The sequence below is a fragment of the Pseudomonas sp. BF-RE-25 genome (genome assembly GCF_019956105.1).
Taxonomy (GTDB): domain Bacteria; phylum Pseudomonadota; class Gammaproteobacteria; order Pseudomonadales; family Pseudomonadaceae; genus Aquipseudomonas; species Aquipseudomonas migulae.
The window spans coordinates 1-40,687 of the sequence record NZ_JAHBDB010000047.1; the positions used below are offsets into that span (position 1 = coordinate 1).

A 40,687-nucleotide genomic window follows, 5' to 3' on the forward strand; every position below is an offset into this window, starting at 1 on the left:
TGGAACCACCTGATCCCATCCCGAACTCAGCAGTGAAACGATGCATCGCCGATGGTAGTGTGGGGTTTCCCCATGTGAGAGTAGGTCATCGTCAAGATTAAATTCCGAAACCCCAATTGCGAAAGCAGTTGGGGTTTTGTTTTGCCCGCAGGAAAGTTCGTACAGCATTACCGGACAGCTCCCGGCTGTCACAGTCTCCCGACAATGCTAAGGTTCGGCCCTAGCTTTTGTATTTTTCCAAGGAAGCCTTTATGCCGGACGCGACGTCCCTCAGTGCTGGTTTTATGGTGGTTCACGGTAACCGCCTAGACGAGCTGCGCAGCCTGGTGGTCAGCTGGATGCGGCGATACCCGCTGGCTCCCTTGGAAAATGAAATCGCTCTGGTGCAGAGCAACGGCATCGCCCAGTGGCTAAAGCTGGCACTGGCAGAAGACCCGGAAGAGGACGATATGGGTGGCTGCGGAATCGCCGCAGCCATCGACGTGCAATTACCGGGCAGCTTCATGTGGCAGCTCTACCGCATGGTGCTTGGCAGAGATGAAATTCCCGCCAAGTCTTTGCTCGATAAGGCCCCGCTGACCTGGCGACTCATGCGGCTGCTTCCGCAGTTGATAGGTCAGCCCCACTTCGAGCCTCTGCATCGCTTTCTGACCAATGACACCGATTTGCGCAAACGCTATCAACTGGCTGAGCGACTGGCAGACCTGTTCGACCAGTATCAGGTGTACCGAGCCGACTGGCTTGAGGACTGGGCTGAAGGTCGTCATCAATTACGCAACGGTCGGGGTGAAGCCAAACCCCTGACCCCGGCCAACTGCTGGCAGGCGGAATTGTGGCGTGCGTTGTTGCTGGATGTGGGGGAGCAAGGCATGGCGCAAAGTCGTGCTGGCGTCCATCAACGATTTATCGAGCGCATTAACAACCTCGATGTCGCCCCCGACGGATTACCATCCCGAGTGATCGTTTTCGGGATTTCTTCGCTTCCCGCTCAGGCTCTGGAAGCACTCGCCGGTCTGGCCCGTTTCAGCCAGGTTTTGCTTTGCGTGCACAACCCATGTCGTCACCATTGGGCGGACATCGTCGCCGATAAAGACCTGTTGCGGCATCAATACAAACGTCAGGCCCGCAAGAGTGGCATGCCGGTCGTGCTGGATTCGCAAACCCTGCATCAGTATGCCCATCCGCTGTTGGCAGCGTGGGGTAAACAAGGGCGGGACTACATAAATCTGCTCGACAGCTACGACGATCCCAACAGCTATCGCTCGGCGTTTCGTGATGGGCGCATTGATCTGTTCAGTGACAGCCAGCCACAGAACCTGCTGAACCAGCTGCAGGACGACATCCTCGAATTGCGCCCTCTGAATGAAACACGCGAACGCTGGCCGGCAGTCGATACAGATGTGGATCAATCGATCCGTTTTCACATTGCCCACAGTGCTCAGCGCGAAGTAGAGATACTTCACGATCAGTTACTCGCACGCTTCAGTGCTGATCCTGAGTTAAGACCGCGCGACGTTATCGTGATGGTTCCGGACATCGACAGTTATGCACCGCATATTCGCGCTGTGTTCGGCCAGCTTGAACGTCATGACCCACGATTCATTCCATTCACGCTCGCAGATCAAGGCCAGCGCGGTCGTGATCCACTGCTGATTGCTGTCGAACACCTGCTCAAACTGCCAGACAGTCGTTTCCCCGTCAGTGAGATCCTTGATCTGCTGGACGTTCCAGCGTTGCGCGCTCGCTTCGGTGTAGAGGAGCGTGACCTGCCGACCCTGCATCGCTGGATCGAAGGCGCGGGCATCCGCTGGGGCATGAGCGCAGAGCAACGAGCGGGGCTTGGATTGCCGCAGGAACTGGAGCAAAACAGTTGGCGTTTCGGCTTACGGCGGATGTTGCTTGGGTATGCAGTCGGCAGCGCCAGTGCCTGCCAAGGTATCGAGCCCTACGATGAGATCGGTGGTCTGGACGCCGCGCTCATAGGTCCTTTAGTGGCGCTCCTGGATGCGCTTGAAATTGCTCATCAGGAACTCACCCGACCTGCGCCGCCCCTGCAATGGGGGATGCGCCTGCAAGCGTTGGTGCAGTTGTTTTTCCAGGCCAGCAATGAGCATGACGACTACCTGCTTGCCCAGCTCGAAGAGTTGCGTGAGACCTGGCTTGAGACCTGTGAGTCTGTCGGTCTGCACGACGAGTTGCCGTTGACCGTAGTTCGTGAGGCCTGGCTTGCCGGCCTCGATCAGGGGCGCTTGTCCCAACGTTTTCTCGCCGGTGCAGTTAACTTTTGCACCTTGATGCCCATGCGCGCGATCCCGTTCAAGCTGGTCTGCCTGCTCGGGATGAATGATGGCGATTATCCGCGTGCGCAACCGCCACTGGACTTCGACCTGATGGGCAGCGATTACCGTCCGGGTGACCGCTCCCGGCGCGAAGACGACCGCTATCTATTGTTGGAAGCGCTACTGTCAGCACGTAACCAGCTCTACATCAGTTGGGTTGGCCGCAGCATTCGCGATAACAGCGAACGCCCGGCTTCTGTGCTGATTGGCCAACTGCGCGACCATCTGGCCAGCGGATGGCAACTGCACAATGCCGATGAAGACTTGCTTGAGGCAATGACTCAGGAGCACCCGTTACAGCCTTTCAGTGCCCGCTATTTCCACGAAGGCGATGACTTGTTCAGCTACGCCAGCGAATGGCAGGTGCTTCATCATGCAGTTGAGTCGGCAACCGATAACAGCATTCTCGCCCCCTATGTCCAGGAAGAGCCGCTAAGCCTTGGCCAACTGCAGGACTTTCTGCGCAACCCGGTGCGGCACTTCTTCAGTCAGCGGCTGAAGGTGTTCTTTGAAGCGGCTGAAGTGCCGCTTGCCGATGAGGAGCCATTTGTCCTCGACGCGTTGCAACGCTACAGCCTCAGCGACAGTTTGCTCGACGCCGCGCTGGAGCATCTGGATCAATCCGATCAGGCTTTGGAGGCGCAGGCCAAACGTCTGCAAAACAGCGGCCTGCTGCCCATGGCCGGCTTTGGCGAATGCCTGCAACGGGAATTGATCGAGCCATTGCCGGATCTGCTGCAGCGTTATCAACAGCTTTTGGCCCTATGGCCGACACCGCTCACCAGCGCTTTACCTGTGAGTCTTGAGCTGCAAGGGCTGCGCCTCGAAGGTTGGCTCAGCGGTCTGCATCAGCGAGCCGACGGTGGTTTGCTGTCGGTCACCACGATTCCCAACAGCATCGGCTCGATCAAGTCTCGCAAATGGCATCGTCTGACACGGTCATGGGTCAATCATCTGGTTGCCAGCGCCAGTGGAATGGCCATGACCACTGCGCTGGTGGCCAGTGACGACAGCCTGCTGCTCGGTCCGATGGAGAAGGATGTTGCATTCCGGACCTTGAGCGACCTGCTGATGGCCTGGCAAGCAGGCATGCGCCAACCGCTACCCATTGCAGTAAAAACGGCGTTTGCCTGGCTAAACCAGACTGATCCTGCCAAAGCCGACGCGGCTGCTCGCAAAGCCTATGAAGGTGACGGCCTGACCACTGACGGCGAGCGCCGCGAAAGTCCCGCGCTCGCCCGGCAGTTTGCTGACTATGACGCACTGATTGCCGACGAGACCTTCGCCGATTGGTGCAACGCCTTGTACAAGCCAATGCTGGAAGCGCCTTGGCGCACATTGACCAGCGAGGAGCCGCGCTCATGACCGGCCAGACACCGTTGGCCCTGGCGTTCCCGCTGCGCGGCAGTCAACTGATCGAGGCCAGTGCCGGGACCGGCAAGACCTTCACTATTTCCGCGTTGTACCTGCGTCTGGTCTTGGGCCACGGCGGAGAATCAAGCGGATTTGGACGTGAATTGTTACCGCCGCAAATCCTCGTTGTGACGTTCACCGACGCCGCGACCAAAGAGCTGCGCGAACGTATTCGAACGCGTCTTGCCGAAGCCGCACGGTTTTTCCGCGATGAAACACCGGCGCCGGATGCCCTGATTGCAGAGCTGCGTGAACAGTACCTTCCCGAGCAGTGGCCCGGATGCGCAAACCGTCTGGACATCGCTGCTCAGTGGATGGACGAAGCAGCTGTCTCGACCATCCACAGTTGGTGTCAGCGCATGTTGCGCGAGCACGCGTTCGACAGTGGCAGCCTGTTTACCCAGACCCTGGAAACCGATCACAGTGATTTGCTCGGCGAGGTTCTGCGCGATTACTGGCGATTGTTCTGTTACCCGATGCAAGGCGATGCGCTGAATTGGGTGCGCGGTAATTGGGGCGGGCCCGCAGCCCTGTTGCCGCGAGTTCGTGGTTTGTTCGCCAGTGAGCGCCACAGCACTGAAGGCAAAGAGCCTGTCGAGCTGATCACTGAGTGTCTGCAAGAGCGACGAGCCGCATTGCTCGACCTCAAAATGCCTTGGCGTCAATGGGCGGACGAGTTGCTTGCCATCTGTCATGAGGGCATCGCGAGTAAAAGCGTCGACGGTCGGAAGATGCAGGCACGCTATTTCGAACCCTGGTTCGAAAAGATAAAAGCCTGGGCCGAAGATGAATTGCTTGAGCAGTTGGATATTGGCACCGGCTTCACTCGCCTGACACCTGATGGCATGGCTGAGGCATGGAAAAAGGGCGAAGTGCCCAATCACCCGGGACTGGACGCAATGCCTGGCCTCAAGGCCAGTCTCGACAGTTTGCCGACCCCCGATGCGGCAGTCCTGCAACACGCCGCTCAGTGGGTAGGCGCGCGGTTCGAGGAGGAAAAACGTCGCCGCGCGGAAATGGGTTTCGATGACATGCTGCTGCGCCTCGATGCTGCGTTGCAAGCCGAGGGCGGCGAACGTTTGGCAACCCTGATCCGCGAGCAATTTCCGGTAGCGTTGATCGACGAATTCCAGGATACCGACCCGGTTCAGTACCAGATCTTCGAAAGCATCTATCGCATCGAGGACAACAATCCTGAATGCGGCCTGTTCCTGATCGGCGACCCGAAGCAGGCGATCTACGCCTTCCGTGGTGCCGACATCTATACCTACCTGCGTGCCCGCCAGGCCACCACTGGCCGGCTGCATACCCTGGGCACCAACTTCCGCTCCAGCCATGGCATGGTCGATGCGGTGAACCATGTGTTCGAGCGCGCCGAGTCGCGGGAAGCGGGGCGGGGCGCATTTCTGTTCCGTGAAAAAAGTGGCGAAAATCCGGTGCCGTTCCTGCCGGTCGCCTCCCAGGGCCGCAAAGAAGTTCTGCAGGTAAAGGGTCAGGTTGTACCCGCTCTGAACATCTGGCATCTGCCCGCCGAACAACCATTGTCCGGTGCCGTTTACCGACAGCAATTAGCCGCTGCTTGCGCCAGCGAAATCACTGCTTTGCTCAATGGCGGGCAACAAGGCCAGGCGGGTTTTATCCAGGACGGCAAGGACTTCAAAGGCTTGCTGCCAGCGGATATTGCGATCCTGGTACGTGACGGCAAAGAGGCTCAGGCCGTGCGCGCCGAACTCACGGCCCGGGGCGTGCGCAGCGTGTATCTGTCGGACAAGGACTCGGTGTTCGCCGCACAGGAAGCTCATGACCTGCTGACCTGGCTCAAGGCCTGCGCCGAGCCGGATGTCGAGCGTCCGCTGCGAGCGGCGTTGGCCTGTATCACGCTGAATCTGTCGCTGGCTGAGCTGGAACGCTTGAATCAGGACGAGTTGGGGTGGGAAGCGCGGGTCATGCAGTTCCGCGGTTATCGCGAACTCTGGCGCAAACAGGGTGTGCTGCCGATGCTGCGTCGCTTGCTGCATGACTTCCAGCTACCTCAGGCACTGATCGCGCGAAGCGACGGCGAGCGTGTGCTGACCAATCTGTTGCACTTGTCCGAACTGCTGCAACAGGCGGCCGCCGAACTCGATGGCGAGCAAGCATTGATCCGGCATTTATCCGAACACCTGGCGTTGTCCGGCCAAGCTGGCGAAGAGCAGATACTGCGTCTGGAGAGCGACGAGCAACTGGTCAAGGTCGTGACGATTCACAAGTCCAAGGGGCTTGAGTATCCGCTGGTGTTCCTGCCGTTCGTGTGTTCGGCGAAGCCGGTCGACGGCAGCCGCTTGCCGCTGCATTACCACGACGAGACCGGCAAGGCCCAGGTGACGTTGAAGCCGACACCCGAGTTGATCGCGCTGGCCGATCATGAGCGCCTGGCCGAGGATCTGCGCTTGTTGTATGTGGCCTTGACCCGTGCACAACATGCCTGTTGGCTCGGTGTTACGGACCTCAAGCGCGGCAATAACAACAGTTCGGTGCTGCACCTTTCGGCACTGGGTTATTTGCTGGGCGGTGGTGCGCCATTGAACGAATCGGCGGGGTTGACGCGTTGGCTTGAAGACTTGCAGCAGGATTGTGCGGCGCTGAACTACAGTGAAATGCCTGAAGAAACCGCCGAGCATTACCACCCGCCGCAAAACGATGCGACATTGCTTGCCCCGCTGATTCCCAAGCGCAAGGCCAGCGAAAACTGGTGGATTGCCTCCTACAGCGCCCTGCGCATTGGCGACAGCCTGAGCGTGGGCAGTGACGAAGCACCGGAAAACCCGCAAGCGCAAAAGCTGTTTGACGACGAGCGCCTTGACCCGGAAGCGCCGAGAGAAGTGGTCGCTGGCGGTGCCGATATCCATCGCTTCCCTCGGGGTCCGAACCCCGGCACCTTTCTCCATGGTTTGCTTGAATGGGCCGGTAACGAAGGTTTTGCCGCCACACCACAAGCCGTGGAAGATGCCATTGCCCGTCGCTGCAACCGTCGTGGCTGGGAAGGCTGGATCACCACGCTGAGCGATTGGCTGCAGCACCTGCTCAAGTCCCCGCTGCACATCGGTGCCGGACAGGCGCCAGTGATATTCGAGCAATTGACCCAGTACCGCGTCGAGATGGAATTCTGGTTCGCCAGCCATAAAGTCGATGTGCTCAAACTCGACGAACTGGTCCGCCAATACACCCACAACGGCGTTGCCCGTGTTGCAGCCGAACCGGTGCTGCTCAATGGCATGTTCAAAGGTTTCATCGATCTGACGTTCGAACATGATGGTCGCTATTACGTCGCCGATTACAAATCCAACTGGCTGGGCGTCGATGACATGGCCTATACCGAGCAAGCCATGGAGCAGTCGATTCTGGACAATCGCTACGACCTGCAATACGTGCTGTACCTGTTGGCCCTGCACCGCCAACTCAAAGCGCGGCTTGCCGATTACGATTACGACCGGCACGTCGGTGGGGCGCTGTATCTGTTCCTGCGCGGCACCCGCGCGTCCAGTCAGGGCGTGTATTTCGCCCGTCCGCCAAGAGAACTGATCGAGCGTCTTGACCGGCTGTTCCAGGGCAAGCCAGAACCCAAGGCCGAACCCGCCTGGGAACAGGGAGTACTGCTATGAGTCGTACCTTCGCCGATTTGCTGCCGACACCGTTGGCAGCGGAAAGTCTGGCGAGTCTGGCACCGTTGAGTCGTGCCGATGACTTGTTGCTGCTGCTCACCCGTTGGGTCGAACGGGGCTGGTTGCGAGCGCTGGACAAGGCCTTCGTTGCGTTCTTGCACGAACTTGCTCCCGGCGATGATCCTCTGGTGCTACTGGCTGCGGCATTGACCAGTCATCAATTGGGTCACGGCCATGTCTGCCTGGACCTGTTCGAGACCCTGAAAGAGCCTGACTTCGCACTGTCATTGCCGCCGGAAGGTGATCTGCAAAGTGGCGCGATGCTGCTGCCATCACAATTGCTTGAGGCGCTGGACGGCGCCCATTGGTGCAAGGTGCTGGCCGCCAGCAATCTGGTCGCATTGGCAGCAGACAGGCGTGAAACGGCTCAACAAAGGCCATTGGTACTGTCGGGAAAACGCCTTTATCTGCGCCGCTATTGGGCTTACGAGCGGCGTATCGATGACGCCCTGCGTGTGCGTCTGGCCGAACACGAAACCACGCCGAGTGATCTGCCCCAACGTCTTGTCGGTCTGTTCGGTCCGGCCAGGCCTGGCGAGGTGATCGACTGGCAGAAACTCGCGTGTGCCTTGGCGACCCGCAGCGCCTTCAGCATCGTCACCGGCGGCCCGGGGACGGGCAAGACCACCACGGTCGTGCGCTTGCTGGCATTGCTTCAGGCGCCGGCGGTGGAGGCTGGCAAACCCTTGCGCATCCGTCTCGCCGCCCCCACCGGGAAAGCTGCGGCACGATTGACGGAGTCCATCAGCCAACAAGTCCGCACGCTGGAAGTCGCTGAAGCCGTGCGAGATAAAATTCCGTCAGACGTTACCACCGTGCACCGTCTGCTCGGCAGTCGGCCTGGTACACGACATTTCCGGCACCACGCCGGTAACCGTTTGCCGCTGGATGTGCTGGTGGTGGATGAAGCCTCAATGATCGACCTGGAGATGATGGCCAATCTTCTCGATGCGATGCCGGCCCATGCCCGACTGATTCTGCTGGGTGACAAGGACCAACTGGCCTCGGTGGAAGCCGGCGCTGTGCTGGGTGATCTGTGCCGCGACGCCGAGGCGGGTTGGTATAGCCCGCAGACGAGTCAGTGGCTGGAAACAGTCAGTGGTGAAAACCTCGCAGCCAGTGGTTTGCAAGAAGACACTCAGGGGACTCATCCACTGGCCCAGCAAGTGGTGATGCTGCGTCACTCGCGCCGGTTCGGCGAGGGAAGCGGCATTGGTCAACTGGCACGCTGGGTCAACCGGCAACAACCCGAAGAGGCTCGGCAGCTGCTGGCGGCTCGAAGCCACGGCGATGTATTTTCCCTGCCCCTCAAGGGTGAACAAGACCGGGCGCTGGAGCGCCTATTGCTCGAAGGTCATGGTGATGGGCCGCAAGGCTACCGGCATTACCTCAGCCTGCTGCGCAACCTGCGGCCATCGCCCGACAGCTCGCTTGAGGATTCACGCTGGACCGATTGGGCGCGCCAGGTGCTGCAAGCCTTCGACGCCTTCCAGTTGTTGTGTGCCGTTCGTAAAGGGCCATGGGGTGTGGAGGGCTTGAATCAGCGCGTGACCGATGCGTTGCTCAAGGCTCGATTGATCGACAGCAATCAGCAGTGGTACGAAGGCCGGCCTGTGCTGATGACCCGTAACGACTATGGCTTGGGTTTGATGAACGGCGACATCGGCATCGCCCTCAAGCTGCCGGAGCGCGATGGCCCCGAGGCGGGTCGTCAGGTATTGCGCGTGGCCTTCCCGCGCAATGACGGCCAGGGTGGCGTGCGTTTTGTCCTGCCGAGTCGGCTCAATGATGTCGAAACCGTGTACGCCATGACCGTGCACAAATCCCAGGGCTCCGAGTTTGCCCATACGGCGTTGATTTTGCCGGACGCCCTGAACCCGGTTCTGACCAAGGAGCTGATCTATACCGGCATTACCCGGGCCAAGGACTGGTTCACATTGATCGAGCCACGTGCCGGAGTGTTTGAAGAGGCGGTGCGACGCAAGGTCAAGCGGTTGAGCGGGTTGATGCTGGAGTTGGAAGAGACAGTCGAGCCGAGGCAATAAATGGCGGCGGCACCGGACGCCGGAAACTGTCCGAAGTGCCGTCGTACGTGGCCTCGCTGGTGTTTCAGCGCTGTGCTATCGTTGCGGCACCCTCCCGTTACGATCGAAGAGAATCCCTGCATGAAGGTGGCTGTCTGGATGACAGAGTGCGTTGCTGGCTGCAAGCAGGCCGTACTTGCAGGTTTTCTCTGTTTGCTGAGCGGCTTCGTTTTCGCTCAAGCGCAAACACCACCAGGCATGGCCGACCAGCGCGCCAAATCGGTCACGCAGGTTGTACTTGGGATACTCAGCTATGCCCGCTGGCCAGTTGAGCCAGCACGACTTCGTTTGTGCATCGTCGGCCCTACCGAATACACCGACGACCTGGTCAAGGGCACCACCCAGGCCACTGGCCGACCCGTTACCGTGCGCCGCCTGCTGGCCGACAACTCATCCATTGTCAGTGAGTGCGACGCGGTGTACATCGGCAAATTGACCAGCGAAGAGCGCAGCCGGTTGTTCGCTTCGCTGAGCGGGTATCCGGTGTTGAGCATCAGCGAAAGCGACGATCAATGTACCGTCGGCAGTCTGTTCTGTTTGCGTGTCGGCGATGAACAAGTGTCCTTTGAGGTCAACCTCGATTCTGTCGCCCGCAGCGGCGTGCGAATTCACCCAAGTGTGCTGCAACTGTCCCGCCGCAAACCGGCGGCGCCATGAGGCTATTCAAACCTGGCAGTCGTCCGACCTTGCGTTCGGTCATTGGCCGCGGTCATTTGATCGTCGCGCTGGTCGGCGTGGCCATGGCCAGCATCTCGCTGACGCTGCTCGGCGTCCTGGCGTTGCGGGTCTATGCCGACCACAACCTGCACCTGATCGCGCGCTCCATCAACTACACCGTGGAAGCTGCCGTGGTGTTCAACGACAAAGCCGCCGCTACTGAAGCGCTGGCACTGATCGCCTCCACCGAAGAAGTGGCGGATGCCCAAGTGCTGGACGAGCAAGGCAAGTTGTTGGCGCGTTGGCAGCGGCCGGAAACCGGATTGTTCTCTGATCTCGAAATGCAGATGGCCAAAGCCTTTCTGGAAGAGCCCATCAGCATGCCGATCATCCATCAAGGCCAGGAAATCGGCAGCACTCTGCTGATCGGCCACGGCGGCAGCCTGATGCGCTTCTTGCTCAGCGGTCTGGTGGGCATCGTTCTGTGCACCGCCGCCAGTGCCTGGGTGGCGCTTTATCTGGCTCGCCGACAACTGAGCGGGATCACCGGTCCGCTGCGCAGTCTGGCGTTCGTGGCGCACGCTGCGCGTAGCGAACGAGCCTTCGACCAGCGTGTGCCGCCTGCCGACATCGCCGAACTCGATAACCTGGGCAATGACTTCAATGCCCTGCTCGACGAACTCGAATCCTGGCAAACCCACCTGCAAAGCGAGAATGAAACCCTCGCCCACCAGGCCAGTCATGACAGCCTCACCGGGTTGCCGAACCGAGCGTTTTTCGAAGGCCGATTGATTCGTGCATTGCGCAACGCCAACAAGCTCAACGAGCGGGTAGCGGTGCTGTTTCTCGACAGTGACCGGTTCAAGGAAATCAACGACACCTTCGGTCACGCGGCTGGCGATGCAGTGTTGGTCGCAGTCGCCAATCGGGTTCGCGCGCAACTGCGCGAAGAGGATCTGGTGGCGCGTCTTGGGGGGGACGAGTTTGCTGTCCTGCTGACACCGCTGCACAAGACCGAAGACGCCGAGCGGATCGCCGATAAAATCATTGCCAGCATGGAAGTGCCGATCCCGTTGCCGGGTCATACTCAGGTTTTGACTTCTCTGAGCATCGGCATTGCCGTGTACCCGGATCATGGTGCTACACCGGGTGCTCTGCTCAATGCTGCCGATGCGGCCATGTACCAGGCCAAACGCTTTTCCAGAGGTGCACAGCACACGTCAGGGTCGGAGCACCCTGTCGCCGATGTTCAAACCAGGAGCTAATGTTCGTGTTCTCATTCAATCTGCGATTTCTTGCGATCCCCTTGTTCATGGCTTTGCTGGCACTGACCGGTTGCCAGACGGCACCACAAAAAGGTTTGAGTCCGGCACAGGTTGCAGTGCTCCAACAGCAAGGTTTCGAGTTGACCGACGAGGGCTGGGCGTTTGGCTTGTCCGGCAAAGTGTTGTTTGGCAGTGATGTCGAAAGCCTGAATCCGCAGAGCACCGAGATCGTCGAGCGCATTGGCAAGGCGTTGCTGGGTGTCGGGATCGATCGGGTGCGGGTTGATGGTCACACTGATGCGTCGGGCAAAGAGACCTACAACGAACAGCTGTCGTTGCGCCGCGCGAATAGCGTCGGCAAGGTCCTGACCGCGGTCGGCATGAAAGAACAGAATATCCAGCTAAAGGGCTTTGGCAGCAGTGAGCCGGTAGCCTCCAACGATAACGCGGCCGGTCGAACCGAAAACCGCCGGGTGTCGATTGTGGTGAGCGCCGACTGATCGGCTGCCTCCCTTTTTAACTATTTTTTGGGGGGGGAATTCATACCCCCGTAGATGAACGGAACACGACGACTGCCACATGGAAAAAATAATAAATTACTGCCGCAACCACTTCTGGAAAAAATGGCTTCGCCAGCATAAATGCAAGATCGCTGGCGGGGTGTCATCGCTTAACGCCAAAACCACGTTGCTGGTGGAAGAGAATGTTTCGCTCGGTCATGTGGTGATCGGAACCAAACGTTTGAGCATTGGTGCTCACACTTACATTCGAAGTGGTTGCGTGCTGTCTGCGGTGTCCTCGATAGGACGGTTTTGTTCGATCGGAAATGACTGCTACATCGGGCAAGACAAAAATACCCACCCGTCCGACTGGGTCAGTTCGCACCCCTTCCAATTTACCCGAACAAAACTGTCCTTCGAACCAGAGATCGTTGATGTAACGATCGGCGACGACGTCTGGATCGGACATGGCGCCATGATCATGGAAGGTGTCACGGTGGGCACGGGGGCCATCATCGCCACCCGCGCACTGGTTGCCCACGATGTGCCGCCCTATGCGGTAGTCGCCGGGATTCCGGCGAAGGTCATCAAGTATCGGCACCCGCCAGAGGTTGTGGCGCAGTTGCTTGAGAGCAAATGGTGGGAATGTAATGTCGATTTTCTTCTGAGCTTGCGTTTGGACGACCCCCGTACTTCCCTGCCAATGATTATCGAGTCACACAAGGCCAACCGGGTTGTTTACAAGCGGCTGGAAGTCACCCGCAAGGGCTGCCAATTGGCTAGCCCACTTTGAACATCTGCTCAGCCGCTCAGTCCGTAAACCGCAGCTCCCGCGTTTCGCCCAGTAATAACGGGCGATTTAGCTCAGTCACTTCGCGGATGTAATCCCACAACAGGGTAATCCGCTTGAGCTTGCGCAGGTCCTCGCGGCAGTACATCCAGAACTACAGGTTGCAAAGGTCCCACCCAATGATTACGGGGGCCTTTTGCCATGAAGACCACTACAAAGCTCCACCCTGTTACAAGTGATGTCACAAGTTTTGCTATTCCTCTCAGGCCCACTACAAGGCTCGCTAAGCCCTATCACTACAGACGCAATGGCATCTACTATCTGCGCCTCAGAGAGACCGGCAGCACCACTCAATCCACCTCAGTTTCACTCAAGACCACTGACCGAAGGGCAGCTATGGACGCTTCACGACGACTTGCCGAGACCATCAAGGCCTTCCATTTGGATCACCCTGAGGCGACTTGGAGTGAGCTCAGGGAGCATCTGCTGAGTGTCGCTGAGAGTCTCTTGTCGTCTGCCCATGATGTTCACTCTCTCCGTGACTGGGGCGACCTCTACGAGGACGTTAGGACCAACCTATCTGAGATTGCTGCGACGATGCCACTCAGCGTCGATCAGCATGAACACGTAGCGAGAGCGAGGGAGGTGATGTCTGCTGCTCAGGTGCGTCTACAGGGCGACTCTGTGCCATTGGTGAATATCATCAGGGACCTTGAGGGGGGCTCTAAGAATGATTTGAAGCACGTCACTGGCGTGCCTGTATCCCTATCTGTATTAGCTCCAATGACCTTTGAGGTTCTATCGGGCCTCTACATGGCGGACCGGGCAGGGGAACAGAAAGCCAGCACTCTCAGTTCCACCAAGTTCACTCATGGCGTTCTGTGTACCGAGTTTGGAGCTTTGGACCTGAGGATGCACACAAGGGCGGATCTTGTGGCCTTGAGGGATAGACTTGCGACCACACGGAAACCATCAACGGTAAATCAGATGCTGATGAAGCTCTCTGCTGTCCTGAACTGGTCAGTTGAGAATGGTCATCTCGAAAAGTCATACGACAAGAAACTCAAGTTCACTAAAGGCACTGAGTCCACCCGTAAGGCGTTCTCTCAGGACCAGATAGGCAGCCTAATGGCCTATGCGAACAAGCTCCCTGAGACATCATGGAAACGCTGGTTGCTGAGTCTTGGCATCATCACGGGCGGGCGTCTCAATGAAATCTCTCAGTTGAGCGTTAGTGACATTCAGACCCTTAACTCAGGCATTGTCGTTATCCACATCAATGAGGTTGGTGAGGGTAAATCCATCAAGAACAAGCGTAGTGAGAGGCTGGTTCCATTGACTGATGGTGCCTATGGGTTCGACCTTCAAGCCTTCCTACGGTATGTCGAGACCTGCAAACAGAGCGGGAACGATTCGTTGGCACAGATCGGATACAGACCAGCAGGCGAATGGGTCAACCAGCAGGCAATCCCTCAGGCTCTTGGGGAGTCCTATGTAAGGGGCTTAGTGTTCCACTCATTGTGCCACTCATTGGCTTCCCTCATGCAGGCTAAAGGGGTTCCTACGACTCATGCTCAAGCTGTCATGGGGCACGCCTCGGGAACGGTAACCTTTGATATTTATGGCTCAGGTGTCCCTGTGGCGGTGATCGCTGAGATGCTCAATGGTTTGCTTTGTGAGCACCTTGAGACCCTCTGAGTCAGTTTTAAGGCGTTCGTCGGGGTCGATTAGCTATGATCTTTTTGGGGCTGGAAGTTCGGTAGAGATAGGGCGTATGGCTGAGGTGCTTGTTGAAGCCTTCAGCCTAATCAAATAAATCTTGAGGTTCCTCACAATGGAAATAAATACTCCCACGCTCGAACTGAAATTAGATAACGGGAAGACACTGAGCGTAGAAGTGGTTAGCTACCATCTCAAGTTCAACGAAAAGCTGCATGTCGGCGCTACAGGAAAAATACACAAAATCGGAACATTCAAAATAAATAGCTCGGCCTATAAGAGCTGGGGTCCTATCAAGGCAATAAAATATGCCATTGGTGAATGTTCAGTAGTGAAGGAGCACCCTCCGAAAATGACCCCGAGGACCATTACTTACAGGGTTAGGCAGGATTTTTAACCACTGGTACATGGTAGTGATACCAGTATCCTGCTATCCAAACGCGCTCCTACGTGAAATCTAATCCGCTCGCTGGGTCCTGGCCTTGCTCCGTGAGCGTAGGAGCGTGCGCGTAGAAAACCTCAAGATGCCCTGAGGGGCCCGTGTTTGTTGGTCGAAATGGCTGTGACCATAGATGTAGGATTTAAAACCCTCACTATTGCAACTACACCCAGTCACCAATCAACCAACACAGGAGACCACCAATGACCACACCAACCAAGATCCGCCTTCAGGGCACCAACGTGATGGCCTGCGTGCTGCCACCAATAGAAATCCTTGAGGCACGCTACAAGTTCGCTGACGACCACGAAGGGATCGTAGCGCGGGACTTCAAGCTCATCCCCGGTAAGACCCGTAGAGGAACTGTAGAGGGCGCCCCGGTGGGCTCCTACACCAATGGATCGTTCCGGCAGCAAGTTGAAGTCACATGGATGGACGGCGACACCAAGCACAAAATCCGCGTACAGAAGGCCCGCATTGTCTATCGGATGGCTCATGGTCCGTTCGATGAGTCGTTGGTGATTGACCATATCGACGGCAACCCAAACAACAATCACCCCAGCAACCTGCGACCACTGACCTACCACGAGAACATGGGCAACCGTGTTGCTGGTCTTCAAGCTCGCCGGATGCCCAAGAAGGATGCCCACCTGCCCGTGGGTGTGACCCGAGACAAGCACTGCACCTCAAGGGAGCAATACATAGGGAAGACTACCATCCGTGGGGTCCTTCATAGAGCCGTCTTTGAGAACCCTACAGCCGCTCAACACTGGCTCGCTCAGATCCGAAAGGACCACTTGGGCGACACGGCTCGCAGAGACTCTCAAGGATTCATCGTTGGGGCTCCTAATCGTGTGAAGGTTCAGTAATAGCCCTACACCTATAGTTACCCTCACTATTGGAAGATATCCCCAAAGATCCCTCTGAGATCCTTCTTATAGACCACCCTTAAAGATCCCTCTTTAAGATTCCTCTCAAGATCACCTCAAAGCTAAGGTAATTGGTATCACGATTATGAATTCCTTCTTAGCTTCCACCTCAAAGGAGGTCCTATGTTATTCCACTTCGAGTTAGATGGTCTTGAGCCTCAGCACCAAGCTGACCTATTAGCCATCGAAGCAACCATTACTCCAAGGTCTGCCTATGCAGCCTTCACCGTAAAGACCACGGCTCTCAGGGCTCACAAGGATGTCGAAGGTGCCTATGCGTTTCTCAGGACGAGGATGTCTGCGTATCACTTGGACGCACTCAAAGAGCTCTTGGATAAACTTAAGATCGACTTAGATAGATTGGTTCGACTCATGAAGAATGTCCCCACCATTATGTCTACGCGTCCTGCTCAACACTAACACCCGTTAGCTGCTCGCCAGCTCAACAGCGACCGTCGCCACGGTTGTCCTTAAAGATGCCTCTCAGGCTTGCCATGTCCTGATCCAGCATTAGCCACACAGCCCAATCAAGAACCTATTCGTCAGTCTTGGAAGATGCCCATGCGGCTCCCTCCTTGCCGTCTTGTCGTGCGCGTCTATGGCGCCAAGGCTGAGCGAATGGGTCACCTCACAGGAGAACCAACATCATGCAAATCACCATCACCAACGTCCTGAAAGATGAAGTCACCGTGTCCGGTCAGACCCTGCGCCGTGAGTACGTCGAGAACATCATGCTGCCCATGCTGGTCGCTCAATGCGCCACCGTTCAGAGCCGAAAGCTTGAGATCGTAAAGGTCTTCGCTGAGGCCGGTCTGTCGCTCAATGCGGTCCCTGAGGCTGCCCGTGAGTACGCCGTAGACAAGTCAGAGAAGGCCCGTCTGCGTCTTCGTCAACAAGCTGAAGCGAATGCCCATGCTGAGCGCTGCCGTGTCGCTACGCCCCGTGAACTGGCTCAAGCCAAAGCCGACAGAGAAGCCCGAGCGGCTGCCATTCGAGAACAAGGGCAGCGCATACGTGCGGCCTCTCGATCGTCTGGTTGGTAACAGCACCTCACGACACCTCACCACTATCTAATTCAGGAGAACCATTCCCATGAAACTGCCTAACCAATACGTCGCACCGAACACCACCAGCGTTAAGCACCTGACCTCAACCTTCGAGAACGGTAGCACCATCCAGTTCACCACCGGCAGCATCCGTTCGGAAGACTTAGCCGCTACCGATGTGTCCGTCTATGTGGAAGCCCTGACAGAGGGCCTCAGCGAACTCCTAAACAGCAATGAGTGGCGCCAAGCTGCCATGGAGGCAACCCCATGTGAGTTCCGTCCGGCTGGCTCTGAGGCATCTGGTCAACAGATCATCACCATGGCCGACCGCACTGTCAGCTTCGATCCTCGCAAGAACTGGGACAACCAGACCATCTCGAAGGGTCCCGTCCTGGCTGGGTCTGTGATCTTCACTGAGCCGACCTCTGAGGCACTGCTGATTAGCAAGCGCTTCACAATCCTCGACCACACCTTAATGGCTGGCTTCACTGAGCAGTCCATGAACCAGACCGCTGAGAAGCTGTTGCGGGACATCGAGTATGAGGCCGCTGGGAGCATCGCTAAGATCCTTTCGACCGCCCCAAGCACTGAGAGCTTCTCTGTGGCTAAGCCAACCGGCAAGCCTGTAGAGATCGCTGAGGACCTTATCGACATCTTGACGACCCACGTAAACCAGACCGTAGGTACGACCCTTGAGGACTTCGTGGTCCTGCTGCCTGCGACCCTGCTGGCCGTTCTTGAGCGTGCTCCTCAGCGTGCCGGTGTCGAGGATATTGAGGCTCTGATCGGCACCTCTGTGCAGCCTTACAGCGGCACTGACTATGGCCTGTTCCTGCTGCCTAAGATGTTCACCTCTCTGAGCTACCGTGAAGGCCGTAACGGCGACATCTGGAAGATCGAAGCGACCCGTAACGGTGCTCATCAAGCATGGGACATCGAGATCATGACCATCGTGGACATCATCGCCAACGGTAAGGTCCGTGTGAAGTTGACCGCTGATGGTCTTCAGACCGAGGCTGTTGCCTTCCCGATGATCACCCGTATCACCTTGAGCTGATCGTAAAGAGCCCCGTAAGGCCGACCCAATGAAGGATCGGCGGAGGGCGTTTCATATTTACGTTTTGCGTCGTGGCTTGAAATTGGAAATATACTTTTGGCTACTCACCGGACTTTTATCAGGTGGTTTATGGAGTCCTTGGCTAAGATTCAATCTCTTCCTTAATATTGATTTTGGCGAGAGTGTCTCTTACTTCAGCGACTCCCGAAGGGTCTAAGTCGTTTGCTTCATTTAAACTTTCTGTCAGCCAATGGTTGGCTTTGAATGATATGTCTAATCCCGGCTTGCAGTACTTCTTTTCAAGAGTGCTAACGATCTGGCTAAGTATGTGGGATACTCGTGATTTATTGCGCGCCAGTATCGCAGCAGTAAGTCCTTGTGAATAAGTGATTAGCATATTTCCGGGGATATCTTTTAGGTCCCAAACCAAAACCTCTACATCCCGCAAGTCGGCTTCGGCTTCAGCAAGTTTTCTATTGACTCCGGTCAGATTGGTTTCGAGTTTTTTGATGTTGCTATCAGTTGATTTTATGTCGCTAATCAGCTCTGATCGAATGTCTTCGGATAATTTCCTTGTCTCGGAAAGCTGAAGTAAAAATCGATCTTGAAGAACTTGGCTTTTTTGATCACTTGATTTGTCGGATTCCCGTTTGTACTCCTCGATCTGAAGGTCGAATTGGGTCTTGTAGGCGTTTATCTTTCCTTCAAATTCTGCTCTTAATCGCTCTTTGTCTTGGTCGTATAGTTTGAAATTTGTGAGAATGCTAAGCCCGGTAAGAATTAAAACAAAGCTAAAAATTCCGCCTAACGCCCAGTAAACTGTCGTCTGTTGTGAGGATTGAAACTCTTTAATTAGCCGATTTTGCTCTTTTATAAGGAGTAGTTCGGATTCTTGCTTAGTTATGGTTGCTTGCGGTGTTGTTGGGTCTTGTTTGTTTACTATTGCAGCAGGGGCAATGAGTTCAGCTGAGGAGTTTGAATTCGGCTTGGCTGCCACAACGGCAGAGCAAAAAATAAAAGCGCAAGCGATGAGTCGAGCAGTTTCCTTCATTGTTATCCTGTCCATTAAGTAAGAGCGACTGCTCTACGAAATCGTAAATATCTCACACTTAATGCCGTGGTCAACCAAAAATGAACTTAAATGGGCGTACTCCTTTGAAATTTTTTTTGAAGCCAGAGCGGGGTTTTAACTTTTAACGGAAACCTGACAGAAATTTTTGAGACCTCATTCCATCAATTACTATCTCGCACGGTCCCCCCGTGTGCCCACTTCAATGCCTGCATGGGGTCTTTATCGCGCCTATGTGCGCCACTGTGTAAGAACCTTTCTGACTGTCACAAGTGGTGTCACAACCACTGTCACAAGTCGTTGCCAAGAGCCTTCTGAGGCCGTTAGGATGAGCTTCCTTTGCTACCTGTAGACGCTCAGTCCGTAAACCGCAGCTCCCGCGTTTCGCCCAGTAATAACGGGCGATTTAGCTCAGTCACTTCGCGGATGTAATCCCACAACAGGGTAATCCGCTTGAGCTTGCGCAGGTCCTCGCGGCAGTACATCCAGAACTGCCGGGTGATGTTGATTTCCTCCGGCAACACCGGCAGCAACCGCGGATCCTGAGCCGCAAGGAAGCACGGCAGAATCGCCAGCGAACGCCCTTGCTGCGCTGCAACGAATTGCGCAATCACGCTGGTGCTGCGCAAGTTGGCGCTGGCACCGGGCAGCACGTTCGCCAGGTACAACAGCTCCGAACTGAAGGCCAGGTCGTCGACATAACTGATAAATGAATGCTTGCCCAAGTCCGCCGGGCGCCGGATCGGTGGGTGTTTGTCCAGATAGTCCTGGGTCGCGTACAGCTGCAACCGGTAGTCACAGAGTTTGCAGCAGACGTACGGGCCATGCTCCGGACGTTCCAGGGCGATGACGATGTCCGCCTCGCGTTTGGACAGGCTGATGAAGTGCGGCAGCGGCAGGATATCCACCGAGATCGCCGGGTAGGCGTCGACGAAATGGCTCAGCTGCGGGGTGATGAAAAAGCTGCCGAACCCTTCGGTGCAACCCATCCGCACGTGACCGGACAGCGCCACGCCGGAACCGGAAACCTGTTCGCACGCCATGTGCAGCGTGCTCTCGATCGACTCGGCGTAACCCAATAAACGCTGACCCTCAGCGGTCAGGACAAAACCGCTGGTCCGGGACTTCTCGAACAACAATGTACCCAATGCCGCTTCCAGCGAGCTGATACGCCGCGACACCGTGGTGTAGTCCACCGCCAGGCGCTTGGCCGCGGTGCTGGCCTTGCGGGTGCGGGCCACTTCGAGGAAAAACTTGAGGTCATCCCAGTTCAGCGAACCTAAAGACGTGATGTTTTTTTGCATGATGGACCGGCTTTTATGTGCGTTCTTATTAGAAGTTTGCACATCTATACTCCAAAAACAGTCCGACAACCAATTCGCGACACACGCCTCATCTCAAGGCGACTTATCCGCCTTGGCTCCCTGCATAACAACAAGTCCAGGAGACCAGCATGAACGCATCGCTCACGCCCAACGAAACCACTGTCCAGAACGTCAAACTGTTGATCGACGGTGAGTGGGTCGAGTCCCAGACCACTGAGTGGCACGACATCGTCAACCCGGCGACTCAGCAAGTACTGGCCAAGGTTCCGTTTGCCACCGCCTCGGAAGTCGACGCCGCGATCAGCGCCGCCCATCGCGCCTTCCAGACCTGGAAGCTGACGCCGATCGGCGCCCGCATGCGCATCATGCTCAAGCTCCAGGCGTTGATCCGCGAACACTCCAAGCGTATCGCCGTGGTGCTCAGCAACGAGCAGGGCAAGACCATTGCCGACGCTGAAGGCGATATTTTCCGAGGCCTGGAAGTCGTCGAACACGCGTGCTCCATCGGCAGCCTGCAAATGGGCGAGTTCGCCGAGAACGTCGCAGGCGGCGTCGATACCTACACCCTGCGCCAGCCAATCGGTGTTTGCGCCGGCATCACCCCGTTCAACTTCCCGGCGATGATTCCGCTGTGGATGTTCCCGATGGCCATCGCCTGCGGCAACACCTTCGTGCTCAAACCGTCCGAGCAGGACCCGATGTCGACCATGCTGCTGGTGGAACTGGCTATCGAGGCGGGCGTTCCGGCGGGCGTGCTCAACGTGGTTCACGGCGGCAAGGACGTGGTGGACGCGCTCTGCACCCACAAAGACATCAAGGCGGTTTCCTTCGTCGGTTCGACTGCCGTCGGTACTCACGTTTATGACCTGGCCGGTAAGCACGGCAAGCGCGTGCAATCGATGATGGGCGCTAAAAACCACGCCGTGGTGCTGCCGGATGCCAACCGCGAACAAGCGCTGAATGCGCTGGTCGGTGCCGGTTTCGGTGCGGCCGGTCAGCGTTGCATGGCAACGTCGGTGGTGGTGTTGGTCGGCGCGGCCAAGCAATGGCTGCCGGACCTGAAAGCGCTGGCGCAGAAACTCAAGGTCAACGCTGGTAGCGAGCCGGGCACGGACGTTGGTCCGGTGATCTCCAAGCGTGCCAAAGCGCGGATTCTGGATCTGATCGAAAGCGGCATCAAGGAAGGCGCCAAGCTTGAGCTGGACGGTCGTGACATCACGGTTCCCGGCTACGAGAAGGGCAACTTTGTCGGTCCGACCCTGTTCTCTGGCGTGACCCCCGAGATGCAGATCTACACCCAGGAAATCTTCGGCCCGGTGCTGGTGGTGCTGGAAGTGAATACGCTCGACGAGGCCATCGCCCTGGTCAACGCCAACCCGTTCGGCAACGGCACGGGCCTGTTCACCCAAAGCGGTGCGGCGGCGCGCAAATTCCAGAACGAAATCGACGTGGGTCAGGTCGGCATCAACATTCCGATTCCGGTGCCGGTCCCGTTCTTCAGCTTCACCGGTTCGCGCGGTTCCAAGCTTGGCGACCTCGGCCCGTATGGCAAGCAAGTGGTGCAGTTCTACACTCAGACCAAGACCGTCACCAGTCGCTGGTTTGATGACGACAGCGTCAACGACGGTGTGAACACCACCATCAACTTGCGTTAAGGAGCCGGACATGAAAATCGCTTTTATCGGTCTCGGCAACATGGGCGCGCCGATGGCGCGCAACCTGATCAAGGCCGGCCACGCGCTGCGACTGGTTGATTTGAACAAAACCGTTCTGGCCGAACTGGAACAACTGGGCGGCAGCATCAGCGCGACGGCTCGTGAAGCGGCTCAAGGCGCAGAACTGGTGATCACCATGCTGCCCGCCGCTGTGCACGTGCGCAGCGTGTGGCTGGGTGAAGACGGCGTGCTCGCCGGTATCGGCAGCGGCGTACCAGCCGTGGATTGCAGCACCATCGACCCGCAAACCGCGCGTGATGTGGCGGCAGCCGCTGCCAAGCAAGGCGTGGCCATGGCCGATGCGCCGGTGTCGGGTGGCACTGGCGGTGCAGCAGCCGGGACCCTGACCTTCATGGTCGGCGCCACGCCTGAACTGTTTGCCACCCTGCAACCGGTGCTGGCGCAGATGGGTCGCAACATTGTCCATTGTGGCGAGGTCGGCACCGGGCAAATCGCCAAGATCTGCAACAACCTGCTGCTGGCGATCTCCATGGTTGGCGTCAGCGAAGCCATGGCACTCGGTGATGCACTGGGGATCGACACTGGCGTGCTGGCCGGGATCATCAACAGTTCCACGGGGCGTTGCTGGAGTTCGGAGATGTACAACCCGTGGCCGGGCATCGTCGAAACGGCACCTGCGTCGCGAGGTTATACCGGTGGTTTTGGTGCCGAGCTGATGCTCAAGGATCTGGGGCTTGCCACGGAAGCTGCGCGTCAGGCGCACCAACCGGTGGTGCTCGGCGCGGTGGCCCAGCAGTTGTATCAGGCGATGAGCCAGCGTGGGGAGGGGGGTAAAGACTTCTCGGCGATCATCAACAGCTATCGCAAACCGCAATAACGACCTGCTTCAACCTGTGGGAGCGAGCCTGCTCGCGATGGTCGTTAACGATAACGCGGGGAATCTGACCCCCCGCGTTGCTCTCGAGTTTTTCGCCAGCAAGCCGGCTCCTACAGGTGAGGTGTGTGCGCATCGACATTTACCGGGAAATCACGTCGGGTGATCTCCCGGTTTTTTTGCATCAGGCAAACACGAAATACTTGCGCACGGTTTCAACCACTTCCCACGTGCCTTTCATCCCCGGCTCGATGACGAAAATATCACCGGCACGCAGATGGATCGGCTCCTTTCCTTCCGGGGTGATGATGCAGTAACCCTCGCGGAAATCGCAGTATTCCCACTTCACGTATTCCACATACCACTTGCCCGGCGTGCAGATCCAGGTGCCCATGATCTTGCTGCCGTCTTCGCTGGTGTAGGCGTTGAGGTTGACGGTGTGCGGATCGCCTTCGAGTTTTTCCCATTTGCAGGCGTCGAGCACTGGCAGCGGGTGGGTGTCGCGAAGAACGGTAATCGGTGCGGACATGATGACTCCGAGCGTGATGGAGAACTGAAGTCGCACCCTATCGGGCTTGATGCGGCGTCAGTTGTCTGTGCTCGACATCGAGGTATCCAGAAACGCTGGATTCACTGCGCTCGCCATAAAAAACGCCCCGGCATTCATCGAATGCCGGGGCGTTTTTTTTACGCGATTACTGAGTCACAGACAGCTTTCGGTGCCTGGCCATGCGCAACCGATAGCAGCCGTAGATGAGCAACACCCACACCGGCATGGCGTACACCGAGGCGCGCACCGGCGGGATCATCCAGATAACGCAGATGATCACGGCCATGAACGCCAGGCACAGGTAGTTGGTATACGGCGACCAGAAAGCCTTGAAGCCTGGCACGATGCCGCGCTGGACCATGGCCTTGCGGAACTTCAAATGCGTGAGGCTGATCAGCGCCCAGTTGATCATCAAGGACGCGACCACCAGGGCAAACAACAACTCAAGCGCTTCATGCGGTGCGACGTAGTTGACCAGCACCGCCAGCATCGTGATCAACGCCGAAACGCCCAGTGCCAGCAACGGAACGCCTTGCTTGTTCAACTTCATCAGCACTTTGGGCGCGTCGCCTTGCTCGGCCAGGCCATAGAGCATGCGGCTGTTGCAGTACACGCCGCTGTTGTAGACCGAGAGCGCGGCGGTGAGCACCACGAAGTTGAGGATCTGCGCGGCGGTGTCGCTGCCGATCAGGGCGAAAATCTGCACGAAAGGACTGCCGCTGTAGGCGTCGCCCGAGGCGCCCAGTGTCTGCAGCAGTTGGTCCCATGGGTACAGCGACAGCAACACGGTGAGGGCGCCGACGTAGAAGATCAGCACCCGATAAACCACCTGGTTGATGGCCTTGGGAATGACCTTGCGCGGTTCGCTGGCTTCAGCGGCGGTGATGCCGACCAGTTCCAGGCCACCGAAGGAGAACATGATGAACGCCATCGCCATCAGCAAACCGTTGGTGCCATTGGGGAAGAAACCACCATGGCTCCACAGGTTGCTCACCGATGCTTGCGGGCCGCCGGTGCCGCTGAACAGCATGTAGCAGCCCAGGAGGATCATGCCGATGATGGCCACGACCTTGATGATCGCGAACCAGAACTCCATCTCGCCGAAGACTTTGACGTTCAGCGTATTGATCAGGTTGACCAACACAAAGAACACCGCCGCGCTGACCCAGGTCGGCACCTCCGGCCACCAGAACTGCACGTACTTGCCAACGGCTGTCAGCTCGGCCATGCCCACCAGCACATACAGGACCCAGTAGTTCCAGCCGGACAGGAAACCGGCAAAGCCGCCCCAGTAGTTGTGCGCGAAGTGGCTGAACGAGCCGGCCACGGGTTCCTCGACAATCATCTCGCCCAGTTGGCGCATGATCAGGAACGCGATGAAACCGGCAATCGCATAGCCGAGGATCATCGACGGTCCGGCGGACTTGAGCACTCCGGCGGAGCCCAGGAACAGCCCCGTACCAATGGCGCCGCCCAATGCGATCAGTTGAATGTGCCGATTTTTCAACCCCCGCTTGAGCGTTGCCTGTTGCAAGATTTCATCCGCCATCTGGTTCCCTTTTGGTTGTTGTGGCCAGGCTTGATTTGAAAGGGCAGATATTACTCTTCGCAGCCTTCGTCATACAGATGCCTGTTGGGCCAAACACCGGTTTTCAAAGGCTCCCGGCCCGGTTTGCAGCGCACAACGCGTCGAGCAGGGCTCTGGCGTAACCGGGCAGGCCAGCAAACGAGCGGGCGCACAGCAGCAGTTTGCGCTGCGCCCAGGCTTCCTGCAGGGCAACGTGCTTGAACGGTTGATCGACGGCCCGGCGCTCGATCGCCGCCAACGGCACAATCGCCAGCCCGGCGCCGCGAGCGACCATGCGAATCACCCCGTCGAAGCCTTCCGCCCGGATGCGGATCTGCATGCGCACGCCCGCGTGCAGCGCCTGTTCTTCGAGGTACACCGCCAGTGCGCTGTTGGCACTCAGGCCGACGTAATCGTGATGCAGCGTCTCGCTGAAGCTCGGTGTTGCGCCGTCAGCCAATGGATGCCCATGCGGCATGATCAGCACCAGCGGATCGTCGCGAAAGGGCTGGGTTTCGAGGGCGTGGGTGTCGACGGCGTCGGAGACGATGCCAAGGTCCGCCGCACCCTGATGCAGTGCATGGACGATGCGCAGGCTCGGCAATTCCTGCAGATCAATGTCGAGGTTGGGATGGCGGCAGAGGAAGTCCGCCAGCACTTCCGGCAGGTACTCGGTGATTGCCGTGGTGTTGCATAACAAACGCACCTGACCTTTGACGCCTTTGGCGTATTCGGCCAGGTCCTGCTGCATACGGTCGGCGTGTTGCAGCAGCATTCGGGCGTGTTGCGCGAGGGCTTTTCCGGCGGAAGTGGGGGTGACGCCGCGACGACCGCGTTCCAGAAAGTCGATGCCGAGCGAAGCCTCCATCGCGCGGATTCGCGCGCTTGCCGCCGCCAGGGATAAATGGCTGCGCGCGGCGCCGGCGGTGATGTTGCCGGTGTCGAGGATGTTCAGGTAGAGGCGCAGGTCGGTGAGGTCGAAGTGCATGGGTACAGCCTCGGGAAGTGTGTTGACTGGGCAGCCGCCTTCGCGGGCAAGCCTCGCTCCTACACGATTTGCGCAACCCCTGTAGGAGCGAGGCTTGCCCGCGAAGACGCCAGAAGCATCGACAACTTTTTAAGCCTCTATCAAAACAAGAGGCATCCTCAGTATATGGCGAATTTTCACACGACCAATCCAGGCGCAGGATCAGCCCATGAATACACTCGCCACGTTCTACCAAAACCTTGGTCTGGCCCTTTCTCTGCTGGTCATCGCCACCTTCCTTCTGGCCGGCATGATCAAAGGCGTGATCGGCCTCGGCCTGCCAACCATCGCCATGGGCCTGCTCGGTCTGGCTATGGCGCCGTCGCAGGCTGCCGCGCTGCTGATCATTCCAGCAACCCTGACCAACGTCTGGCAACTGGCATTCGGCGGGCATTTGCACGGGTTGGTCAGGCGGCTGTGGCCGATGCTGCTTGCAATCTTCATCGGCACCGGTGCCGGGACGGTGTGGATCGGCATGGCGGGTGGTCATTGGGTGGTGCGGGGGTTGGGCGCGGCATTGCTGCTCTATGCGTTGAGCGGTTTGTTCCTGCCGACTTTGCGCGTCAGCCGTCAGACCGAGCGCTGGCTCGGTCCGCTGTGCGGCGTGCTGACCGGCGTGATCACCTCCGCCACTGGCGTCTTCGTGATTCCGGCGGTGCCGTATCTGCAAGCACTGGGTTTGAACAAGGATGAGCTGGTGCAGGCGCTGGGCCTGTCGTTCACCGTATCGACCCTCGCCCTCGCTGCCGGCCTGTTGTGGCGCGGGGCGCTGGGCGGTGGCGAATTGAGCGCGTCATTGCTGGCGCTGATCCCGGCGGTGCTCGGCATGTTGCTCGGGCAATGGCTGCGCCAGCGGATCAGCGCCGTGCTGTTCAAGCGCGTGTTCTTCATCGGCCTCGGTTTGCTCGGCGGCCACTTGCTGATCAGCGGGTAGCGGACGACGGGCTGAGCATCTCGATGGCGCGGATATCGAAATCCTGTTCCAGGAATTCGTCGCGCTGTTCGAGGAACTGCTTCATGTGCGGCAGGTTCGAGTGCACGTCGAGGTGCGCCTGGGATTGCCAGATCTCGAAGAAGATAAACAGCGTCGGGTCCTGTTTGTCGCGCAGCATGTGGTACTCGATGCAGCCCGGCTCGGCACGACTCGCTTCGACATAGCCGCGGAAGAACGCTTCGAAGGCGTCGGATTTTTCCGGGCGGGTTTTGGCGTGCAGGATGAAGCCTTGTATTTCACTCATCAGGAGTCTCCTCAAAGTCAGAATCGGCGCCAGTTTATGGCAACAATCACCTGTTGATTCGTGCGTATAGGTCAAATGAATTTTGCGAATTCAGGGCTTATTCCGCGCGAGGCCGGTCGCTAACCTGCCGCCATCCACTTTCTGACCCTTCCGAGATTCCTCATGAAAAAAGTACTGTTGCTCAATGGCGGCAAAAAGTTTGCGCACTCCGATGGCCGCTACAACACCACCCTGCATGAAGCCGCGTTGAGCGTGCTGGATCGCGGCGGCGTTGACGTGAAAACCACCTTCATCGACGAGGGCTACGACGTCGCTGAAGAAGTGGCCAAATTCCTCTGGGCCGACGTGATCATTTATCAAATGCCGGGCTGGTGGATGGGCGCGCCGTGGACCGTGAAAAAGTACATCGACGAAGTCTTCACCGAAGGCCACGGCAGCCTCTACGCCAGTGACGGCCGCACCCGTTCCGATGCTTCGCAAAAGTACGGCAGCGGTGGTTTGGTGCAGGGCAAGCAATACATGTTGTCTCTGACCTGGAATGCGCCGCAGCAAGCCTTCGACGACCCGACCGACTTCTTCGAAGGCAAGGGCGTGGACGCGGTGTACTTCCCGTTCCACAAGGCCAACGAATTCCTTGGCATGACCGGTTTGCCGACGTTCCTGGCGGTTGATGTGATGAAACGCCCGAACATCGAAGGTGATGTGGCGCGTTATGAGCAGCACCTGAGCGAGGTGTTCGGCCTGTCGGTATAAGCGTTTAAGGCTAATATCCGTCGCAACGGCCGGAAAGATCGCAGCCTTCGGCAGCTCCTACAGGTGTACGCCAAATCATGTAGGAGCTGCCGAAGGCTGCGATCTTGGCGATTCATGCCACGCCGATAGGCAAAAGAGGACACACGTGAAAGCCAGATCCGATGAGTTGCAGATTTTCGTCTGCGTGATTGAGTGCGGATCGATTTCCGCTGCGGCCGAACAGGTCGGGCAGACGCCTTCGGCGGTCAGCCGCACATTGTCGCGGCTGGAGGCCAAGCTCGATACCACGCTGATCAACCGCACCACGCGGCGCATGGACCTGACGGAGGAGGGCAAGTATTTCTTCGAGCACGCCAAACTGATTCTCGATCAGATGGAGGAACTTGAAGAACGCCTCAGTTCACGTCAGCAAACCCCGTCCGGGCGTCTGCGGATCAACGCCGCCTCGCCGTTCATGCTGCACGCCATCGTGCCGTACATCGACGAGTTCCGCCGGCTCTACCCGGACATCCAGCTCGAACTCAACAGCAACGACCTGATCATCGACCTGCTCGAGCAAAGCACCGACATCGCCATCCGCATCGGCACGCTGGCCGACTCGACCCTGCACGCCCGCTCGCTGGGTTGCAGCCCGCTGCACATCGTCGCCAGCCCGGCTTACCTTGAGCAACACGGCACACCGCTGGTGGTCGAGGACCTGAGCGGGCACGCGCTGTTGGGCTTCACCCACAATGAAGGCCTCAACCAATGGCCGCTGCGTTATGTGCATGGTGACCGCTGGCCGATTCAGGCGTCCATCAGCGCGTCCAGCGGCGAGACGATCAGGCACCTGGCGCTGGAAGGTCAGGGCATTGCCAGCCTGTCGCATTTCATGACCATCGAAGACATCCGTGCCGGGCGCCTGAAAGTGCTGCTGGCGGATTTCAACAGCGGTTATCGCCAGCCGATCAACGCGGTCTATTACCGCAACTCGCAGCTGGCCCTGCGGATTCAGTGCTTCCTGGACTTTATCCAGGGCAAATTGGCGGTGTACGCGAATGCGGATTTTGAAGGTTGATTCATGACTCCTGCGCAAGAGTGAATTGGGTCAACGGGGATTTTTCAGTCGTGATGACTGCTTGATACTCGTTGCATCACTTATTCACGCAGGGAGTTTCTCCATGAACGTATTCGTTACCGGCGCCGCAGGTTTCATCGGCGGCTCCATCGCTACGGGCCTGGTTCGCGCTGGCCACAAGGTCACCGGCCTGGTGCGCAGCAGCGAACAAGCCAATGAACTGAGCGCGTTGGGCATCACGGCGGTCATCGGCACTCTTGACGACAGCGCACTATTGGCCGAACAGGCCCGCGCTGCCGACGCGGTGATCAACGCCGCCAGCAGCGACCATCGCGGCGCGGTGGAAGCCTTGGTCAATGCCTTGCGCGGTTCCAACAAGGTTTTCCTGCACACCAGCGGTTCGAGCATCGTCGGCGATGCGTCGGGCGGTCAGTTCGGCGACGCCATTTATTATGAAGACACGCTGCCGGAGCCTACTGTCGACAAGGCGGCCCGCGTGGCCATCGACAACCTGATCCTCGATGCGGCGAACGACGGGGTGAACTCGGCGGTCATCTGTAACACGCTGATCTACGGCCACAGCCTGGGCGTCAATCGCGACAGCGTGCAGTTGCCGCGCCTGCTGAAACAGGCACGCAAAAGTGGCGTGGTTCGGCATGTCGGCACCGGCCAGAACATCTGGTCCAACGTGCACATCGAGGACGTGGTGTCCCTGTATCTGCTGGCGCTGACCAAAAACGTACCGGGCACGTTCTATTTCGTTGAGAGCGGTGAAGCGTCGTTCGTCGACATGACCACGGCGATTGCCCAGGCGTTGAATCTCGCTGAGCCGCAAGACTGGCCGTTGAAAGACGCCGAAGCCGAGTGGGGTTATGAAATGGCCAACTACGGTTTGGGTTCCAACAGCCGGGTGCGCGGCAAGCATGCGCGGGCATTGCTGGGTTGGGTGCCGAAGCGGACTTCGGTGGTTGAGTGGATTCTTAACGAGATGGTGTGAGTTCGCTTTAGACCGCGTCGCTGCCATCGCGAGCAGGCTCGCTCCCACATTAGAACGAGTTCCTCCAGATGGAATGCGGTCGAATGTGGGAGTGAGCCTGCTCGCGATAGCTTTTTCAGCAACCCGACAACTGGCCGGGTTCTCTTCAATTCCGTACCATCCGCCCCCTCTTCCCCAGTTGTGTCCAGTCCTCCCCATGAAAGCAAACCGTCTGCGCGCCGATGTCCTGGCCGGGCTCACCACATCCTTCGCCTTATTGCCAGAATGCATCGCCTTCGCACTGGTGGCTCACCTCAATCCGCTGATGGGCCTGTACGGCGCGTTCATCATTTGCACCCTGACCGCGCTGTTCGGTGGTCGGCCGGGCATGGTGTCGGGCGCGGCCGGTTCGATGGCCGTGGTGATCGTCGCGCTGGTGGTGCAGCACGGTGTGCAGTACTTGCTCGCGACGGTGTTGCTGGGCGGGTTGATCATGCTGGCGTTCGGGTTGCTGAAACTTGGCAAACTGGTGCGGATGGTGCCGCATCCGGTGATGCTCGGCTTCGTCAACGGCCTGGCGATCATCATCGCGCTGGCACAACTGGAACACTTCAAGAGTGGTGACAACTGGCTCAGCGGCTCACCACTTTATGTGATGAGCGGATTGGTGGCGCTGACGATGGCGATCGTCTATCTGCTGCCGCGCCTGACCCGCGCCGTGCCGCCAGCGCTGGTGGCGATTCTGGGCGTCGGGCTGGCGGTGTATCTGCTCGGCTTGCCGACTCGCACCCTGGGCGACATGGCGCACATCGCCGGTGGCTTGCCGACGCTGGCCTTGCCAGACATTCCGTGGACGCTGGACACCCTGCGCATCATCGCCCCCTACGCGATATTGATGGCGCTGGTCGGCCTGCTGGAAACCCTGCTGACCCTGAACCTGACCGACGAAATCACCGAGAGCCGTGGCTTCCCGGATCGTGAGTGTGTGGCGCTGGGCGCGGCCAACATGGTCTCCGGCGTGTTTGGCGGCATGGGCGGTTGCGCGATGATCGGCCAGACCGTGATCAACCTCAGCTCCGGTGGCCGAGGTCGGCTTTCCGGTGTGGTGGCCGGCGTGCTGATTCTGCTGTTCATTTTGTTCTTGTCGCCGCTGATCGAGCGCATTCCGCTGGCCGCATTGGTCGGGGTGATGTTCGTGGTGTCGCAACAGACATTTGCCTGGGCTTCGCTGCGGGTGGTCAACAAGGTTCCGCTGAACGATGTGCTGGTGATCGTCGCCGTAACGGTCATCACGGTGTTCACCGACCTGGCCACCGCCGTGCTTTGCGGGATCATCATTGCAGCGCTCAACTTTGCCTGGCAGCAGGCCCGCGAACTGTATGCCGACAGTCACCTCGAAACCGACGGCAGCAAGCTTTACCTGCTGCATGGCACGCTGTTTTTTGCCTCGACTACACCGTTTCTAAACCAGTTCGACCCTGCCAATGACCCGTCCGTGGTGACGATTGATTGTCGTCACCTGAGCTTCGTCGACTACTCGGCCATCGCGGCGCTGAAGACCCTGCGCGAGCGTTACGCCAAGGCTGGCAAGCACCTGCGTGTGCTGCACTTGTCCGAACGCTGCAAGAAGTTGCTCAAGCGCGCACGGGTGAATCACGACTGATCTATCAATCCTCTGGGCTGCGGCCATTCCCTGTAGGAGCGAGCCTGCTCGCGAAAAACGTTCAGACAACGCGTTGATTCAGGAAGTGCGCGTTATCGTTGACGCCCATCGCCGGCAAGCCGGTCTCGCTCCTACAGGGGAATGGATGAAAGTTCGCGTGCCTGATTTTCATATTCACCGACCCCGCATATCTCTGCGCGACAACCCTTACCCCTCTACGAAAATTACTTTCACCTCGTTTGAGTTTCACGCTTCGAAATGTTTTAAGAGTTTCACAAAACTTTCGACGTGACCCTTTCGAGGAGTACCGCATGACCCTGTCCTTCGGCTATTGGCTGCTGGTATATGCCGCCATCGCCATCATCGCGCTGATCGTTCTGATCGCCCGTTACCGGCTTAATCCCTTCATCGTCATCACCCTGGTGTCCATCGGCCTGGCATTGCTGGCCGGCATGCCGCCGTCCGGCGTGGTCGGCGCCTACGAGGCCGGTGTCGGCAAGACCCTGGGGCACATTGCGCTGGTGGTGGCGCTGGGCACGATGCTCGGCAAGATGATGGCCGAGTCCGGCGGTGCCGAGCAGGTGGCGCGCACCTTGATCGACCGTTTCGGCGAGAAGAACGCGCATTGGGCGATGGTCTGCATTGCGTTTCTGGTCGGGCTGCCGCTGTTCTTCGAAGTCGGTTTTGTGTTGCTGGTGCCGATTGCGTTTACCGTGGCGCGCCGGGTCGGTGTGTCGATCCTGATGGTCGGTTTGCCGATGGTCGCCGGGCTCTCGGTGGTGCATGCCCTGGTGCCGCCGCACCCGGCGGCGATGCTGGCGGTGCAGGTGTATCAGGCGTCGGTGGGGCAGACGTTGATGTATGCGATTTTGATCGGCATTCCGACGGCGATTATTGCCGGCCCGCTGTACGCCAAGTTCATCGTGCCGCGCATTCAACTGCCGGCGGAAAACCCGCTGGAACGCCAGTTCCTCGAGCGCGAACCGCGCGACAGCCTGCCGGGTTTCGGCATCACCATGGCGACCATCCTGTTGCCGGTGCTGTTGATGCTGATCGGCGGTTGGGCCAACCTGATTTCCACGCCGGGCAGCGGTTTCAACCAGTTTTTGCTGTTCATCGGCAACTCGGTGATCGCGCTGTTGCTGGCGACCTTGCTGAGCTTCTGGACCCTCGGCCTCGCCCAGGGCTTCAACCGTGAATCGATCCTCAAATTCACCAACGAATGCCTGGCACCGACCGCCAGCATCACCTTGCTGGTCGGCGCCGGTGGCGGTTTGAACCGGATCCTGGTGGACGCCGGGGTCACCGACCAGATCGTCAGCCTGGCCCACGAATTTCACCTGTCGCCGCTGCTGATGGGCTGGCTGTTCGCCGCGTTGATGCGCATCGCCACCGGTTCCGCCACCGTGGCCATGACCACCGCTTCCGGCATCGTGGCGCCGGTGGCCATCGGTCTGGGTTATCCGCACCCGGAGTTGCTGGTGCTGGCGACCGGCGCCGGGTCGGTGATCTTTTCCCACGTCAACGACGGCGGCTTCTGGTTGATCAAGGAATACTTCAACATGAGCGTCACCCAGACGTTCAAGACCTGGACCGTGCTGGAGACCATTATTTCGCTGGTCGCCTTCGCGCTGACCGTGGGTCTTTCTTACCTGATTTAACCGGAGCCGCCTGCCATGGACATCCTCTACCAGATCCGCGCCCGTCAGGACTCCTTCAGCGCCGGCGAAGGACGTATCGCGCGACTGATGCTCGACGACGTAGGATTTGCCTCTGCCGCCAGCCTCGACGAGCTGGCGCTGAGAGCGGAAGTCAGCACCGCCACACTGTCGCGTTTCGCCCGTACGGTGGGGTGCCGCGACTTGCGCGACCTGCGCCTGCAACTGGCGCAGGCCAGCGGCGTCGGCAGCCGTTTTCTCGACCCGGCGGGCACGCCCGATCAGTCTGCGTTCTATGGGCAGATCGTCGGCGATATCGAGTCGACGTTGCGTCAGCACCTGTCGGCGTTCGACGAGTCGCGCTTCGCCGACGCGGTGAAACTGTTGGGCAAGGCGCGGATGATTCACGCCTTTGGCATGGGCGGTTGCTCGACCTTGTGCAGCGATGAACTGCAAGTGCGGCTGGTGCGTTTCGGCTACCCGATTTCGGTGTGTCACGACCCGGTGATGATGCGGGTCACCGCAGCCAGCCTCAGTGCCGAGCACGTGGTCATCGTCTGCTCGCTGACCGGCATCACCCCTGAGTTGCTCGAAACGGTGGAACTGGCCCGTAACTACGGCGCAAGGATTCTGGCCATCACACGCAGCGACTCGCCGTTGGCGCAACTGGCCGACATCGTGCTGCCACTGCAAAGTGCGGAAACCTCGTTCATCTACAAACCCACGGCGGCGCGCTACGGCATGTTGCTGGCCATCGACGTGCTCGCAACCGAGCTGGCGCTGGCCAATCCTGAAGACAATCAAGAACGTCTGCGGCGGATCAAACTCGCCCTCGACGATTACCGCGGCGGCGACGATCACTTGCCGCTGGGAGACTGACATGATGTACGACACGCTGATTCGCAACGCCCTGATCATCGACGGCAGCAACGCCCCCGGTTACCCCGCCGACGTGGCGATTCTGCACGGCCGCATCGAGCGCATCGGCGACCTGCACGACGCCACTGCCAGCGAAGTAATCGACGCCGCCGGCCGAGTGCTGGCGCCGGGTTTCATCGACGTGCACACCCACGACGACACGGTGGTGATCCGCCAGCCGCAAATGCTGCCCAAGCTCAGCCAGGGCGTGACCACGGTGATCGTCGGCAACTGCGGGATCAGCGCTTCGCCGGTGAGTTTGAAGGGCGATCCGCCAGACCCGATGAACCTGCTCGGCACCTCGGCGGCCTTTGTTTACCCGACGTTTCGCGACTACCGCGCGGCGGTCGAAGCAGCGAACACCACGTTGAACGTCGCCGCCCTGGTCGGCCACACCGCGTTGCGCAGCAATCACCTCGACGACCTGTTTCGCACGGCCACGCCGGATGAAATCAGCGCGATGCGTGAGCAACTGCGCGAAAGCCTTGAAGCCGGCGCGTTGGGTCTGTCCACTGGTCTGGCGTACGCCAGCGCGTTCTCGGCTTCCACCGATGAAGTGATGCAACTGACCGAAGAACTGACCTCGTTCGGCGCGGTGTACACCACCCATTTGCGCAGCGAATTCGAGCCCGTGCTGGAGGCCATGGACGAGGCGTTCCAGATCGGCCGTCATGCGCAATCACCGGTGATCATTTCCCACCTCAAATGTGCCGGCGCCGGTAACTGGGGGCGCAGTCCGCAACTGTTGGCCTCACTTGAAGAGGCCGCGAAAACCCACCCGGTGGGCTGCGATTGTTATCCCTACGCGGCGAGCTCTTCGACCCTGGACCTCAAGCAAGTCACCGACGCTCATCGCATCACCATCACCTGGTCCACGCCGCACCCGGAACTCGGTGGCCGCGACCTGATGGATATCGCCGCCGAGTGGAACGTTCCGCTGCTGGAGGCCGCTCGCCGGCTGCAACCGGCTGGCGCGGTGTACTACGGAATGGACGAGTCGGATGTACGAAGCATCCTCGCGCATCCGCTGTCGATGGTCGGTTCCGACGGCTTGCCGGAAGACCCGTTCCCGCATCCACGTTTGTGGGGCGCTTTCCCACGCGTCCTCGGACATTTCAGTCGCGATGTCGGGCTGTTTCCGCTGCACACCGCGGTACACAAAATGACTGGGTTGTCCGCGGCGCGATTCGGCTTGAAGGAACGCGGTGAAATCCGTGAAGGGCATTGGGCCGACCTGGTGTTGTTCGATCCTGCAACCATTCGTGATGTCGCGGATTTCAACGATCCGCAGCGGGCGGCAGAAGGCATCGACGGGGTGTGGGTCAACGGTGTGTTGAGTTACAGCGAAGGGCAGGCTAACGGGAAACGGGAAGGGCGGTTCCTGGCGCGGGAAGGCGATTTGCGCGCAGGTTTTCAGGGCTTGCACCGTCCCCTGTAGGAGCTGGCTTGCCAGCGATGGCGATGGATCAGTCGACAAATCTTTTGAACTGCTTCACGTGATGGCACATTGCAATTAAAGAAAGCCATCGCCAAGCCGAAGCGCTGACACTAGCCCGGCTACACTCTGGGCCTTACCAGTCTGGGAGCAACTTGATGAGCTTCGGCAAAACCACCCCGATCCTGCGGATTTTCGACGAAAACAAGGCCGTGGAGTTCTACGTCGACTTCCTCGGCTTCAAGATCGACTGGCAGCACCGTTTCGAGCCGAATTTCCCGCTGTACCTGCAAGTCTCCCGCGGCGAATGCGTGTTGCACCTGTCGGAACATCACGGCGACAGCACACCGGGCTCGGCGCTGCGCATCGAGACCGATGAGCTGGAGGCGTTTCAGCAGCAATTGCTGGCCAAGGACTACACGTTTTCACACCCACAGATTCAGGCCATGCCGTGGGGCAGCCAGGACATGACCATCGCTGATCCGTTCGGGAATCGGTTGGTGTTTACCAATGCGATTAGTGTGTAACGCGGCAGGAAAAATCACGCCTCGTGATAGTGTCGTCCGTTCAATTTCGACGAGCACAGGAGGCGCTTATGGCCAGCATTACCATTGGCAATCTTGATCAGCAGATCTACGAGCAATTGCGAATCGCGGCAGAGAGTAATTGCCGTTCAGTTGAAGAGGAGGCTCTCTTCATCTTGAGGAAAGCGCTCGACCCGAATGGTCGTACCTGCGGTTTGGGGAGTCGAATCAATAATCGATTCAGAGAGAGTGGTGGTATCGAGTTAGATCTACCCCTTCGTTAAGGCGGTGAAGGCGAGGCTAAGGGCTGATCCCAGGTATCCGTTGTCTGTTCGATTGCATTCGCGGGCAAGCCTCGCTCCTACAGGGTTGATGTTGTTCAGATGATTTTCCGAACGACATCAACCCTGTAGGAGCGAGGCTTGCCCGCGAATGGGCCTTTGCTTCACCGCAACGTGAACGTCAAACCCTGAAGTGACTCACCATCATCTGCAACTGATTCCCCAACCGCGCCAGTTCAACACTGGATTTAGCGGTTTCGTCGCTGGCAGCGGCGGTCTGTTCGGACACGTCGCGTACGTTGATGATGCTGCGGCTGATCTCTTCGGCCACGGCGCTTTGCTGTTCGGCGGCGGCAGCGATCTGCTGGTTCATCGACTGGATGTTGGACACAGTGCGGGTGATGTTTTCCAGTGATACGCCGGCCTTGCGGGTCAGGGCGACGCTGCTGTCGGTGAGGGCGCGGCTGTTGTTCATCACGGCGGACACTTGTTGCGTGCCGTTCTGCAAACCGGCCACCAGGCCTTCGATTTCCTCGGTGGATTTCTGCGTACGCTGGGCCAGGCCACGCACTTCGTCGGCCACCACGGCAAAACCACGACCGGCTTCACCGGCGCGCGCTGCTTCGATAGCGGCGTTGAGTGCCAGCAGGTTGGTCTGTTCGGCCACGGCCTTGATCACGTCCATGACGCTGCCGATCTTGTCGCTTTCGTGTTGCAGCACGCTCATGGCTTCGGTGGAACGCACCACTTCGCTGGCCAGGCGCTCGATCTGGGCGATGGCTTCGTTGACCACTTTGTCGCCTTCGCGGGCTTCGCCGTCGGCGGCGGCCGCTGCTTGTGACGCTTCTTCGGCATTGCGCGCGACTTCCTGCACGGTGGCGGTCATCTCGTGCATGGCGGTGGCCACCTGATCGGTCTCGATCTTCTGGCTGTTAACGCCGGCGCTGGTCTGCCCGGTCACAGCGGACAACTCTTCGGCGGCGCTGGCGATCTGGGTAACGCCGTCGCGGATACCGCTGATCAGGTCACGCAGGGTCACGCCCATGCGCGCGATGCCTTGTTGCAATACGCCGAGTTCATCGCGGCGGGTCACTTTGACGTCCTGGGACAGGTCGCCGCCGGCGATGCGCTCGACCACTGCCAGCGTGTCGCGCAGCGGGCGGGTGATCTGACGGGTGATGATGACGGCAGCAATGATCCCGACCAGCAACGCCAGCAAGGTGCTGATCAGTTGCAGAGTGCGGGCTTGTGCGCTTTCGGCGTCACGACGGTCGAGCTGGATCTGATACAGCTGCTCGCTGAGGGTCACGATGGCGGCGCCCTGATCGGTCATTTCCTTGCGCGCCTGCACAGCATCGTTGCTCGCGGCCTTATAGGCCTGCAAAGCGCTGCGGTAATTGCTCAATGCCGTTTCCAGCTGACGCAACTCGTCCAGCATCGTGTCGGCGAATTGCACATTGAGTTGTTTCAGGCTGGCGATGGCCGCATCCAGTTGGCCGACGGCTTTCTGCTCGGTCTCGGCGTTGGTGGTCGCGGTATAACCACGCACTTCGTAACGGGCCAGCATGAACGCTTCCTTGGCGGCGGTGATGGCCTGGAATTGTTCGAAGCGCTGATCGCTCAACGGCATTTGTTGTACACGGGTACTGATGGCGTTGATCAGCGAATTCGCGTTTTCCGCGTTGGTACCCATGGCGTCGCGCGCGCTGTTGCCGGAACGGTAGGCGCTGCGCATTTTGTTCAGGGACGTTTTGTACGCGTCAATTTGCGTACCTTGCTCTTTGAGCAACTTGAGGTTTTCCGGGCTCTTGAACTTCACCAGCAGCGCTTGTTGCTGAGCGGCAAACGCATCCAGGGTGGTCTGGACGTTCTGCGCGGTGGTTTCATCGCCGTTGGTCAGCATGTATTGCAGGCGAACCACACGCAGTTTGGTCAGGCCGGCATTGAGCTGGGTGATGTCACTCATCCAGTTGCTGCGGTCAATCAGGCTGCCCAGGCTCGTCCAGCCGGTCAGGGCGAGGACGCAGGTCAGTGCCAGGACCAGGCCAAACCCCAGGCCCAGTTTCATGTTCACGCTGATGTTGCCGAACCAGCTATTCATCAAATTCCTCCAGGAACGTTGCGCTTTTGGTCGTCGGTTGGCTGGAAGATTGTTGTTTTTGGTAGCCAAGGGTGTGTAGCAGGTCTGTATCGGCAGCAATCGCGAGAGCTGAAAGGATTTTGTCAGACGGTTCTGTAACAAAAGTTTTTGCAGGGGGCTTAAGCTTTTTTTCACATGGGTTTCACCGGCTGCCGACGCGAGCCTCTCTACCCTCGCGGCATCGAATGTAAGTGATGCATGCCGGTGAGGCGGCCTGATGTGGAATTGAGACTGAGTCTGTTCGGGGTCAAACGCTCGATTGATCTGAGCCGTTTTACCCGCTATCGAAACACTGCAGTGGTACTCGCCTCGGCGCTGTTGGTGATCCCGTTGACCGTCTGGCTGTTGCGGCCTGCCGCCGTTCCGGACCTGGCCCATGGCAATGTCGCGGGTGCCCGGGCGTTGTTATCCGGTTGGGCCAAGGGCGACATGATTGTGCTGGTGCGCCATGTCGAGCGCTGCGATCACTCGACGGCCGCGTGTCTGACGGGCAATGACGGCATCACGGATCGTTCGCGCAGCGTCGCCGTGAGTGTCGGTGCGCAATTCGAAAGGCTCGGCCTGGGCGAGGCTGACATTTACAACAGCCCGATGATGCGGACCGCGCAGACGGCCTCCTACATGTTCAACAAGGTGAGTACCCATGAGGAGTGGTTGATCAATTGCAAGGGCACTATGTTGCGTGACGCGCTGGCGCACAAAGTGCCAGGGCGTAATCTGATTCTGGTGACCCACAGTGAATGCATGGCGCAGATCGAGAAAGGCCTCAAGCTGCCGACGGCCACTCTTGGCTATGGCGCCTCTTTGTTTATCTCCGCCGAATCGCTACAGGCGCCGCGAATGCTTGGTTACATCGAGGCTTCCGACTGGCGCTCGGTGACCAGCCAATGAGTAATCCCATGCGTTTTTACTACTTCAACTTCGGTATTCCACTGGCCTGCGCAGCCGCCGTTTTTCTGATGTTCGACATGACCAAAATCGACATCGCGTTCAGTAATCTTTTTTTTGATCCGCTGACCCAGACCTTCCCGCTCGACCAGGTTCACTTCTTTGAAAAGCTCACCCATAAATGGGCGCGCATCATTCCGAACTGGACTGCTGAAATTGCCTTGATCGGCGCGATGCTGTCGTTTGTCTGGCCGCTGATCAACCCGCAAAAGCGACCGCGTCTTGGCCGATTCCTGGAGCGGAGCAAAGCCGCTCCGGTGCTGAAGTTTGCCTATGACCATCGTCGGGATTTTCTGTTTGTGGTGTTCGCGTTCGCCATTTGCACCGGGGTGATCCATTTCCTCAAGGCGCACACCAGCGTGTATTGCCCAATTGAGACGACCCTGTATGGCGGGAAAATTGCTCACATGGAGTGGTACGAAAACTTCCAACTGTTCAGGGAAGCCGGTGAGGGGCGCTGCTGGCCGGGCGGGCATGCTTCGGGCGGGTTCACCATGCTGGCGTTGTACTTCGTGGCGCGCCGCTATCGCTGGCGCTATTCGAAAGCGCTGATGTACGGCTCGCTGCTGCTCGGTTTTGTCTACGGCACGACACGGGTCCTGCAAGGCTGGCACTACATGTCCCACACGTTTTGGGCCGGGATCTTCGTGTGGCTGGCGTGTTTGCTGACGGCGTTGGCGTTTTATGGGCGAGCGCGGCTGGATGTGCCGGTGGATCAGATGACATCACTGTCGGCTGGTCGTCCGTCATCGCGAGCAGGCTCGCTCCCGCAAGGGAACGCGGTCCAGTGTGGGAGCGAGCCTGCTCGCGATTAACGATGACGCGGTATGCCTGCCTACTCCTGCGGATCAACGTTATCCAGTGCCTGGTTCACTGCCAGCTCCGCCAGCATGATGATTTGCGCAATGGCCAGCGCGGTGTTGCGCTGTGAACCATCGAGGTAGGTGGCTAAATCGCTGGTCATGACGCTGGCGGATGCCAATGACTCGCAGGCATGGGCGAGGAGGTTTTCAGTGCCGATGTCGGGAAGGATCGTGAAGAAGGGGCTGGGGCGGTATGGGGAGGTAGT

Annotated in this window: 33 protein-coding genes, 1 rRNA gene and 2 pseudogenes; 26 read left to right on the forward strand and 10 right to left on the reverse strand. The window is 58.6% G+C overall.

Translation table 11 applies throughout. From position 1 onward, the window contains the following. The 8 genes from rrf to KGB24_RS20890 all read left to right on the forward strand — a co-directional run. Positions 1–97: ribosomal RNA gene (rrf, locus tag KGB24_RS20855) — 5S ribosomal RNA — on the forward strand; the annotation flags it as partial. Between the two features lie 154 nt (positions 98–251). After that, a complete protein-coding gene (gene recC / locus KGB24_RS20860) occupies positions 252–3,704 on the forward strand; it encodes an exodeoxyribonuclease V subunit gamma (protein ID WP_223415902.1) in 3,453 nt (1,150 codons plus the stop codon). After that, complete coding sequence (gene recB / locus KGB24_RS20865; protein ID WP_223415903.1) at positions 3,701–7,393, forward strand: exodeoxyribonuclease V subunit beta; 3,693 nt, start codon at positions 3,701–3,703, stop codon at positions 7,391–7,393. Before recC ends, recB begins: the two co-directional genes overlap by 4 nt. After that, the gene (gene recD, locus KGB24_RS20870; protein ID WP_223415904.1) at positions 7,390–9,498 is read left to right on the forward strand and encodes an exodeoxyribonuclease V subunit alpha; all 2,109 of its coding nucleotides are present in this window, start codon (positions 7,390–7,392) and stop codon (positions 9,496–9,498) included. The genes recB and recD overlap by 4 nt, the downstream gene beginning before the upstream one ends. A gap of 120 nt (positions 9,499–9,618) precedes the next feature. Next, a complete protein-coding gene (locus KGB24_RS20875; RefSeq protein ID WP_223415905.1) occupies positions 9,619–10,194 on the forward strand; it encodes a YfiR family protein in 576 nt (191 codons plus the stop codon). Then, entirely contained in the window at positions 10,191–11,459 is a 1,269-nt protein-coding gene (locus tag KGB24_RS20880; RefSeq protein ID WP_008024091.1) for a diguanylate cyclase domain-containing protein, read from the forward strand. Before KGB24_RS20875 ends, KGB24_RS20880 begins: the two co-directional genes overlap by 4 nt. Next, complete coding sequence (locus tag KGB24_RS20885) at positions 11,459–11,959, forward strand: OmpA family protein (protein ID WP_207285316.1); 501 nt, start codon at positions 11,459–11,461, stop codon at positions 11,957–11,959. The genes KGB24_RS20880 and KGB24_RS20885 overlap by 1 nt, the downstream gene beginning before the upstream one ends. Positions 11,960–12,038: 79 nt before the next feature. After that, complete coding sequence (locus KGB24_RS20890; RefSeq protein ID WP_223415906.1) at positions 12,039–12,752, forward strand: CatB-related O-acetyltransferase; 714 nt, start codon at positions 12,039–12,041, stop codon at positions 12,750–12,752. Positions 12,753–12,768: 16 nt separating this feature from the next. On the opposite strand, the pseudogene KGB24_RS20895 reads toward KGB24_RS20890, so the two are convergent. Then, positions 12,769–12,903, reverse strand: a pseudogene (locus KGB24_RS20895) (LysR family transcriptional regulator); the annotation flags it as partial. 47 nt (positions 12,904–12,950) lie between these two features. Here KGB24_RS20895 and KGB24_RS20900 point away from each other — a divergent pair. From KGB24_RS20900 to KGB24_RS20915, 4 genes are all read left to right on the forward strand, one after another. Further along, positions 12,951–14,447, forward strand: a complete 1,497-nt coding sequence (locus KGB24_RS20900; RefSeq protein WP_223415907.1) for a tyrosine-type recombinase/integrase — start codon at positions 12,951–12,953, stop codon at positions 14,445–14,447. A 663-nt stretch (positions 14,448–15,110) separates the two neighbouring features. Continuing rightward, positions 15,111–15,776, forward strand: coding sequence for an HNH endonuclease signature motif containing protein (locus KGB24_RS20905; protein ID WP_223415908.1), 666 nt, complete (start codon positions 15,111–15,113; stop codon positions 15,774–15,776). Between the two features lie 707 nt (positions 15,777–16,483). Continuing rightward, on the forward strand, positions 16,484–16,879 hold the full coding sequence (locus KGB24_RS20910) for a hypothetical protein (RefSeq protein ID WP_223415909.1): 396 nt from the start codon (positions 16,484–16,486) through the stop codon (positions 16,877–16,879). Positions 16,880–16,928: 49 nt separating this feature from the next. Continuing rightward, on the forward strand, positions 16,929–17,939 hold the full coding sequence (locus KGB24_RS20915; protein ID WP_223415910.1) for a hypothetical protein: 1,011 nt from the start codon (positions 16,929–16,931) through the stop codon (positions 17,937–17,939). Between the two features lie 142 nt (positions 17,940–18,081). Here KGB24_RS20915 and KGB24_RS20920 read toward each other — a convergent pair whose 3' ends face one another. Both KGB24_RS20920 and KGB24_RS20925 read right to left on the reverse strand, forming a co-directional pair. Beyond that, positions 18,082–18,990 carry a hypothetical protein gene (locus KGB24_RS20920; protein WP_223415911.1) on the reverse strand — a complete coding sequence of 303 codons (909 nt, stop codon included), beginning with the start codon at positions 18,988–18,990 and terminating at the stop codon, positions 18,082–18,084. A 374-nt stretch (positions 18,991–19,364) separates the two neighbouring features. Further along, on the reverse strand, positions 19,365–20,312 hold the full coding sequence (locus tag KGB24_RS20925) for a LysR family transcriptional regulator (RefSeq protein ID WP_008024087.1): 948 nt from the start codon (positions 20,310–20,312) through the stop codon (positions 19,365–19,367). A gap of 149 nt (positions 20,313–20,461) precedes the next feature. Here KGB24_RS20925 and KGB24_RS20930 point away from each other — a divergent pair, with 149 nt between their 5' ends. Both KGB24_RS20930 and mmsB read left to right on the forward strand, forming a co-directional pair. Further along, positions 20,462–21,988, forward strand: coding sequence for a CoA-acylating methylmalonate-semialdehyde dehydrogenase (locus tag KGB24_RS20930; RefSeq protein WP_008024085.1), 1,527 nt, complete (start codon positions 20,462–20,464; stop codon positions 21,986–21,988). A gap of 10 nt (positions 21,989–21,998) precedes the next feature. Continuing rightward, positions 21,999–22,886: a 3-hydroxyisobutyrate dehydrogenase gene (gene mmsB, locus KGB24_RS20935; protein WP_223415912.1), complete on the forward strand. Its 888-nt coding sequence runs from the start codon at positions 21,999–22,001 to the stop codon at positions 22,884–22,886. 181 nt (positions 22,887–23,067) lie between these two features. On the opposite strand, the gene KGB24_RS20945 is transcribed toward mmsB, so the two are convergent. The 3 genes from KGB24_RS20945 to KGB24_RS20955 form a co-directional block, all read right to left on the reverse strand. Then, positions 23,068–23,412, reverse strand: a complete 345-nt coding sequence (locus KGB24_RS20945; RefSeq protein WP_008024653.1) for a cupin domain-containing protein — start codon at positions 23,410–23,412, stop codon at positions 23,068–23,070. A 166-nt stretch (positions 23,413–23,578) separates the two neighbouring features. After that, positions 23,579–24,982, reverse strand: coding sequence for an amino acid permease (locus KGB24_RS20950; protein ID WP_008024654.1), 1,404 nt, complete (start codon positions 24,980–24,982; stop codon positions 23,579–23,581). A 103-nt stretch (positions 24,983–25,085) separates the two neighbouring features. Beyond that, a complete protein-coding gene (locus tag KGB24_RS20955) occupies positions 25,086–25,988 on the reverse strand; it encodes a LysR substrate-binding domain-containing protein (protein WP_223415913.1) in 903 nt (300 codons plus the stop codon). Between the two features lie 208 nt (positions 25,989–26,196). On the opposite strand from KGB24_RS20955, the gene KGB24_RS20960 reads away from it, so the two are divergent. After that, positions 26,197–26,961: a sulfite exporter TauE/SafE family protein gene (locus KGB24_RS20960; protein ID WP_223415914.1), complete on the forward strand. Its 765-nt coding sequence runs from the start codon at positions 26,197–26,199 to the stop codon at positions 26,959–26,961. Here the strand turns inward: KGB24_RS20960 and KGB24_RS20965 are convergent. Next, the gene (locus tag KGB24_RS20965; protein WP_008024657.1) at positions 26,951–27,265 is read right to left on the reverse strand and encodes a putative quinol monooxygenase; all 315 of its coding nucleotides are present in this window, start codon (positions 27,263–27,265) and stop codon (positions 26,951–26,953) included. The two genes, KGB24_RS20960 and KGB24_RS20965, sit on opposite strands and share 11 nt — an antisense overlap. Before the next feature lie 162 nt (positions 27,266–27,427). Here KGB24_RS20965 and KGB24_RS20970 point away from each other — a divergent pair, with 162 nt between their 5' ends. The 9 genes from KGB24_RS20970 to KGB24_RS21010 all read left to right on the forward strand — a co-directional run bounded on the left by KGB24_RS20970 (position 27,428) and on the right by KGB24_RS21010 (position 36,533). Further along, positions 27,428–28,018, forward strand: coding sequence for an NAD(P)H-dependent oxidoreductase (locus KGB24_RS20970; RefSeq protein ID WP_223415915.1), 591 nt, complete (start codon positions 27,428–27,430; stop codon positions 28,016–28,018). A 145-nt stretch (positions 28,019–28,163) separates the two neighbouring features. Continuing rightward, positions 28,164–29,075, forward strand: a complete 912-nt coding sequence (locus KGB24_RS20975) for a LysR family transcriptional regulator (protein ID WP_008024659.1) — start codon at positions 28,164–28,166, stop codon at positions 29,073–29,075. Between the two features lie 103 nt (positions 29,076–29,178). Further along, a complete protein-coding gene (locus tag KGB24_RS20980) occupies positions 29,179–30,072 on the forward strand; it encodes an NAD-dependent epimerase/dehydratase family protein (protein WP_223415916.1) in 894 nt (297 codons plus the stop codon). A 196-nt stretch (positions 30,073–30,268) separates the two neighbouring features. Continuing rightward, the gene (locus KGB24_RS20985; RefSeq protein WP_192417450.1) at positions 30,269–31,714 is read left to right on the forward strand and encodes a SulP family inorganic anion transporter; all 1,446 of its coding nucleotides are present in this window, start codon (positions 30,269–30,271) and stop codon (positions 31,712–31,714) included. Positions 31,715–32,025: 311 nt separating this feature from the next. Continuing rightward, positions 32,026–33,375 carry a gluconate:H+ symporter gene (locus KGB24_RS20990; protein ID WP_192227665.1) on the forward strand — a complete coding sequence of 450 codons (1,350 nt, stop codon included), beginning with the start codon at positions 32,026–32,028 and terminating at the stop codon, positions 33,373–33,375. Positions 33,376–33,390: 15 nt separating this feature from the next. Continuing rightward, on the forward strand, positions 33,391–34,251 hold the full coding sequence (locus tag KGB24_RS20995) for a MurR/RpiR family transcriptional regulator (RefSeq protein WP_008029861.1): 861 nt from the start codon (positions 33,391–33,393) through the stop codon (positions 34,249–34,251). 1 nt (position 34,252) lies between these two features. Further along, positions 34,253–35,728 (forward strand): N-acyl-D-amino-acid deacylase family protein, encoded by a 1,476-nt coding sequence (locus KGB24_RS21000; RefSeq protein WP_223415917.1) that lies wholly within the window; start codon positions 34,253–34,255, stop codon positions 35,726–35,728. A gap of 155 nt (positions 35,729–35,883) precedes the next feature. Next, entirely contained in the window at positions 35,884–36,252 is a 369-nt protein-coding gene (locus KGB24_RS21005; protein ID WP_008036566.1) for a glyoxalase superfamily protein, read from the forward strand. Positions 36,253–36,320: 68 nt separating this feature from the next. Next, entirely contained in the window at positions 36,321–36,533 is a 213-nt protein-coding gene (locus tag KGB24_RS21010) for a FitA-like ribbon-helix-helix domain-containing protein (protein ID WP_223415918.1), read from the forward strand. A 178-nt stretch (positions 36,534–36,711) separates the two neighbouring features. Here the strand turns inward: KGB24_RS21010 and KGB24_RS29450 are convergent, their stop codons facing one another. Further along, positions 36,712–37,575 carry a methyl-accepting chemotaxis protein gene (locus tag KGB24_RS29450; RefSeq protein WP_411736724.1) on the reverse strand — a complete coding sequence of 288 codons (864 nt, stop codon included), beginning with the start codon at positions 37,573–37,575 and terminating at the stop codon, positions 36,712–36,714. A gap of 42 nt (positions 37,576–37,617) precedes the next feature. Then, positions 37,618–38,631: pseudogene (locus tag KGB24_RS29455) on the reverse strand (methyl-accepting chemotaxis protein); the annotation flags it as partial. A 258-nt stretch (positions 38,632–38,889) separates the two neighbouring features. Here KGB24_RS29455 and KGB24_RS21020 point away from each other — a divergent pair. Then, entirely contained in the window at positions 38,890–39,561 is a 672-nt protein-coding gene (locus KGB24_RS21020) for a histidine phosphatase family protein (protein WP_223415919.1), read from the forward strand. Positions 39,562–39,569: 8 nt separating this feature from the next. Continuing rightward, complete coding sequence (locus KGB24_RS21025) at positions 39,570–40,433, forward strand: phosphatase PAP2 family protein (RefSeq protein WP_223415920.1); 864 nt, start codon at positions 39,570–39,572, stop codon at positions 40,431–40,433. A 20-nt stretch (positions 40,434–40,453) separates the two neighbouring features. Here KGB24_RS21025 and KGB24_RS21030 read toward each other — a convergent pair. Further along, on the reverse strand, positions 40,454–40,687 hold a 234-nt coding region (locus KGB24_RS21030), incomplete at its 5' end, for a DUF6124 family protein (RefSeq protein WP_223474860.1).

What these genes read in the sequence shown, in the direction of transcription:
- recC (WP_223415902.1), top strand. Translation starts at nt 252, where the DNA reads ATGCCGGACGCGACGTCCCTCAGTGCTGGTTTTATGGTGGTTCACGGT.
- recB (WP_223415903.1), top strand. Translation starts at nt 3,701, where the DNA reads ATGACCGGCCAGACACCGTTGGCCCTGGCGTTCCCGCTGCGCGGCAGT.
- recD (WP_223415904.1), top strand. Translation starts at nt 7,390, where the DNA reads ATGAGTCGTACCTTCGCCGATTTGCTGCCGACACCGTTGGCAGCGGAA.
- KGB24_RS20875 (WP_223415905.1), top strand. Translation starts at nt 9,619, where the DNA reads ATGAAGGTGGCTGTCTGGATGACAGAGTGCGTTGCTGGCTGCAAGCAG.
- KGB24_RS20880 (WP_008024091.1), top strand. Translation starts at nt 10,191, where the DNA reads ATGAGGCTATTCAAACCTGGCAGTCGTCCGACCTTGCGTTCGGTCATT.
- KGB24_RS20885 (WP_207285316.1), top strand. Translation starts at nt 11,459, where the DNA reads ATGTTCGTGTTCTCATTCAATCTGCGATTTCTTGCGATCCCCTTGTTC.
- KGB24_RS20890 (WP_223415906.1), top strand. Translation starts at nt 12,039, where the DNA reads ATGGAAAAAATAATAAATTACTGCCGCAACCACTTCTGGAAAAAATGG.
- KGB24_RS20900 (WP_223415907.1), top strand. Translation starts at nt 12,951, where the DNA reads ATGAAGACCACTACAAAGCTCCACCCTGTTACAAGTGATGTCACAAGT.
- KGB24_RS20905 (WP_223415908.1), top strand. Translation starts at nt 15,111, where the DNA reads ATGACCACACCAACCAAGATCCGCCTTCAGGGCACCAACGTGATGGCC.
- KGB24_RS20910 (WP_223415909.1), top strand. Translation starts at nt 16,484, where the DNA reads ATGCAAATCACCATCACCAACGTCCTGAAAGATGAAGTCACCGTGTCC.
- KGB24_RS20915 (WP_223415910.1), top strand. Translation starts at nt 16,929, where the DNA reads ATGAAACTGCCTAACCAATACGTCGCACCGAACACCACCAGCGTTAAG.
- KGB24_RS20920 (WP_223415911.1), bottom strand. Translation starts at nt 18,990, where the DNA reads ATGAAGGAAACTGCTCGACTCATCGCTTGCGCTTTTATTTTTTGCTCT.
- KGB24_RS20925 (WP_008024087.1), bottom strand. Translation starts at nt 20,312, where the DNA reads ATGCAAAAAAACATCACGTCTTTAGGTTCGCTGAACTGGGATGACCTC.
- KGB24_RS20930 (WP_008024085.1), top strand. Translation starts at nt 20,462, where the DNA reads ATGAACGCATCGCTCACGCCCAACGAAACCACTGTCCAGAACGTCAAA.
- mmsB (WP_223415912.1), top strand. Translation starts at nt 21,999, where the DNA reads ATGAAAATCGCTTTTATCGGTCTCGGCAACATGGGCGCGCCGATGGCG.
- KGB24_RS20945 (WP_008024653.1), bottom strand. Translation starts at nt 23,412, where the DNA reads ATGTCCGCACCGATTACCGTTCTTCGCGACACCCACCCGCTGCCAGTG.
- KGB24_RS20950 (WP_008024654.1), bottom strand. Translation starts at nt 24,982, where the DNA reads ATGGCGGATGAAATCTTGCAACAGGCAACGCTCAAGCGGGGGTTGAAA.
- KGB24_RS20955 (WP_223415913.1), bottom strand. Translation starts at nt 25,988, where the DNA reads ATGCACTTCGACCTCACCGACCTGCGCCTCTACCTGAACATCCTCGAC.
- KGB24_RS20960 (WP_223415914.1), top strand. Translation starts at nt 26,197, where the DNA reads ATGAATACACTCGCCACGTTCTACCAAAACCTTGGTCTGGCCCTTTCT.
- KGB24_RS20965 (WP_008024657.1), bottom strand. Translation starts at nt 27,265, where the DNA reads ATGAGTGAAATACAAGGCTTCATCCTGCACGCCAAAACCCGCCCGGAA.
- KGB24_RS20970 (WP_223415915.1), top strand. Translation starts at nt 27,428, where the DNA reads ATGAAAAAAGTACTGTTGCTCAATGGCGGCAAAAAGTTTGCGCACTCC.
- KGB24_RS20980 (WP_223415916.1), top strand. Translation starts at nt 29,179, where the DNA reads ATGAACGTATTCGTTACCGGCGCCGCAGGTTTCATCGGCGGCTCCATC.
- KGB24_RS20985 (WP_192417450.1), top strand. Translation starts at nt 30,269, where the DNA reads ATGAAAGCAAACCGTCTGCGCGCCGATGTCCTGGCCGGGCTCACCACA.
- KGB24_RS20990 (WP_192227665.1), top strand. Translation starts at nt 32,026, where the DNA reads ATGACCCTGTCCTTCGGCTATTGGCTGCTGGTATATGCCGCCATCGCC.
- KGB24_RS20995 (WP_008029861.1), top strand. Translation starts at nt 33,391, where the DNA reads ATGGACATCCTCTACCAGATCCGCGCCCGTCAGGACTCCTTCAGCGCC.
- KGB24_RS21000 (WP_223415917.1), top strand. Translation starts at nt 34,253, where the DNA reads ATGATGTACGACACGCTGATTCGCAACGCCCTGATCATCGACGGCAGC.
- KGB24_RS21005 (WP_008036566.1), top strand. Translation starts at nt 35,884, where the DNA reads ATGAGCTTCGGCAAAACCACCCCGATCCTGCGGATTTTCGACGAAAAC.
- KGB24_RS21010 (WP_223415918.1), top strand. Translation starts at nt 36,321, where the DNA reads ATGGCCAGCATTACCATTGGCAATCTTGATCAGCAGATCTACGAGCAA.
- KGB24_RS29450 (WP_411736724.1), bottom strand. Translation starts at nt 37,575, where the DNA reads ATGGGCGTGACCCTGCGTGACCTGATCAGCGGTATCCGCGACGGCGTT.
- KGB24_RS21025 (WP_223415920.1), top strand. Translation starts at nt 39,570, where the DNA reads ATGCGTTTTTACTACTTCAACTTCGGTATTCCACTGGCCTGCGCAGCC.